This is a genomic window from Cephaloticoccus primus, from assembly GCF_001580015.1.
In the GTDB taxonomy this organism is placed as follows: domain Bacteria; phylum Verrucomicrobiota; class Verrucomicrobiia; order Opitutales; family Opitutaceae; genus Cephaloticoccus; species Cephaloticoccus primus.
Genome location: NZ_LSZQ01000030.1, coordinates 56,829 through 114,499, shown reverse-complemented (window position 1 = coordinate 114,499; position 57,671 = coordinate 56,829). Strand labels below are relative to the sequence as shown.

At 58.9% G+C, this 57,671-nt stretch carries 44 protein-coding genes, 1 tRNA gene and 1 pseudogene (1 of these 46 only partly in view); 19 read left to right on the top strand and 27 right to left on the bottom strand.

The features are described 5' to 3' along the window. The 3 genes from serS to AXK11_RS04105 form a co-directional block, all read left to right on the top strand. Positions 1-259 carry the final stretch of a serine--tRNA ligase gene (serS, locus tag AXK11_RS04115; protein WP_068629590.1) on the top strand. 1,124 nt of this gene lie to the left of the window's left edge, so the window shows 259 of its 1,383 coding nt (coding positions 1,125-1,383); its start codon lies beyond the left edge, outside the window; its stop codon occupies positions 257-259. Positions 260-285: 26 nt separating this feature from the next. Then, a complete protein-coding gene (gene tilS, locus AXK11_RS04110; RefSeq protein ID WP_068629588.1) occupies positions 286-1,539 on the top strand; it encodes a tRNA lysidine(34) synthetase TilS in 1,254 nt (417 codons plus the stop codon). Positions 1,540-1,668: 129 nt separating this feature from the next. Beyond that, positions 1,669-3,375, top strand: coding sequence for a GH35 family beta-galactosidase (locus AXK11_RS04105; protein ID WP_197456797.1), 1,707 nt, complete (start codon positions 1,669-1,671; stop codon positions 3,373-3,375). A gap of 6 nt (positions 3,376-3,381) precedes the next feature. Here the strand turns inward: AXK11_RS04105 and AXK11_RS04100 are convergent, their stop codons facing one another. Next, positions 3,382-5,508, bottom strand: coding sequence for an alpha-glucuronidase family glycosyl hydrolase (locus AXK11_RS04100; protein ID WP_231865751.1), 2,127 nt, complete (start codon positions 5,506-5,508; stop codon positions 3,382-3,384). A gap of 248 nt (positions 5,509-5,756) precedes the next feature. On the opposite strand from AXK11_RS04100, the gene AXK11_RS04095 reads away from it, so the two are divergent. Further along, positions 5,757-6,857: a LacI family DNA-binding transcriptional regulator gene (locus tag AXK11_RS04095; protein WP_082780872.1), complete on the top strand. Its 1,101-nt coding sequence runs from the start codon at positions 5,757-5,759 to the stop codon at positions 6,855-6,857. Positions 6,858-6,914: 57 nt separating this feature from the next. On the opposite strand, the gene AXK11_RS04090 is transcribed toward AXK11_RS04095, so the two are convergent. Beyond that, positions 6,915-10,523, bottom strand: coding sequence for a TonB-dependent receptor plug domain-containing protein (locus AXK11_RS04090; protein WP_068629583.1), 3,609 nt, complete (start codon positions 10,521-10,523; stop codon positions 6,915-6,917). A 313-nt stretch (positions 10,524-10,836) separates the two neighbouring features. Here AXK11_RS04090 and ftsH point away from each other — a divergent pair, with 313 nt between their 5' ends. Both ftsH and AXK11_RS04080 read left to right on the top strand, forming a co-directional pair. Then, positions 10,837-12,879 carry an ATP-dependent zinc metalloprotease FtsH gene (gene ftsH, locus AXK11_RS04085; protein ID WP_068629581.1) on the top strand — a complete coding sequence of 681 codons (2,043 nt, stop codon included), beginning with the start codon at positions 10,837-10,839 and terminating at the stop codon, positions 12,877-12,879. Positions 12,880-13,449: 570 nt separating this feature from the next. Next, entirely contained in the window at positions 13,450-14,826 is a 1,377-nt protein-coding gene (locus AXK11_RS04080) for a UDP-glucose 6-dehydrogenase (RefSeq protein WP_068629579.1), read from the top strand. Positions 14,827-15,189: 363 nt separating this feature from the next. Here AXK11_RS04080 and alr read toward each other — a convergent pair whose 3' ends face one another. Together alr and AXK11_RS04070 are read right to left on the bottom strand one after the other, a co-directional pair. After that, the gene (gene alr / locus AXK11_RS04075; RefSeq protein WP_068629618.1) at positions 15,190-16,362 is read right to left on the bottom strand and encodes an alanine racemase; all 1,173 of its coding nucleotides are present in this window, start codon (positions 16,360-16,362) and stop codon (positions 15,190-15,192) included. Then, entirely contained in the window at positions 16,359-17,192 is an 834-nt protein-coding gene (locus AXK11_RS04070) for a hypothetical protein (protein ID WP_068629577.1), read from the bottom strand. The genes alr and AXK11_RS04070 overlap by 4 nt, the downstream gene beginning before the upstream one ends. A 124-nt stretch (positions 17,193-17,316) precedes the next feature. Here AXK11_RS04070 and tig point away from each other — a divergent pair, with 124 nt between their 5' ends. From tig to AXK11_RS10005, 6 genes and pseudogenes are all read left to right on the top strand, one after another. Next, a complete protein-coding gene (gene tig / locus AXK11_RS04065; protein WP_068629575.1) occupies positions 17,317-18,669 on the top strand; it encodes a trigger factor in 1,353 nt (450 codons plus the stop codon). Positions 18,670-18,788: 119 nt separating this feature from the next. Beyond that, the gene (locus tag AXK11_RS04060; RefSeq protein ID WP_068629573.1) at positions 18,789-19,445 is read left to right on the top strand and encodes an ATP-dependent Clp protease proteolytic subunit; all 657 of its coding nucleotides are present in this window, start codon (positions 18,789-18,791) and stop codon (positions 19,443-19,445) included. Positions 19,446-19,563: 118 nt separating this feature from the next. After that, positions 19,564-20,955: an ATP-dependent Clp protease ATP-binding subunit ClpX gene (clpX, locus tag AXK11_RS04055; protein ID WP_068629572.1), complete on the top strand. Its 1,392-nt coding sequence runs from the start codon at positions 19,564-19,566 to the stop codon at positions 20,953-20,955. Between the two features lie 218 nt (positions 20,956-21,173). After that, positions 21,174-21,422 carry a helix-turn-helix domain-containing protein gene (locus tag AXK11_RS09390; protein WP_082780870.1) on the top strand — a complete coding sequence of 83 codons (249 nt, stop codon included), beginning with the start codon at positions 21,174-21,176 and terminating at the stop codon, positions 21,420-21,422. Positions 21,423-21,427: 5 nt separating this feature from the next. Further along, positions 21,428-21,664 (top strand): annotated as a pseudogene (locus AXK11_RS10360) (HipA N-terminal domain-containing protein); the annotation flags it as partial. Between the two features lie 65 nt (positions 21,665-21,729). Beyond that, complete coding sequence (locus tag AXK11_RS10005) at positions 21,730-22,725, top strand: HipA domain-containing protein (protein ID WP_231865750.1); 996 nt, start codon at positions 21,730-21,732, stop codon at positions 22,723-22,725. A 97-nt stretch (positions 22,726-22,822) separates the two neighbouring features. Here AXK11_RS10005 and AXK11_RS04040 read toward each other — a convergent pair whose 3' ends face one another. The 22 genes from AXK11_RS04040 to AXK11_RS03960 all read right to left on the bottom strand — a co-directional run bounded on the left by AXK11_RS04040 (position 22,823) and on the right by AXK11_RS03960 (position 48,440). Beyond that, on the bottom strand, positions 22,823-23,152 hold the full coding sequence (locus AXK11_RS04040; protein WP_231865749.1) for a type II toxin-antitoxin system PemK/MazF family toxin: 330 nt from the start codon (positions 23,150-23,152) through the stop codon (positions 22,823-22,825). Beyond that, positions 23,149-23,415 carry an AbrB/MazE/SpoVT family DNA-binding domain-containing protein gene (locus tag AXK11_RS09705; RefSeq protein ID WP_156469190.1) on the bottom strand — a complete coding sequence of 89 codons (267 nt, stop codon included), beginning with the start codon at positions 23,413-23,415 and terminating at the stop codon, positions 23,149-23,151. Before AXK11_RS09705 ends, AXK11_RS04040 begins: the two co-directional genes overlap by 4 nt. 212 nt (positions 23,416-23,627) lie before the next feature. Next, complete coding sequence (locus tag AXK11_RS04035) at positions 23,628-24,722, bottom strand: M20/M25/M40 family metallo-hydrolase (RefSeq protein WP_068629614.1); 1,095 nt, start codon at positions 24,720-24,722, stop codon at positions 23,628-23,630. A gap of 127 nt (positions 24,723-24,849) precedes the next feature. Next, entirely contained in the window at positions 24,850-26,355 is a 1,506-nt protein-coding gene (locus tag AXK11_RS04030) for a dihydrolipoyl dehydrogenase family protein (protein WP_068629568.1), read from the bottom strand. Positions 26,356-26,432: 77 nt separating this feature from the next. Continuing rightward, the gene (locus AXK11_RS04025; protein WP_068629566.1) at positions 26,433-27,887 is read right to left on the bottom strand and encodes a sugar transferase; all 1,455 of its coding nucleotides are present in this window, start codon (positions 27,885-27,887) and stop codon (positions 26,433-26,435) included. 17 nt (positions 27,888-27,904) lie between these two features. Further along, positions 27,905-29,200 carry a glycosyltransferase family 4 protein gene (locus tag AXK11_RS04020; RefSeq protein ID WP_068629564.1) on the bottom strand — a complete coding sequence of 432 codons (1,296 nt, stop codon included), beginning with the start codon at positions 29,198-29,200 and terminating at the stop codon, positions 27,905-27,907. A gap of 41 nt (positions 29,201-29,241) precedes the next feature. After that, entirely contained in the window at positions 29,242-30,117 is an 876-nt protein-coding gene (locus AXK11_RS04015) for a glycosyltransferase family 2 protein (protein ID WP_068629562.1), read from the bottom strand. A 28-nt stretch (positions 30,118-30,145) separates the two neighbouring features. Beyond that, entirely contained in the window at positions 30,146-31,582 is a 1,437-nt protein-coding gene (locus AXK11_RS04010) for an O-antigen ligase family protein (protein WP_082780869.1), read from the bottom strand. 74 nt (positions 31,583-31,656) lie between these two features. Beyond that, complete coding sequence (locus tag AXK11_RS09385; protein WP_082780868.1) at positions 31,657-32,877, bottom strand: glycosyltransferase family 4 protein; 1,221 nt, start codon at positions 32,875-32,877, stop codon at positions 31,657-31,659. A gap of 28 nt (positions 32,878-32,905) precedes the next feature. Next, positions 32,906-34,111: a glycosyltransferase family 4 protein gene (locus AXK11_RS09380; RefSeq protein ID WP_082780867.1), complete on the bottom strand. Its 1,206-nt coding sequence runs from the start codon at positions 34,109-34,111 to the stop codon at positions 32,906-32,908. Continuing rightward, complete coding sequence (locus tag AXK11_RS09700) at positions 34,108-35,595, bottom strand: DUF8712 domain-containing protein (protein ID WP_156469189.1); 1,488 nt, start codon at positions 35,593-35,595, stop codon at positions 34,108-34,110. The genes AXK11_RS09380 and AXK11_RS09700 overlap by 4 nt, the downstream gene beginning before the upstream one ends. Positions 35,596-35,633: 38 nt before the next feature. After that, positions 35,634-36,896, bottom strand: coding sequence for a glycosyltransferase (locus AXK11_RS09375; protein ID WP_269446593.1), 1,263 nt, complete (start codon positions 36,894-36,896; stop codon positions 35,634-35,636). Positions 36,897-37,037: 141 nt separating this feature from the next. Next, positions 37,038-38,279, bottom strand: a complete 1,242-nt coding sequence (locus AXK11_RS09370) for a glycosyltransferase (protein ID WP_156469188.1) — start codon at positions 38,277-38,279, stop codon at positions 37,038-37,040. A 16-nt stretch (positions 38,280-38,295) separates the two neighbouring features. Beyond that, positions 38,296-39,261 (bottom strand): glycosyltransferase family 2 protein, encoded by a 966-nt coding sequence (locus AXK11_RS03990; protein ID WP_068629551.1) that lies wholly within the window; start codon positions 39,259-39,261, stop codon positions 38,296-38,298. Next, entirely contained in the window at positions 39,258-40,109 is an 852-nt protein-coding gene (locus AXK11_RS09695) for a hypothetical protein (protein WP_197456793.1), read from the bottom strand. Before AXK11_RS09695 ends, AXK11_RS03990 begins: the two co-directional genes overlap by 4 nt. 180 nt (positions 40,110-40,289) lie before the next feature. Beyond that, positions 40,290-41,228, bottom strand: a complete 939-nt coding sequence (locus AXK11_RS10410) for a glycosyltransferase (protein ID WP_082780863.1) — start codon at positions 41,226-41,228, stop codon at positions 40,290-40,292. Between the two features lie 39 nt (positions 41,229-41,267). Next, a complete protein-coding gene (locus AXK11_RS10405) occupies positions 41,268-42,221 on the bottom strand; it encodes a glycosyltransferase (RefSeq protein ID WP_082780862.1) in 954 nt (317 codons plus the stop codon). Positions 42,222-42,256: 35 nt separating this feature from the next. Further along, positions 42,257-43,486: an ABC transporter ATP-binding protein gene (locus AXK11_RS09350; protein WP_082780861.1), complete on the bottom strand. Its 1,230-nt coding sequence runs from the start codon at positions 43,484-43,486 to the stop codon at positions 42,257-42,259. A gap of 4 nt (positions 43,487-43,490) precedes the next feature. After that, positions 43,491-44,345 carry an ABC transporter permease gene (locus AXK11_RS03975; protein WP_068629545.1) on the bottom strand — a complete coding sequence of 285 codons (855 nt, stop codon included), beginning with the start codon at positions 44,343-44,345 and terminating at the stop codon, positions 43,491-43,493. A gap of 38 nt (positions 44,346-44,383) precedes the next feature. Continuing rightward, positions 44,384-45,487, bottom strand: a complete 1,104-nt coding sequence (locus AXK11_RS09345; RefSeq protein WP_082780860.1) for a glycosyltransferase family 4 protein — start codon at positions 45,485-45,487, stop codon at positions 44,384-44,386. Positions 45,488-45,667: 180 nt separating this feature from the next. Then, positions 45,668-47,659, bottom strand: a complete 1,992-nt coding sequence (asnB, locus tag AXK11_RS09340) for an asparagine synthase (glutamine-hydrolyzing) (protein WP_082780859.1) — start codon at positions 47,657-47,659, stop codon at positions 45,668-45,670. Positions 47,660-47,873: 214 nt separating this feature from the next. Continuing rightward, positions 47,874-48,440: a DJ-1 family glyoxalase III gene (locus AXK11_RS03960; RefSeq protein ID WP_068629539.1), complete on the bottom strand. Its 567-nt coding sequence runs from the start codon at positions 48,438-48,440 to the stop codon at positions 47,874-47,876. A gap of 19 nt (positions 48,441-48,459) precedes the next feature. On the opposite strand from AXK11_RS03960, the gene AXK11_RS03955 reads away from it, so the two are divergent. The 3 genes from AXK11_RS03955 (at position 48,460) to recR (ending at position 50,522) form a co-directional block, all read left to right on the top strand. Continuing rightward, the gene (locus AXK11_RS03955) at positions 48,460-49,440 is read left to right on the top strand and encodes an NAD-dependent epimerase/dehydratase family protein (RefSeq protein ID WP_068629537.1); all 981 of its coding nucleotides are present in this window, start codon (positions 48,460-48,462) and stop codon (positions 49,438-49,440) included. A gap of 81 nt (positions 49,441-49,521) precedes the next feature. After that, positions 49,522-49,830 (top strand): YbaB/EbfC family nucleoid-associated protein, encoded by a 309-nt coding sequence (locus AXK11_RS03950; protein ID WP_068629535.1) that lies wholly within the window; start codon positions 49,522-49,524, stop codon positions 49,828-49,830. An 86-nt stretch (positions 49,831-49,916) separates the two neighbouring features. Further along, positions 49,917-50,522, top strand: a complete 606-nt coding sequence (gene recR / locus AXK11_RS03945; RefSeq protein WP_068629533.1) for a recombination mediator RecR — start codon at positions 49,917-49,919, stop codon at positions 50,520-50,522. Between the two features lie 88 nt (positions 50,523-50,610). Here recR and AXK11_RS03940 read toward each other — a convergent pair whose 3' ends face one another. Next, entirely contained in the window at positions 50,611-52,665 is a 2,055-nt protein-coding gene (locus tag AXK11_RS03940; protein ID WP_068629531.1) for a glycoside hydrolase family 36 protein, read from the bottom strand. Between the two features lie 213 nt (positions 52,666-52,878). On the opposite strand from AXK11_RS03940, the gene AXK11_RS03935 reads away from it, so the two are divergent. The 4 genes from AXK11_RS03935 to AXK11_RS03920 all read left to right on the top strand — a co-directional run bounded on the left by AXK11_RS03935 (position 52,879) and on the right by AXK11_RS03920 (position 57,170). After that, the gene (locus AXK11_RS03935) at positions 52,879-54,237 is read left to right on the top strand and encodes a 3-keto-disaccharide hydrolase (protein WP_068629529.1); all 1,359 of its coding nucleotides are present in this window, start codon (positions 52,879-52,881) and stop codon (positions 54,235-54,237) included. Between the two features lie 85 nt (positions 54,238-54,322). After that, on the top strand, positions 54,323-55,741 hold the full coding sequence (locus tag AXK11_RS03930) for a Gfo/Idh/MocA family oxidoreductase (protein WP_068629528.1): 1,419 nt from the start codon (positions 54,323-54,325) through the stop codon (positions 55,739-55,741). A gap of 633 nt (positions 55,742-56,374) precedes the next feature. Continuing rightward, positions 56,375-56,449: transfer RNA gene (locus AXK11_RS03925), tRNA-Gly, on the top strand. Between the two features lie 154 nt (positions 56,450-56,603). Further along, on the top strand, positions 56,604-57,170 hold the full coding sequence (locus AXK11_RS03920; protein WP_082780858.1) for a LysM peptidoglycan-binding domain-containing protein: 567 nt from the start codon (positions 56,604-56,606) through the stop codon (positions 57,168-57,170). Positions 57,171-57,671: the final 501 nt, after the last annotated feature.

Genomic DNA, 57,671 nt, shown 5'->3' with positions numbered 1-57,671 from the left:
GGCCGCCGGCCAGGCGCGCTGGCTCGAAGTGTCGAGCTGCTCCAACTTCGAGGCCTTCCAGGCGCGCCGAGCGCAGATCCGCTACCGCTCGGCGGAGACGGGCCGCCCCGAGGTCGTGCACACGCTCAATGGCTCGGGTCTCGCCGTGCCGCGCGTACTCGCCGCGCTGCTGGAAAACAACCTGCAAGCCGATGGCCGCGTAAAGCTGCCCGCTGCGCTCGTGCCCCATTTCGGCGACGAGTACCTGAGCTTCGCGTAAGCGGAAGAAAACGGGGGCGCCGTGCCGTGAAACTCACCTCGGCCAGTGTGCGGGAAAAAGCGGCTGCGCTCGCGGCACTTTTGCCAATCGGGCGACTGGAGCAGCAGGCGCTTTCGTTTGGCGCGGGCCCGCCGCCCGCGGAGCCGCCCGCAGCCGCATCTGCGCTGCCGTCCTCAGCACACAAGCCTTGGGCGGTCGCCCTTTCCGGCGGGGCAGACTCGGTTGCGCTCCTGTTACTCTTGTGGGCGCATTGGCCCGCGAGGCGCGGCGACTTGCTCGCGCTGCATTATAACCACCGGCTGCGCGGTGCCGCGGCAGATGAGGACGAGCAGTTTTGCAGAAAATTGTGTCGCGCGCTGGGCGTGCCGCTGGCCGTGGGGCGGGCTGGAGGGAAGGGGGGCGGGCGGCCCGCCGCACTTGCGCTGCGCAGCGAAGCGCAGGCCCGCGAGGCGCGCTTTGCGTTTTTTGCCAAAAAAATGGCCGCCGCGCGCGCGCGATTGCTCTGGCTCGGCCACCAGCAAAACGACGTGGCGGAAACCCTGCTCATGCGGCTGACACGCGGCAGTGGGCCGGGCGGCCTCGCTGCGCCGCGCCCCGTGCAGCTGATCCGCAGCGGTGAAGAAAAAAACGCCGATGCAGCGCAGGAGGGCAAAACAGTAGGGCGGGAGCGGCAGGCTCGGGGCGGCCGATGCGGGAGCGTCGATGGGGGCGTGAGTGGCGGGCGGGAGGGGAGAGTGCACCTGAGGCCGCTGCTCACGCTGTCGCGCGCACAGATCGAAGCGGCACTGCGTCACTGCGAAATCCCCTGGCGGGAGGATGCCACGAACGCGGAGGGCGATTTCTTTCGCAACCGCATCCGGCGTGATGTGCTGCCTGCGCTGGTGGCCGCAGCGGCCGCAGCGGGCGGAGCGGGAGGGGCGGGAGGGCGCGACGCCCTCGCGGGCATGGCCCTCGCCCGCGAGCGGATCGACGAAGACGCCGCCGCCCTGGACGCCTGGGCACAGGAGGTCTTTGTCCTTTCTACTGGACGCACTTCCGTTGGTCGCGCGTCGCTGGGGCTCAACCTGCGCGAATTGGCCCCTGTGCCGAGAGCGGTGCTGCGGCGGGTGTTGCACCGCTGGCTGCGCGAATTCGCAGGCGCACCCGCGCTCTCCCGCGCGGCCTTCGAACACTTGCTCGCCGCAGTGGAGCGCGGGCAGAGCACGCGGCAGAGCTTGGGCGCGGGCGGCTTCGCACTCATCCGCCGCGGCATACTGCACTTCGAGCCGCGCACCCGTTAGGGGAGACGGTCGTTCAGGTTGCTTGTGCGTGTAGCTTTGATGACCACGGTCAACAGTTAGCGCAGCACTGGTTTTGAGAATGTGGAGCGAGGAGGAATTGCTTGGTTCTGTTTTCTGCCCCCCCTCCAAGTGAGTGCCTACTTCTCTATTTCCCTCGGCCTGCTTTGCTCTGCCATGACCGTTTTTGCCGCCTCCGCCGAACCCTCAGTCCCACATCTACGAGAGGGGCAACTGATCGTCGATGGGCGGCCTTTTTTTGTGCGGGGAGGAGAGCTTTCGAACTCTCACGGTGAGCCGGACTACCTGCGACCTAGTTGGGCGAAGCTGCGCGCGCTAAACCTCAACACTGTCCTTGCCCCTGTTTATTGGAACCTGATCGAAGCGGAAGAGGGCCAGTTCGATTTTGCGACGGTAGAGGGCTTACTAGCCGATGCGCGGGCGAATGACATGCGGTTGGTGTTACTCTGGTTTGGCTCGTGGAAAAACAGTATGTCGGCTTACGTGCCTGCGTGGGTAAAGCGTGATACGATGCGCTTCCCGCGTGTACTTGATTCAGCGGGACGTGCTCACGAGATTTTGTCGCCCTTTGTCGCGGCCAATGCTGAAGCCGATTCCCGTGCCTTTGCGGCGTTGATGCGCTACCTCCGCGAAAATGATGGCGAACATACGGTCATCTTGGTGCAGGTGGAAAATGAGATCGGGATGATTCCCGAGCCGCGCGATCATCGACCAGAGGCGGATCAAGCGTTTAGCGGGCCAGTTCCCGCCGCGTTGTTGAAGTCCCTGCGTGAGCGCGCGGCGAGCGACTCGCTTGCGACGAACCAGTTGCTCAGAGGAAGGGCAAGAGTGGGAGCGCATATTGAGGAGGGGACTTGGGCAGAGGTTTTCGGTGAAGGTGTGGAGGCCGAAGAGATCTTCATGGCGTGGCAATTTGCGTGTTATACGGAACAGGTCGCCTCAGCCGGGTTAGCCGAGCTCGCGTTGCCGCTTTATACGAACGCAGCACTCATTCGCCCGGGCTATCAGCCGGGGCAGTACCCGAGTGGAGGGCCGCTTCCGCATTTGTTCGATGTGTGGCGAGCAGGAGCTCCATCGCTCTCGTTTTTGGCGCCGGATATTTACTTCCAAAACTTCACTTACTGGGCTCGACACTATGCTCGGGACGCTAATCCGCTCTTTATCCCAGAGGCACTTCGCAGCAACGAGGCGGCGATTCATGCGCTCTATGTTTTGGGTGAGCACCGCGCGATAGGGTTTTCGCCTTTTGCAATCGAGTCTACCCCCGAGCCGACGGCCAGTTATCTGGCGGCGAGCTATGACCTCATTCGCCAACTTACCCCGTTGTTCAGGCCTTCTCATGAGAAGAGCGGTGCGCGCCAAAGCGCGGGACTCCTAAAAGAGAGCGCAGAGACCAAGCAGCCGCAGCAAGTGCGCTTAGGAAACTGGACCATTTACGCTCACTTTGAGCACACTGCTCCGTATTCTCTGGGAGAGGGGGGAGCGGTTATCGTTGGGCAGGATAACTCCGTTTTCGATGGAGTGGGTGTCGCTGGCGCGATGCCGGGCCAGCTGTCCCCGGCTGGGGGGCTGGTGCTCATGCTAGGCGAGGACGAATTTCTCTTTGCAGGAATGGGGCTGACCTTGACCTTTGCATCGGCTGAAACGGGAGCTTGGCAAGCGGGGTTACTCAATGTGGAGGAGGGGCGTTTCGACGAGCACGGAGACTGGCAGCACGTCCGCTGGCTAAATGGGGATCAAACCCATCAGGGCCGCCATGTGCGGTTGGAGCCGGGCCGTTTTTGTATCCAGCGAGTGCGGCTTTATCGATACCGCTGAAGCTCATCAAGGGTTGCCCGGGGTACTTTCAGGGCGCAGAGATTGATAATAGCTGAGTGAATGGGGAGGCGGCTCAACCCCAGCGGGGAACGGGCGCTTGGAAAAAGTTTGAAAATAGAGGAGGCAGGAGTCGCGCCAGGTAATGGCGTCGGTGACTTGGCGAGCGAGCCGCTGCCGAACGTCAGTGAAGCGCTCCGTGTCGACTTTCCCTGCGAGCTTTTCCCAAGTGGAGAGCATCGCTTGTGCTTCTTCGACGCCTTGTTGATAGCTCAGGCAGAGCTTGTCCCAGAGTGTGTGACCGGTGCTCAGTCGGTAATCCCAAGGCAGGTGGTGAAACCAAAGAAGGAATTCGGGCGGGCAAGTGTCGGGGTTTCCCCAGAGGGTCTGGAGCTCAGGGGCGTATTGGGAGAGTGCGTTGGAGCCGGTCGCTGTGCGGTCAAAGCCCAGTCCCTGCTCATCGGCGCGGTGGTAGTAAGTGGGGTTCCAATCGTCGCGGTGCAGGTTGTCTACCCAAGGGCCCGGGCCGTAATGGTGAGCCGTGGCCATGATGTGGTGAAGCCCGAGTGGCATGGAGTAGTTGACGACTGTTTCGCGCGAGCCGAGTAGCAGCTTCTCAATCGTTTCTACAGTTTCGGGGTCGAATGAGCGGGCGTTGCGGAATGTGAGCTGCGCCCATTCGTGGGCGATTTTCCCGCTGGTGAGTGTGTGATCCCAAGCGAGCCTCCCGTAGGCGTACCAATTAGCTTGGGCGAGTGGGTGCCCTGTCCAATTGCGATCACTGCCGGTATTGGCTACACCGGAGATTAGGCTCAATGGGTGGCCGTTCAGCGTACCATCAATGACCTTGGCGACCGTAGAGCCGGGACCCTGCGTGTAGGTTTCGGATGTGAGGAACTCCTTCCACATCGGTGCAAGGAAGGCGACTTGGTGTTGTTGGCCGAGGTACTCTTGGGTGATTTGTAGCTCGGCAGCCAGCGGGGTTTGGCGCATCGCGCCGAAGAGTGGCGAAAACGGTTCACGCGGCATGAAGTCCAGCGGGCCATTCTTGATTTGGAGGACGACGTTGGGCGCGAAGTTACCATCCAGAGGAAGAAATTCGTTATAGGCCTGTTTAACGCGGTCGGTCTTATTGTCGGGCGAGTAGACAAAGGCGCGCCAGATGACGATCCCGCCGTGTGGGGCGAGTGCTTCGGCGAGCATGTTTGCTCCTTCGGCATGGCTGCGGCCGTAGTCATGCGGGCCGGGTTGCCCTTCGGAGTTGGCCTTTACCAAAAAGCCACCGAAGTCGGGGATGAGCGCGTAGATCTCGGCTGCCTTGGCGCGCCACCATGCGGCGACCTCAGTGGCGAGTGGGTCGCCGGTGTGGAGCTCGCCGATTTCGATTGGTGCGCTAAACCGCGCACTCAAATAAACCCGCAAGCCGTAGGCTCGGAAAAGGTCGGCGAGTGCGGCCACTTTGAGCAGGTATTCGGTAGTGAGGATGCGGGCGTCGGCATTGACGTTGTTGAGCACGGTGCCGTTTAGCCCGAGCGAAGCCATTGCCCGGGCGTAGTCGCGATAGCGTGGATCAAGTTCATCGGGTAACTCTTCCCAGCGCCAAAGTGAGTTTCCCGCGTAGCCGCGTTCTACGAAACCGTCGAGATTGTCCCAGTGGTTGAGCAGCCGGTGAGCGATGCTCGGAACGCTGGTGATAGCGATATTGCTGAAGGGCTGGTCGCTAAGCTGTAGCTGGCGTAGCAGCGCGAAGACTCCGTAAAGGATACCGGTGTCGCTTGCTGCCGCGATGCGGAGCACGGGCGAGGACGAGGTGTTGTTTTGCGGGCTGGTGGTAAACGGGGCGATGAGGAACCCTTCGCGGGCTTTGGTGTCGTTTGCGCGGAGCGCGTAAGGCAACGAGTCGGTGTCAACTGCTTCGAGCCGCACCAAGGGGGGCTGACCGTAAAGGTGGCGGAGTGCGGTTTCGAGCTCAGCTTGAGCCAAGGCGAGCGTGGGTGTTTCTTGGCCGGTTGGTGTGGCCAAAATAATAGTAAACCGGGGGCACTCGTCTGCGCCGGGGCTGGTGCTATCGGGAGCCAGCCGTGGGTAGCGTAACCAGAGTGCGTAACCATCTTCGGCGTAGTGAGAAGGGGACATTAGAACAGCGGCGAAGAGTATGGGTAGAAAGCAGCGCATCGGGCGTCGGGGGATTTGGGAGTATCTCCACGCAACAGATCAAAACGTGCCCAATTGCTCGTCGGAAGTGTCGTTGCGCGCTAACAGTAGACTTGAGCCTTGCTCGACTATAGCCCAAGTCCTGCCCCGCGCTTTCTGTGCGTTCTACCCCTGCGTGCCCGCCCGCGTTGGTGTGGCTTTACCCAACCCCGCTTACCCCCTCCCCCCCCATGCCTGTTTCACAAAAGCGCGTGACTCTCGCTGACATCGCGAGAAAGGCGGGATGTCACGTGACAACGGTTTCGCTTGCGCTGCGGGACTGTCCTCGCCTGCCCGAAGCCACCCGGAAGCGGATAAAGGCGCTTGCCAAAAAAATGAGTTACCGGCCCGACCCTCTTATGAGTGCGCTCGTGGCGTACCGGAAGGGAGTGATGGCGAAGCGCAATACGCCGACTCTCGCCTATGTGACGAATTGGGCGACGCGCTGGGGCTGGAAGGAGACGACCGCGCACCCTGATTTTTATATTGGGGCGCAGGCCAAGGCTCAAGAGATCGGCTATAAGCTGGAGCACTTCTGGTTGGGCGAACCCAAGATGACGCAGAAGCGGCTCGGCGAGATTCTGTACTCGCGCGGTATCAACGGGGTGCTCCTTGGCTCTCATGGGCGCGAGCGGGGGGATGTATTGGACTTCGATTGGGAGAAGTTTAGCGCGGTGAAGATAGACTATTTCCCTCACCGCCCGTCCTTACACAGCGTGACGAATAATCAGTGCGACATTGTGCGGCTAGCGATGCGTAAGGTGATCGCGAGGGGGTACCGACGGATCGGTTTGGTAATGCATCGGGGGTGGGACTACACGGTCGATCACCTTTGGATGGCAGGCTACCTGTGTGAGCAGCAGGTTTTGCGTCCGAGGGAGCGCATCCCCGCTCACCTTTATCCAAAACCAGAACCTATGAATGCTTGGCTTGCTGAGGGGGCGTGCGAGTTGCTTGTCGAGGGGCGCAGCTTTGCCCAATGGTTTGAGAAATATCGCCCCGAGGTGATTTTGAGTAAGAGCAGTTTTGTGTTGCCAGTAATGAAGCGTTTGGGGCTGCGAGTACCGAGCGACGTCGCACTGGTGGATTTGTTTCTGGAGTGCGCGGACGGAGCGACCGCGGGTGTCGAGCAAAACCATAAGACGGTCGGAGCGGTGGCGGTGGAAATTCTCGCCGGGCAACTCCAGCACGGCAAATACGGTGTGCCCGCCAATCCCAAGACGACCTATGTCGGCGGTACCTGGCACGAGGGTGCGAGTTGTCCGGTCAAGAGCTGCGCGGAAGGTGGGTAGCGTGTGTGGCGAACTCTCGGGGGGGCAATTGTTAGGGGAGGCGGGGGCTTGGTGGGGTTAAAACGTGAAGGTATTGGTGATGAACCATTCTCGGCCGGGGGCGATGCGTGCAGCGGCCCAGGTGTGGCCATCTGGTTGCACGGAGATGGGGATGAGTCGGTTGCGGGTGAAGGCGTTGCGGAGGTTTATTTGGATTTTCCAGCCGAGGCGTAGCCCGATTTTCCGTTCGTAACCGAGCCATAAGTCTAGTGAGTCTTCGCTGGGACCGTAGTAAGGGCGTGTGAGGTCAAAGGTGTATTGGCCGGGGCTCGGCTCGATCACCGGATAGCCGATTACGACCTTGTCTTGCCAACGGTAGGAGGCCCCGAGGCTCACGCCCTTCAGGAAGTCGTGGCTAAAGGTGTAGTTGGTGACTAGCGTATATCGCCAGCGGCGCAGTTCGGGGGCTAGAGAGCCCTCCTGGAGCTTCATCAGCGTGTAGGCCCCGATGCCGTTGTTCCAGTTGATGCGCATGGTATTGGCAGTGGGCCCACCGGAGAATTGGCGCAGGTCACCGGCGGGGCCTGCGATTTTTTCGCTTATGTAGTTTACAAAAGCCACGGTCTCTTCGCTGCCGACATTGAGCCGAGTGGCAGTAGTTTTTGCGGCGTTAAAGGCGATGCGCCAGCTCGGCGTCGGATTGGCGGTAAGTTCGAATTCATAGCCTTTGGAGAGAGTGTCCGAGGTCATGGCAAACCCGGGCGGCGGGCTATCCGGCCCATAGGCGTAAACGTGTGCAGGGTCGGGGTTGGAAAGGTCAGTGGGAGGCTGGAAGCCCCACGCCTCAAAGAACTGCGCGGGGAGCTCCTCCTGTATCTCGTTCCATGCGGCAATCGCGGCGGCCTCGCGTGCAGCGGCCTCGGCCTGAGTCTCCCCGGCTGCAATGTCTGGTTCGTAGTTATAGCGCCAGGTGTTGGGGCCTCCTGCAGTGTCAAGCGTGTACGCGTTTAGGTCGTAGAGAAATACGTTTCTCCAGCGCAGGCCGTGTACGATGATATTGCCGAGGATATTGAGGTCACCGACTTGGGTGGTGGCATTGGAGACTCGCGCTTCGTATTTGGTGACCCTCAGCGAGTAGCGGTTGTTCTTGGAGGCGAGCAGGACACCGTAGTCTTTTGTCTCTCCGCTGGGGTTATCAATTACCTGGCCATAGAGGTTTCGGCGTGTGCCCGAGATTTCGAAGTTCTCCGATTCGCTGTAAGAAAGACTGACGTTTAGAGGGAGCGGGTCACGTTGCGGGCTGCTGAAGAGCGTGTTGAGGTGCAGGACCGCGCTCTTGGAGAGCGAGTGACTTTTAAACTCACTGCTCCAGCGGCTCGGTAGCGAATAGCCTGCGGGGCTGAGATCGAGGGCGTTTCGTGGGCCGGTCGCGGGAGCCTGTACGTCTTTCCCGCGCACAACATCGTAACGCCAGCCGAGCGTCGTCACAAAGGCACCATCCCACCAGTACCCCTGCCAAGAACCGGCATAGGACTGGGAGCGGCGCAGTGCTTTGGCCGCGCTGCGGGTGAGTCTTTCGTCACCATCGGCGTAGCGTAGCACGTCGTAGTTAAAATCGCTGTTCCAGCCGATGTAGTTATCGAGGTTCGAGGCTTGGGTGAGAGCACCTTCATCGTAAACGTCTTGCATGCCGGGTGGCGCGCTGAAGGGGGCATCAAAGGGTACAGCTGAGTTCCAGGTGGTGTTGAAGTGATAGACTGGACCGCTGCGCAAATCGAGCGGAGCGGTAAGGCCTGGAAGGCCTGTGCCTACTGCGGAGCTGTTGCCCAGCAATGAGTCGCCCAGGTAATTGACCGCGAGTGGAGGTCTCTCGAAAATACCGAGCGCGAGTGTCTGGTAATCATCCCAAGATTGAGGAGAGGCGTACGGTATCCAGGTGCGTCGCTCGGTCTTAAATTTCTCGGAACTATAAACGCCATTAAAGTGGTGTTTGTTAACGAGGCGCCGTAGCCAGTCGGACTTGATGAAGTCCTCGCCGCGCAATTCGGCAAAGAGTGAGCTGCGGCGATATTCGCGCTGACTTTTGTAGGAGGCACCACGCCCTGCGCTTTGTACGAAGGCGCGCCCAAGGTTAGGGTTAGCCTGCAAGTCTTGGAACTGCTCCAGAATATCGATCTCAAGCGCGGGTTGGTAGCCAAGGTAGGACTCGTTGCGCTGTGTGTAGTCCTGCCGGTCGTAACTGAGCTCGATTCCGAATCGATCATCCCAGCCAGTTTGCGTGAGGCTTAGGTTAAACGCATCCCAGTCCTCACGCTCTGATTTATTGGGACCGTCGATAAGTGTGCTGTAGAAGTCGAAAACTGAGGGATCGTTTAGCGTTTGTTCGCGGTATTGGCCGTATTCGTAGCCCGGAAGTCGCGCCTGAGTCGCGTAGCCGGGCAGTCCGTTAATCCCATAAAAGGGGCGCGAGTAGCGGCGGCCGATTGTTGTGGCGTTGTTCGTGCGGGCCGTGCCATCGGGGTTACGCGCCCCGTTGTTGGCGTAGTCTCCGTAGAGGCGGTAGAGCTGTCCAGTGCTCCCGTCGATGAAGTAGAGCGGTTGTTGTCCGTCGCCGCGTCCTGTGACCCACGGGTTAAAGTCGGGATCGGAGGCGCGGGCCTGGCCCATCTGATCACCACCGGCCGGCGGTGTGTCCTCACGCTCGGCGGTGAATCCGTTCTTCAGCGTGAGTTTCCCCATCCCTCCAAAAGGGTTGTCTTCTCCGGGGCTGGCTGGGCGGAACCAAGGCGAAATCCTGTCGATGGGAGGCAGCGTGCGGGGACGGTTGGCTTTGATATCTCCGTGCTCAAACTTTACGCGCAGGCTGGTGTGGAACCCGCGCCGTGCGAAGAGCTTTGGGTCGTACCGAAGTGCAGCGTAGACTCTCTCATCGTCCTCGAAGGCGGGGCGTTGTTTGAATTTATCATGGTCCCATAGCCCTGAGACGCGCAGTGCGAGTGTGCCCCTGATTAGCTCGCGATTGATATCGAGCGAGGTGCGGCGGCTATCGTGTGAGGCGAAACGAAGGTCGAGCGTGTGGCGGTTTTGGAACTCCGCGTTGCGGAGAGACGCGTTGATGATCCCTGCCGGCTTCCCGAGTCCGAACAGGATAGAGTTGGGGCCGCGTTGGATGTCTACGCGGTCCACATTAAACCCGTCCCAAGGAATGTCTGTGCCGAAGTAGTCACGTGTGTTATCTGCTGCGCTGAGCCCGCGCACCCGGTTGTTGCTGTGGGGGGAGGAGAGGGCGGCCTCCTCGTCTACGCTGGTTCCATTCCCGAAGCCACCGTAGGTTGACCGCACACCACCTACCTCGGCGTTGGTTACGTATTGCAGTAGCGTGGTGTTATCCGTGGCACCGATGTCGCCCATAAACTCACGAGTGACGACCGAGATTGCCGAGCCGACATCACGCAGCTGAGTGCGGATGCGAGTGCCTGCGAGCGTTTCTGTGGCTGCGTAGCCGACAGTGCTGTGTGCGCTGATTTCGAAGGGGCTGAGCCGGACGATCTCCTCGTCGGTAGGGTCCACCTCGGGGGTAGAGGTGGATACTGGCGAGCGTTGAAGCGGGGCCGCCTGAGCAAGTGCGACAGCGGAGACTAGTGCAGGCGTCACCAGTGCGACCGCAAACATTCGTGAAGGGTTCATGATGGGGTAAAAGGGGGGTGACGCTTAGTCTGGTGCCCGCCTGCTCAATCTCCAGCGCCTGCATGGTCTAACAATAGACACATAGGTCAGGTGGCCTTGGGAGAGGCCAGGGTAGGCCGTGATCCTGTGTTTTCTGAGCCCGGTTAATCAGCGCGGGACGCCGTGGGGTGCTCCGAGCCGCGCTAGAAGCGGGCATTACGCAAGAGGGGGGGGCGGAGTCTCTCCCGTTGAAGAATCGTCCCTGCTCGCCGAAGACCACTTTGACTTATGTTCGTGGAACATGCAGCCTCGACCCTCACTCCCATTCGTCCCCATGCCAGATTCAGATAACAAAAAGAGCCGCAAACCCCTTAAAAATCTGCCCCAGGATCGGTTTCAGCCGCGGGTGCTGTTCATCTGGCTACTGGTCGGGCTGGCTCTGACTTCGCTGCTGATGTGGTCGCCTGGCCGCCTGGGGGCGCCGATCACGCTGAAAATCCAGCAGGTGGTGGAGCTGGCGGAGAGTGACGCGATCAAGCAGGGCGTCATCAAGCCCGACCTGTCGGGCGGGCCCGATTGGGCGCTGGTGACGGGCGAGCTGCGCGAGCCGGTACCGGTGCGGCCCGATAGCGAGCAGATGACCCGCAGCTTTCGCTCGGCGGGGCGCTTGACCGATTCGAACATGGAGCGGCTCCAGCGCTCGCAGCGCTTTGTGGAGCAGCCGGCGACGACGATGTGGACGCAGATCATGGCCAACGTGATCCCCTTTGTCCTGATCATCGGTCTGCTGTATTTCCTGTTTGTGCGGCAGCTCAAGAATGCGGGCCGCGGGGCGCTTGGCTTTGGCAAGAGTCGGGCGAAGCAGCTGACGCGCGACCGCGACAAGGTGACTTTCGCCGATGTGGAGGGCTGTAACGAGGCGAAGGAAGAGATCGGCGAGATCGTGGAGTTTTTGAAGGACCCCAAGAAGTTTTCCGCCATGGGCGGGCGCGTCCCCAAGGGCGTACTCATGATCGGCCCTCCGGGGACGGGCAAAACCCTGCTGGCCAAGGCGGTCGCCGGAGAGGCCGAGGTGCCGTTTTTCTCCATCTCGGGCTCGGACTTTGTGGAAATGTTTGTCGGCGTGGGCGCCAGCCGCGTGCGCGACATGTTTGAGCAAGGCCGCAAAAACGCGCCCTGCCTGATCTTTATCGACGAGATCGACGCCGTGGGCCGCCAGCGCGGCGCGGGCTTGGGGGGGGGCAACGACGAGCGCGAGCAGACGCTCAACTCGATGCTGGTCGAGATGGACGGCTTCAGCACGGAAGATGGCGTGATCATCATCGCCGCGACGAACCGGCCCGACGTGCTGGACAGCGCCCTGCTGCGCCCCGGCCGCTTTGACCGGCAGGTGACCGTCGGCCTGCCCGATATCGTGGGGCGCGAGGCGATCCTCCGCGTGCACGCGAAAAAAATCACTCTCGAAGAGAGCGTAGACCTCGCGCTGGTCGCGCGCGGCACGCCTGGATTTTCGGGGGCCGATCTGGCGAACCTGCTCAACGAGGCGGCCTTGCTCGCCGCGCGGCGCGACAAGAAAAAGGTCGAGATGGTCGACATCGAAGACGCACGCGAGAAGGTGCTCTTCGGCCGCGAAAACCGCCGCCTGATGGATGAGTCGGAGCGGCGCTTGATCGCCTGGCACGAGGCCGGCCATGCGATCATCCAGGGGCTGCTCGACGATGGCACGGTGCCCGTGCACAAGGTCACGATCATCCCGCGCGGGCAGAGCCTCGGCAGCACGACCTACCTGCCCACCAAGGATATCCTCACGCGCCCGATGAAGAAGCTGCTCGACCAGATCGCGATGGCGATGGGCGGCCGCATCGGCGAAGAGCTCGTCACGGGTGACCTCAGCAACGGCGCCAGCGGCGACATCAAGCAGGCGACCAAGATCGCCCGAGCGATGGTCTGCGACTACGGGATGAGCAACCTCGGCCCCGTCGCCCTCGGTGATAACCAGGACACCGTATTCCTCGGGCGCGACATCACGCGCTCGCAGCACATCAGCGAGGACACCGCGCGCCGGGTGGACGAAGAGGTATCGCGCATCCTCAGGGAGCAGTACGAGCGGGCCAAGGAGTTGATCCACTCCCACCGCGCCGAGATCGACAAGATCGCCGAGGCACTGCTCCAGTACGAGACGATCGAGGGCAAACATGTGCTCGAAATCCTGAAGTACGGAGAGCTGCGCAGCCCGGTGGTGGTCGCTCCGCCGCCCCCGCCGAAGAAGGTCGAAGAAGAGCCCGCGCCCAAGGAAAAGGAGAAGGAGCCCAAGAAGGAGCCCGCCCTCATCTCGCCCGAAGCAATCGGCGGCGCCCCTGAACCCACACCGGCCTGAGACAGGGGCCACGCGCGGCCAGGCGGGAGGGCGAGCCGCGCGCATAATGAACGAGTCGAAGACTCCACTGCGCGTGGGGAGGAGGCCCTGCGCGGGCGGCGGTGGCGGGTCGCCACTCCCATTCAATTTGCGATTTTGCCGCGTGCGCTGCGCGCCCGAACAAAATCGCAAATTTAAGGATCCTCCCCCTGTCGCGTTGCGACAGGCGGTGAGGCATCAAATGCGGATCGAGCGTAAACCCATTTGGGCGCGGTCTTCGACCGCCTTATTTTGCGGCGCACTCGTTGGTGCGCCGTCCTGTTCCCTCGTCTCGCCTACGATCTCCAAGCTTGACTGAACATTGCCGACTTCCGGTCAGGGAGTTCATTCAACTGTGCGGCTTGTTCGTCGGGCGGAACGCCCGACAGCAAGCCGCACAGTAAATGGCAGGGGACACCGTCCCCCGCCCCCCCGCGCAGGGGTTATTGGGCGCAGCGTCGTTGCTGCTGTGCGCAGTCCCTGTCATGAGGTGTGGGTGTGCGCTAAATCGGTCTTGGATTTTCGGGGAGTGCGCCGCAGCGTCGGTGCTCCATGAAGATTTGTTGTATAGGAGCAGGTTACGTTGGCGGGCCGACGATGGCGATGATTGCGAAGCAGGCGCCGGATATCGAGGTGCGCGTGGTGGACATGAATGCGACGCGCATCGCCGCGTGGAACTCCGAGGTGCTGCCGGTCTACGAGCCGGGGCTCGATGAAATCGTGAAGGAGTGCCGCGGGCGAAACCTGTTTTTCTCGACTGAGGTGCGGGAGGCGATCCGCGCGGCGGACATCATTTTCGTATCGGTGAATACGCCGACGAAGACCTATGGCGTGGGTGCGGGGCGGGCTGCCGATCTGCGCTTTATCGAGTCGGTCGCCCGCACGGTGGCCGAGGAGGCGACCTCGCCGAAGATCATCGTCGAGAAATCGACGATCCCGGTAAAAACCGCCGGGACAATCAAGACGATCCTCGCGGCGAATGCGCGTGGCGTAGCCTTCGAGGTGCTGTCGAACCCCGAGTTTCTGGCCGAGGGCACGGCGGTCGCCGACTTGCTGGCGCCGGATCGCGTGTTGATCGGCGGCGAGCGGACTCCGGGCGGCGAGCGCGCGCTGCAAACGCTGGTCGATATTTACGCGCGCTGGGTGCCGCGCGAGCGGATCGTGACGACCAACCTGTGGTCTTCGGAGCTCTCGAAGCTGGTCGCCAACGCTTTTCTGGCGCAGCGGATTTCGTCGATCAACTCGATCTCTGCCCTTTGCGAAGCGACGGAAGCGGATGTGGACGAGGTCGCCAACGCAATCGGCAAGGACAGCCGGATCGGGCCCAAGTTTCTGAAAGCCTCCGTGGGCTTCGGCGGCTCGTGCTTCCAGAAGGATATCCTGAATCTCTCTTACCTGTGCGAGCACTTCGGGCTGCCCGAGGTCGCCGAATATTGGCACAGCGTGGTGGCGATGAACGACTGGCAGAAGCGGCGCTTCACGACGCGGATCGTGCAGGCCTTGTTCAACACCGTCGCCGACAAGCGAATCGCGGTGCTCGGCTTTGCCTTTAAAAAAGACACGAACGACACGCGCGAATCGGCGGCGATCAATGTGTGCCGCGACTTGCTCGGCGAGCGTGCACAGGTCGTCGTCTACGACCCCAAGGTCAGCGCCGAGGAGATTCGCCGTGATGTCGGTTGCGCCGATGCGGATGGCGCCCGCCTGAGCGTGGCCGCGAGCGCCTACGAGGCTTGCGAAGGCGCACACGCGGTCGCCGTGCTGACGGAGTGGGACGCGTTTAAGGCGCTCGACTTTGAGAAAATCTACGCGGGCATGACCAAGCCCGCGTTCGTCTTCGACGGGCGCAACCTGCTCGACCACGCGGCACTCGCGAAGATCGGCTTCCGCGTCGAAGCGATTGGCAAAGTAGTGAGCCAAGGGCAGTAGGCGGCCCTGCGCGGGCTAGCGGCAAGCGGTGCCTGCACCCATTTACTGTGCGGTTTGCATGCCGTGCGGAACGCACGGCATGCAAACCGCACAGTTGAATAAGCCCGACCAAAGGTCGGGCGGAAAGGCGGGAGGCTGTGAACCCATTGGGGCGGATTTTTGGGGTTAACGAGTAAACGCTAGCCGGACGCGGCCCAACGAGGCCGCGCCCATAAAAAGGGTCGAAGACCCTGTCGCAACGCGACAGGGAGAAGTCCCTTAAGTTTGCGATTTTGGGCGGGCGCAAAGCGCACGGGCAAAATCGCAAATTGAATGGGAGCAGGCACCGCCTGCCGCTCCACGCGCAGTGGTGGCTGATCTCCGTCAAATGCCGAGGGGCGATTGGTAGAGCCGCGGGACGCGTTTGGTGATCGAGCAGAGAATTTCCCAAGGGATGGTGTCGGCCCAGCGGCTGAACTCGCCGATGTCGATCTGTGCGCCGCCCTGGGTGCCGATGAGGACGACCTCGTCGCCGCTGCGGACTTCGCCCAGTGCGCTTACATCGACAATGGTTTGATCCATCGTGACGCGGCCGAGGATCGGGCAGCGCTGGCCGTCGATCAGGACTTGGCCGCGATTACTGAGCGCGCGCGGAATGCCGTCTCCGTAGCCTGCGCACAGGACGGCTACCCGGGTGTCGCGGGTGAGCCGGTGGCTGCGTCCGTAGCTGATCGTGGTGCCTGCGGGCAGGTGTTTTACGATGCCGATGCGCGTGTGAAAACTGAAGACGGGCTCGGTGCGCACTTGCGTGAGGAGCGCGTGCGGCGCGGGCAAAATGCCAAACTGGAGCAAGCCGATGCGCACGGCATTAAAGGGGCGGCTCTCTTCGGGCAGGGTTCCGAGGCCCGCGCTGTTGTCGGCGTGGATAAAGAGCGCGTCGCGCAGCGGGCCGACCTGCCCTTCGCAGCGCGTGAGCGCGTCGAGGAAGTTCCTGCGCTGCTCGGCGGTGAAGGCGGGGTCGTCATCCGGGCTGGCGAAGTGCGTGTACAGGCCCGCGAGTGCGAGATGCGGGGCGCGCTGGATCTGCGCGCAAAGGGCGGGGGCTTGCGCGTGCCACACGCCGAGGCGGCCCATGCCGGTATCGATCTTGAGGTGAACTTTAATCCGGCGGCCAAAGCGCTGGCCCACGGCCTCGAAGCGCGCCACCTCTTCCGGCGTGGAGACGGTCGCGGCGAGGTCGAGCTCGCAGAGCAGGTGGTCTTCCGCGGGGAGCAGCGGGCTGAGGACGAGGATCGGCCAACCGGGCCCGAGCTCGCGCAGTTGGGCGGCCTCGGTGACGTTGGCGACGGCAAAGAGGTCTGCGCCGGAGTGCATCATGCGGGCGGCGGCATGGTGCAGCCCGTGCCCGTAAGCATCGGCCTTGACGACGGCGACGTAGCGCATGTGCGCGGGCAGCGAGGCGCGGATCAGCCGCAGGTTGCGCTCAAGCGCGGCGAGGTCGATCTGCGCCCAGCAGCGGTGCGAGTGGTGGGGCGTGGTGGCGGCGGTCGCGCTCATGGCTGCGTGGCAGGCGAAGCGGGTGCGGGCGCGGTTGGCTGGCGCGCGCCGCTCGGCGCAGCGGGTGCGGCTGTCGCGGGCGCGCGGTGGATTTGCGGTGCCCACGTTTTGTAGCTGGGCGCGTGGTGAAAAAACGCATCGGGCTCGGGTGCGGGGGCGAACAGGTCGGCATCTTGCAGGGCGGTTTTCGCAAAAAGCGCTTCGAGGTCGTAGGCGACGGTCGCGAGATCTGGCGGCGGGCTCGACCAGTGGCGAAAGCCTTCCGGCGTGGCGCAGCGTGCACCGCTGGCGGCCCGCGTGGCCAGCTCGCCGCTGGGGATCTGGCGCAGGGGCTCGCCGAGCTGTTGTGCGTGCCAGTGCTCGCGCCGCGCGTCGACGATCAAGGTGAGCTCGGGATCAGCGAGCGCGTGGGCGAGCAGGGCGAGGCTTTGGTAGCGGTAAACGGGCGCGCCGCCCGGGCGCAGGGCGCACCAGGTGCGAATCGCGGTTGCGGCGCTGCGAATGCCGAGGATGGAGCCGGGGCCTTCGCAGAAAACGAAGGCGCCCACGTCGCCAATGCTGCGCTGTGGGCCGGCGGCAGGCGGGGGCTCACCACTTCCGGCGGCCGCCGTGGATCCGGCGTCGGGAGTCGCCGCCGCGCTGGCTGCGCTCGGGCGGCGCGCGCCGAGCAGCGTTTCTACGTTCGTGAAAATCGCCTTGGTGGTTTCGCCTTCCGAGCTCGCCCAAAAGGCTTCCCGCTCGCTGAGCCAGCCGCCCTGCACGCGCGCGCTGGCGGCATCGAGAACGAGGAGCGTGCCATGCGCGGCGAGGAGTTGGGCAAGGCTGGGCATTATTGGCCGAGGACGAAAGGTCGAGGTCGTCCCGCGCGCAAGAGTTTGAATCGGGCATTGACCGGCTTGAGTGGCAAAATACTAATCGCCGATTTTCTCAAAAGACCAGCCGCCCAACATACTTGTGAACGTCCAACTCAACTCCCTAACCGACACCCGTAAAACCTTGGTCATCTCGCTGAGCGCAGAGGAAGTCGCCACTGAACATAAGGCGGTCGTGGGCGAGTTTGTGCGGCAGGCGCGGCTGCCCGGCTTTCGCCCCGGGAAGGCCCCCGCGGCGATGATCGAGCGGCGCTTCGCCAAAGAGATCGCGGGCGAGCTCCAGCAAAAAGTCGTATCGCGCGCCTACGAAACAGGCCGTGAGCAGGAAAAGCTGGACGTGTTGAGCCTCGTAAATGTGGAGCCCGGCGAGATCAAGCTGGGGGCCGAGGCGACCGTCACCGTGACCGTCGATGTGCGCCCCGAGTTTGCCCTGCCCGAGTACACGGGGATCGAGGTCAAAGTCCCGGCCAACGAAGTCAGCGCGGAGGAGGTTGAGGAAGTGATCGAGCGGCTGCGCGGGGAGCGCGCCGAGTTTAAGCCCGCCGAGCGCGCCTCCCAAAAAAGCGACTACGTGAAGCTCGCTTACGAGGGCACGGTTGAGGGGCAGGCCATCGTCGAGCTCGTGCCTGAGAAGCAAATTTACGGCAAAGTCCCGCAGACTTGGGTCGAGGTCGAGAGCGAGGAGGACGGCATCATCCCCGGACTCGGCAACCACATCTCGGGGCTAAAAGCGGGTGAGAAAAAGACGGTCGAGATCGAGTTTCCCGCAGAGTTTGCCACTGCGCCTGCGCTCGCGGGCAAGAAGGCCAGCTACGCGATCGAGATCCTGGAAATCCGCGAGCGGATCTTGCCCGAGATCGACGAGGCCTTCCTCAAGTCTTGCGGCGGGGTCGAGAGCCTCGACGAGCTCAAGAGCCAGGTCTCCAAAGACATGGCAGAGGAGAAAGACCGCCGCATCCAGAGCTCCAAGCGCGCTCAGGTGATGGAGGCACTCGCGGCGAAGTTGAGCTTCGAGCCGCCGGAGTCGCTCGTCGAGGGCGAGACCCAGCAGGTGCTGCGTCAGGTGATGAGCGAGAACCTGCGCCGCGGTGTGTCGCCCGAGACTTTTGAGCAAAACAAGGAAGAGCTCTACGCCAAGGCGCGTGAGACCGCCGTGCGAAACGTGAAGCTCCAGCTCGCGCTCGCCCGTATCGCCGAGGCCGAGAAGGTGACGGTTGAGAACGAGGACATGCAGCGCTACGTCATCAACCGCGCCATGCAGACGCAGCAGTCGCCCGACAAGGTCGTGCAAGAGCTGACCAAGGACCGCGCCGCCGTGCGCGATCTCCAGCAGCGGATCCTCTTCGACAAGGCGGTTGACCTCATCGTCTCCAAGGCGACCGTGACCACCTTTTCTGCCGAGGAGGCCGCCGCTGTCGCCGCCGCGAAGAGCTAAGGGGCGCCGCGCCTGGCGAAGCGGCTCGCCTCCGTCCTCCCGCCCCCCCAAGCGCTCGCGCGCCGTCGAACCGTCCGAGTAAACTCGCCCGCTTCTCAAAACCGATTCTACTACAAACTGTGAGCTACTACGTCCCCATCGTCCTGGAAAACACTGGCCGCGGAGAGCGGTCGATGGACATCTACTCGCGGCTCCTCAAAGACCGCATCATCTTCATCGGCACGCCGATTGATGACCAGGTCGCCAACCTCGTGATCGCGCAGATGTTCTTCCTGCAAATGGAAGATCCCAAGCGCGACATCCAGCTCTACATCAACTCGCCCGGCGGCATCGTGACGGGCGGCATGGCGATCTACGACACGATGAACTTCCTGCAGTGCGACATCGCCACCTACTGCCTCGGGATGGCCGCAAGCATGAGCACCGTGCTCCTCGCCGCAGGCACCAAGGGCAAGCGCTACGCGCTGCCCAACAGCCGGGTCATGATGCACCAGCCCAGCGGTGGTGCGGGCGGCCAGACGGCCGATATCTCGATCGCCGCCAAGGAAATCCTGCGCTGGAAAAGAACGCTCAACGAAACGCTCGCCAAACACACTGGAAAGGGCGTCGAACAGATCGCGAAAGACTCCGACCGCGACTACTACCTCGATGCCTACGAGGCGCGGGACTACGGGCTCGTCGATCACGTCATGGAGTCGACGAAGGACGCCGCCGCTGCTGCGGCCGCGCAGCCGTCTCCGCCATCGGCGGCCAAGGCGAAAGGGGCTGCCGCATAATGCGCGGGGGAATCCGCACCCTGCACGACGCTCCCGCTCCTTTCCCTGAATTTTCGACACGGCTCCAGATGGCTCCTGCCCTGCCTCTTCTCGCGCGCGGAAAACTGATCCCCTCCCAATGGCCAAATCCTCTCGTATGACCCTCTGCTCGTTTTGTGGAAAATCCCAATCGGAGGTGAGGAAACTCATCGCTGGCCCGGGCGTGTACATCTGCGATTCCTGCGTTTCGCTGTGCAAGACGATCATTGATCGCGAGTTCATGCAGGCCAATACGGCCACCGCCGCTGCCACGGCTGGCGAGGTCAAAGCCGGGGCTGAGCACCCCTTTCGCCTGCTCAAACCTGCCGAGATCAAGAAGACGCTCGACGACTACGTCATCGGTCAGGAGCACGCCAAGAAGGTGCTCTCAGTCGCCGTCTACAACCACTACAAGCGACTCAAGTTTGACGCCGAGAAACAGGGAGAGGCTGGTGCCAGTCTGGAGCTCGCTCCGGAGTTGAGCGAAGTCGAAGTCGAGAAAAGTAACCTGCTCCTGATCGGCCCCACCGGCTCGGGAAAAACCTTTCTGGCGCGAACGCTCGCGCGGGTGCTCGACGTGCCCTTCGCCATCGTCGATGCGACCACGCTGACCGAGGCGGGCTACGTGGGCGACGACGTCGAAAACGTCGTCCTGCGCCTCGTCCAGAATGCCAACTACGACGTCAAGCGCGCCGAGTGCGGCATCATTTACATCGACGAGATCGACAAGATCGGCCGCAAGACCGAGAACGTCTCGATCACGCGCGACGTGTCGGGCGAAGGCGTGCAGCAAGCCCTGCTTAAAATCCTCGAAGGCACCGTCTGCAACGTGCCCCCACAAGGCGGCCGCAAGCACCCGAACCAAGAGTACCTGCACATCAACACCTCGAACATCCTGTTCATTTGCGGCGGGGCCTTTGCGGGCTTGGGCGACATCATCCAGCGCCGCCGCGGGCAGCGCTCGCTGGGCTTTGCTGCCGCAGCCAGGCGCGAAGAGCTCGCGCTCACGCCCGAGGAAATGATGAAAGCCGTAGCGCCCGAAGATCTCGTGCGCTTTGGCATGATCCCCGAATTCATTGGCCGGCTGCCGGTCGTCTCCGTCCTCGATCAACTCTCGGTCAAGGATCTGGAAAAAGTCCTGATGCGCACGAAGAACGCGATGGTAAAGCAGTACGGAAAGCTCTTTGCGATGGATGGGGTGAAGCTCAGCTTCACGCCCGATGCGGTGAAGGCGATTGCCGAAAAAGCCGTCGTGCTAAAAACCGGTGCCCGCGCCCTGCGCTCCATCATGGAAGGACTCATGCTCGACGTGATGTACGAGATCCCGCACGACAGCGGGATCAGCGAAGTCGTGATCGACGCTGCCGTGGTCGCCGGCCGCCGCCGCGCCACGCGCAAACGCAGCGTGCCAGCGGCCAGCCTGCCGGCCCCCGCGACGGCCTCCGACCCGACCGCTCCGCCCGCCGACCCGAGCATCCAGGTCGCCGCGTAAACCCGCGCGCAGCCTCAGCGGCGCGCGCCTCGCGGCAAGGCCCTCCACTTGCCGCGCTTTTCCAAAAAACTTCCACTCCGACGGCGGCTTCTCCTTTGGTGGGAGCTGTGCAAGTCACACATCTTCAGGAAGAAGGGTTCTGCTTGGGCGATTTCTTTGATTAGCCCTTTAATGTTCTAAGTTGTAATTAGAACTTAAGGAGTCTAGTTTGCCAGACGATGAAATCTCCGGTTAGCACACCGATCCAGCTCAAGATGGTACTGCGCAACTTGCGGCGAGCGCGCGGAGTTTCACAGCAAGAGCTCGGGAAAAAACTTGGTGTCAGCCAGAGGCGGATTGCCGCGATTGAAGCCGCGCCCGAGCGGGCCAGCTTTGATCAGGTGGCGCGACTGTTTGCGGCGCTGGACGCCGATCTTCTGGTGAGCGCGCGCACGCCAAATCCGGACGCGGCAACCCTTGACTGGTAACAGCCATGGCGACAACAGCAGCACTTGGGATCTGGATGAACGGCTTACGTGTGGGGCGCTGGGTGCTCGCCCGGGGCACACACCGCCTGGAGTACGATCCAGCTTGGCTGGCCTCGCCGATAGCGCGGCCACTTTCACTTTCGCTACCGTTACCGCTAGCGGGAGAGGTAATCAGCGGCCCGCAGGTTGCCCACTATTTTGACAATCTGCTGCCTGATTCGCCGGAAATCCGGAATCGCGTGCGCGCGCGATTTGCTGCCGATTCGCTGGCAGCCTTTGATCTGCGAAGGCGATTGGGCGAGATTGCGTGGGGGCCGTCCAGCTACTGCCGGAGGCCGAGCAGCCGCAAGGCTTTGGCCGGATTGAGGGGGTACCCCTCAGCGAGGGGGCGGTTGAGCACATCATTGCAGCGAACCTTTCGCCAGTGGGAAGCATAGGTGGAGCGCCGGAAGATGACTTCCGGATTTCTATCGCTGGGGTGCAGGAGAAAACGGCTTTGCTTTACCATGACGGCCGCTGGCAAAAGCCATTGGGAGCGACCCCGACGACGCATATTCTGAAGCTGCCGATGGGGCGCGTCGGCATACTGGGAGTGGACATGAGCCACTCGGTGGAGAACGAGTGGTTGTGCTTGCAGCTTATACAGGCAATGGGGCTACCGACCGCGAAGGCTGAGATGCGTCAGTTTGGGAAACGCCGAGTGTTGGTGGTTAAGCGCTTTGATCGGCGTCTGCACGAAGGATGGATTGCACGAGTCCCGCAGGAGGATTTCTGCCAAGCACTCGGTGTGCCGAGTTCACTCAAGTATGAGTCCGACGGAGGCCCGGGGATGCGTGATATTTTGCGAGTGTTGGACTCCGGTGCGAAAGCGGCCGTCGATAAGCAGCTTTTCCTGAAAGCGCAGATGGTATTCTGGATGCTGGCGGCGACAGATGGGCACGCGAAAAACTTTTCGATATTTATAGGAGCGGGTGGTCAGTACCGGATGACGCCGTTTTATGATGTGTTGTCGGCTTGGCCTGTGATTGGCCGGGGAGCGGGCCTTTTGGACTTCCGGAAGGTGAAGCTGGCGATGGCAGTGCGCAGTAAGAGTGCGCATTGGAAACTTTCGGAAATCCGCGCGCGGACTTGGGATGTGACAGCGCAGGCTGTGGGTTTGGAGGCGGAACGCCTGCTGCATGAGATCACTTTGACTGCGCCGCGTGCGGTGGAAAAGGTCGCAGCCAAGCTGAATAGCGGGTTTCCTGCCGAGCTGAGTGATTCTGTTTTTGAGGGTTTTCTGAAAATGGTCCGCACAATTTAGCCAGAGGGAGCGGCGAGCGGTGTGAGCTTGCTTGAGGACACAAAAAAGTCCCGGTGGTGCAGGCCGGGGCGAATGGAGGCCGAGGGATGGCAGTTCGCTATGCGAGAATGGTCCGAACTTTTGCGAGGACGTGGGCCAAGGTACTTGGGGAGACGCTTTCAATGAAGCGGGGGCGGCGTGCGTCCAGATCGACGGCGCGGACCTGGTCGCAACGGACGATGCCGGCTGTCTGCGTGCCTTGTAGCTCTACGGCGAAACCGACACGCCGCGCGAAGAGGCCGCGATTGGTAATGGGAGCGACGAGTGCGGAGTCGGTCTTTTGGTTAAAAAGGTCGGCGGAGATAACGAGGACGGGGCGGCGGCCTCGGGTCTCATGGCCTTCGGTGGGGGCGAGGTTGGCCATGTAGATTTCGCCGCGCTTGATCATATGAGCTCTTTCCCGACCGGGGGCGAGTTAAGCCACTGGTCATCTTCGGAGCTTCGTGCTGCTCGTGAGTAGTCACCTGCGGCGAGTAACGTTTCGAGAGTGTAGTGAGGCGTGGGTTCCTTTTCGGGTCTCACCAGAATAGCTTGGCCTTCGAGATCCACGGAGAGCGTAGCACCGGGCTTTATGCCAAGTGGGGCACTGAAGGCGGAGGGAATCGCAAACATCAGTGCGCCGTCGATTTCTCTGACCGTGGCAGTGGGCATGGGTGGAGGATAGGGGCCAGAAATACCTGAGTTGCAAGGTTGGGGAACAGGAATTGCGGGCACTGACTGACTTTCCAGAAACACAAAAAAGCCCCGGTGGTGCAGGCCGGGGCTTTGGGTGGCGGGGCGAGTTGGCGCTTTGTTTTTACTCGTGTGGAAACGTGTAAATCGGGCGAGGCGCCCCCGTGGCGGACAGGCTTTCAGTTCGGGGCTTACCAGTGGGCGTAGTCGTTTTTTTCGAGGGAGCGGGCGAAGGCGACGAGGAGGGCGACGGTGTGTTCGACGTCGGTCAGGTCGACCATCTCGCTGGGGGTGTGCATGTAGCGCAGGGGGATGCTGACCAGGCCGGTGGCGACGCCGCTGCGGGCGATTTGCACAGCGCGTGCATCGGTGCCGGTGGGGCGCGGGTCGGCTTCGATCTGGTAGGGGATTTGCGCCTGTTGGGCAGCGGCGCGGAGGCGGGCGAAGACTTTTGGGTTTATGTTGGATCCGCGGCAGAGGATGGGGCCGCCGCCGAGTCGGAATTCACCGTACTTGCGGTTGTCGCAGTCGGGGTGGTCGGTGGCGTGGCCGACGTCGATCGCCACGGCGATGTGCGGGGCGGCGGCGTAGCTGGCGGTGGTGGCGCCGCGCACGCCGACTTCTTCCTGGACGGTGCCCACGCTCACGACTTTGGCGGCGAGGGGGGCGCGGTCTTTTTCGGCGGCGAGGCGGCGTAGGGTTTCGCCGACGGCGTAGGCGCCGACTTTGTTATCAAAGGCGCGGGCGGCTGCGACGCTGCCGTTGATGAGCTCAAGCTCGTGGTCGTAGGTGGCGACATCGCCGATCTGCACGCGGGCGAGGGCTTCTTCTTTGGAGCGCACGCCGATATCGATCCACATCTCGTGCCGCTCGGGGACTTTGCGGCGGTCTTCTTCGCTCATCAGGTGGATGGCGCGCTTGCCGGTGACGCCGGGGATGGTGCCTTGGGCCGTCTGGATGCGGACGCGGCGGCCGGAGATCACGGTGCGGTCGTGACCGCCGATGGTGTCGAAGTAGAGAAAGCCTTTTTCGTTGATGTAGGTGATGATGAGGCCGAGCTCGTCGAGGTGTCCGGCGAGCATGAGGACGGGGTCGCCGCCGGGGTTTAGCGTGGCGAGGCGGTTGCCGAGCGCGTCTTTGGCGTAAGTGTCGGCGGCGGGCTGGACGTAGCGGTCGAAGACGGCTTGGGCCTCGGTCTCGTAGCCGGAGGGCGAGCGCGAGGCGAGGAGCTCGGCGAGAAAGGGCGGGACGGAGTAGGGGGGCGTGGGGGCGGTGCGGTTTGGCATGAAGTAGTGGGGGGCTGGGTTGGGTTGGTTGATTTGGAAAACGACCAAGGGCTTCGGCTCGCGCCTTGGCGTGTTGAGGCGCTCGGCGCGCGGGCGTTGGCGTGGCGCGAGCTGGGTTGGTTTTCGCTTAGCCAGCGGCGTTGATTTGCTCGGCGATTTCTTCGAGCGGGTAAGTGAAGATTTCGGCCAGCGTGGGGTGATACCAAGGGGCCTTGAGCATGTCGAAGACGGTCGCGCGCAGGGCGAGCGCGGCGGAGAAGCAGTGGATGAGCTCGCCCGCGTCGCGCCCGACGATTTCGGCACCGAGGAGGCGGCCAGTCTTGGGCGCGGCAAAGAGTTTTACGTAGCCGCGAGTGGCTTCGAGCAGGATGGCTTTGCCGTGATCGGCGAAGGGATAGCTGGCACTGAGGTAGGGCGTTTTGGCGTCTTTGAGGGCGCGTTCGCCGAGGCCGATTGTGGCGAGCTGCGGATCGGTGAAGACGACGCTGAGGTGGAGTTTTTCGTCGATGGGCTTGAGCGGGGTAGCGGCGGTGCTCTCCGCAGTCTTGGCAGTTTTGGTTTTCGTGGTTTTGGCTGTGCTCGGGTTTTGGTGGATGTGGCGGACGGCGAGCTCGGCCTGCTGGATGGCGAGGTGCACGATTTCGTGCGGGCCCGCGCAATCGCCTGCCGCGTAGATGTGGGGTGCGCTCGTTTGCTGCCAGCGGTTGGTGCGGATGTGGCCGGTAGGGGCGGTTTTAACGTCTGCGGCGGCGAGGTTGAGCGCGGCGGTGTGCGGTGTGCGGCCAAAGGCGTTCAGGCAATGGAGCGCGTGGCGGGTTTGTGCGGCACCGCCGTGCTCAAACTCGACGGTGAAGCCGAGCTTGCCGGTGTCGCGGCTGGGCTCACGCGTCACGCGGTGGAGTTGGGTGCCGGTGATGATCTCGACGCCTTCGTCGCGCAGGGCGCTTTCGATGACGGCAGCCGCTTCGGGCGAGTGCTCGCGCAGGAGCTGGGCACTGCGCTGGATGAGGGTGACGCGGGAGCCGAGGCGGGCGAGGAGTTGGGCAAGCTCGCAGGCGACGATGCCGCCGCCGAGGACGATCACGCTCTGGGGGAGGCTGTCGAGGTTGAGGACGTCGTCACTGGTCCAGCATTGGGCCTGGGCGAGGCCGGGGATGGAGGGCGTGGAGACGTGCGAGCCGGTGGCGATGAGGATGTGGCGCGCGCGGATTTGCTCTTCGCTTTCGTTGTCGAGCTGAAGGGTGTGGGGATCGACGAAATGGGCGTGGTGGCGGATGAGGGTGAAGTCGCCGCTGTGGAGCTGCTCCTGGCGGTAGGCGGCGAAGTCGGCGATGATCCGGCGCTTGCGCGACTGGATGGAGAGCATGTCGGCCGCGGGGTGGGGGATGCGCAGGCCGAGGCGCGAGGCGTGGCGGGCTTGGTGGAGCGTGTCGGCGACGTGGAGGAGCGTCTTGGAAGGCATGCAGCCGTTGAGGATGCAAAGGCCGCCGAGCTCGCACGCGCCGTCGATGAGGGCGGTTTTCAGGCCGAGCGCAGTGGCGGTGCGGGCGGCGTTGTAGCCCGCAGAGCCGCCGCCGAGGACGGCGAGGTCGTAGGGGGCGGTGGGAGGGGATGCGGCGTTTTTGGCGGGCATGGGAGGTACAGGGATTTGGGTAAGCGGTGGGTGTTTAAGGGTGAAGGTAAGGGTGAGCGATCGGGCTCATGGCTGGCCTAGCGGCCGCGGCCAAAGAGCATGATGTGGATGGTCTTCAGAATGATGGCGGCATCGAGGCGAAAGGAGAAGTGGCGGATGTAGTACAGGTCGTATTCGAGCTTGCGCAGCGTGTCCTGGAGGTTGGCCCCGTAGGGGTAGTTGACCTGGGCCCAGCCGGTGATGCCGGGCTTGAGGAGGTGGCGAAAGTGGTAGCAGGGGATCTCGGTCTCGTAGTTTTGGACGAGCTCGTCCCACTCGGCACGCGGGCCGATCATGCTCATGTCGCCGAAGAGGACATTCAGGAGCTGGGGAAACTCATCGAGGCGCGTAGTGCGCAGGAGGCGGCCAATGCGGGTGATGCGGGCATCGCCGGGGCGGGTGTATTTGTCATCGGCGTCGGTGGGCGCGCGCACGCGCATGGTGCGCAGTTTGTAGAGTCTAAAGGGGCGGCGGTTTTGGCCGATGCGGGTCTGGGTAAAAAGGACGGGGCCGCGGTCTTCCAGCCAGATGGCGAGCGCGCACAGCAGCATGAGGGGGAGTGCGAGGAGGAGCCCGAGGCTGGCGAGAAAGATGTCGGTGAGCCGCTTGATGTGCTCGAAGATGGGCTCGCGGGCGATGGCGAAGCCTTCCTGGAAAGGCCATTTGTGGTCGAGGCGGTGGAGGCCGACCTTGCGCCAGTAGACTTGGTGAAAGAGCTCGCGGGTGTAGATGGGGACGCCGTCGAAATAGATTTGCGCGAGGCGATGGGCGAGAGGGGCCGGGAGGTCGGTCTGCGGATCGTCGCCCAAGATGATGGCGTGGAGGCTGAGGGTCTCGCTCTCGACCTGGCCCAAGAGGGCGGCGAGATCTTGCGGAGGAGGCGCCAGCGGTGGGAGCGCTGCGTCGGGAGCTGTGGCCGTGGAGGTATCGGTGCTGAAGTCGGGATTTTGAGGCGGGCGTGTTGGAGCCGGTGTGTTTTTCGGGGCTTCTGCGCGGTCAGTGTGGGCGAGGAGGAGCGGGTGGCTGAGGCCGGCCTGAAGACACTCGGTCTGGAAGGCTCGGCAAGTGTCGGGCGAGCCGATAAAGAGGAGGGGGCGGGTCTGGCGGAGTTTCCTGAGTTGGGAGTAGGCAAGGCGACGGTAGGAGAGGGTGAGCGGGGCGAGTGCTGCGAAGGAAGTGAGGATTACTCCACGACTGGCGGTGAGGTCGTAGACGGCAGGGCGAAAAACGAAGAGGATCAGTAAGGTGCCGAGGAGTGCGCAGAAGTGGGCGATGAGGTGCTGGCTCGCGTAGTCGAGGCTGAGCATGTCCGCCCGGGTGTTGTAGCCGTCGATCAGGTAGAGCGCAGCGATGGCAAACAATGCCGGCCAGATAAGCGGCAGCAGGGTGGGGGCGGTGAGGCCGCGCAAGTGGAGTGCGAGGTTGAAGCAGAGCGCGACCGAGAGCGTGTCAAGGGCGAGGAGGCCGAGGGTGGATTTGCGGAGATTTGCCATGCGGTGTCAGGGCGTAGTCACTGGCCTAGGTGCTGTTGTGCGGAGTTTTGTTTCTCGCCAATGTCAGCGGGAGCGGGCGCGGGTGCGGACGGGAGAGCGGTTGGTGCGGAGCCGTCGACTTCGGCCAGCAATGTGCGCCAGGCGGCGAGGGCGTGTGCGAAGGCGTGTTTTTCGGAAAACGCCCGAACGGAGAGCCGCATCGCTTGGCGGCGTTCGGGGGCGGCTTGGGCGAGCTCAAGAATGGCGGTGGCTGCTGCGGCGGTTTCGTCGCGAGTGAAGCTGAGCCCGATATCCGCAGCGGGGATTTCGCTAAAGAGACTGGCGCGGCGCGGCCCGATAAAGAGCAGCGGGCGCGAGACTGCGGCGATGCCGTAGAGCTTGCTGGGCAGGACGTAGGATTCGCAGCCGGACTTTAGCGTGACGAGGTGAAGGTCGCCGGTGGAAAGGCTGGTGCTGAGCTGGGCGCGCGGGACGGGGGGGAGGAAGTGGATGTTAGTGAGCCGGCGGGCTTGGGCGATGGCGCGGAGCGGGGCTTGCTGGGCACCACGGCCGACGAAGGCGAAGACGATTTGCGGCTCGTCGAGCAGGGCGGCGGCGATGTCGAGGATGGGTGGCAGGTCGTGTACGCGCCCGAGATTTCCCGAGTACAGGACGACAAACTTGTCGGCGAGCCCCCAGGTTTTCTTGAGGGCAGCGGTTTCGGCGGCGGGAGCTTCGCAGAGCTCGGGCAAGGCCCAGTTGGGGATGCTGTGGATGCGCTGCGGCGGGACGCGTGCTGCGTGGAGGACGGCGGCCATGTCGGGCCCGAGCGTTACGCAGGCGTGGGCCTTGCGCCACGCGGCGTCGCGCAGGGGGCGCAGAGCGCGGAGCCAGCCTTGGCCGCTTAGCTCGATGGCGATCTCGGGATAGATGTCTTGCACCCAGTGGATGATGTGCGCGCGGCGGAGCCGCAGGAGCGGCGTGGCGAGTGCGCCGAGAAGCGGCGGGTCGGTCAGGAGGATGACGGTGTCGCCTCGGCGTGTGTGGCGGGCGAGATGCAGGAGCGCGGCAGCCGTAAAGCAGGCGAGGTCAAGGGCGCGCGCCAGGAGCGAGCGGGAGTCGCGCCGGATCGGGCCTACGCGGCGGATATTGACACCTGCGCGCGTTTCGCGGCGCGGGAGGGGCGCGCGGCGGCTGGTAACAATGGTGACGTCGCGGCAGGCGGGGGGAGAGTCGGAGCCGGATGCGAGGGCTTGGGCGAGATCGGTCAGGAGCTGGCTGGTGGCGGGCTCTTCGGGCCAGTAAAAGCGGTTTACAAAAATGAGGCGCGACATGGTGGTGGGGCGCGGCGAAGCGGAGTGTGCGGGCACTTTATTTAGCGTTTGGCTTTCGCTTCGCGGAGGGCTTCGACGATGAATCGCTCGTAGTGCATGAGCAGGCGGCAGTAGCGCAGCCCCGGGAGCCCGTCGAGGAAACCGCGCCGCAGGATGTATTGATAAACGAAGCGGAGCTGCGGGCGGAACGGCAGGTGGAAGGCGAAGCGCTGGAGCGTGCGGCGACGGGTGAGCCTGTCGCGGGAGAGCAGGTCGCGCAGCCGTGGCGGCGGGGCGCTGCGGCGCTGGGCGAGGTGCGTAGCGACTTCGCCCGCTGCATAGCGACGATGCTTGGCGAGCCAGTGGGGTTCGGGCGCGGCAGAGAGATCGTGCAGGTAGCTCGCCCGCAGAGTCCCGATCCGCAGGCCGGGAGCTTCGCGTTGGCCGTGGCCGACCTGGATGAAGCGGAATCGCGCGGCGTGGACGAGGCGTGCCTGGTAGCTCGGATAGTCGGTGCAATGCGGGATCCACCGGCCTCGGAATATCATGCGCGGGGCAACATAGTAGCCGTCGTAAATGGCGGGCGAATCCGGAGGCGGGCGGCGTGTTGCTGAGGCGGTGCCGCCAGGAGGTCCCAGGTCTTTCTGAGCTATCTCACAGCATTCGCCCCATAGCTCGGGAGTCATCTGTTCGTCGGCATCGAGATGCAGAAGCCACGGATGGCGGAAGGGGATTTTCTCGTGAGCGAAGTTGCGCTGTTGGGCGAAGTTTTCGAAGCGGTTGGTAAACACGCGTGCGCCATGCTCGCGGGCGATATCCGCAGTGCGATCAGTCGAGCCGGAGTCGAGGACGACGATGTCGTCACATTGGCTTAGGCTTGCGAGACAGCGAGGCAGGTTTCCCTCCTCATTGAGCGTCAGGATGACGACCGAAATCATGGGCGGGTAATTACAGCGCGGCAGGGCGTTAGCGCGGGTGTGGCTTCGTCGCTATCCCCGCCCTGTGTTCAAGATAAGTCAGGTGCGCGTAGCGGATCGCCGCGAAAAGCAGCATCCAGAAAATGAGGCGCACTGCGGTGTTTCCAAAGGGAAATTCAAGCCACGCATAGAGCAGGATAAGCGTACAGCCGCCTAGCAGATAGGTCGTGATCGCGTTGCGGCGGAGTTTTTGGCGAAATGCCAAAAACGGGGCAACTGCGCACAACATAATGAGAGCAGAGCCTATGGCACCAAACTCGGCCAAGGTCTGTAACCAGTCGTTATGCGCATCGCGATAGATGACCGGGAGCCGATCGGCGCGCCCGTAGGCCTGTGTGTTGTAAATCTGGAAAGTGTGCGGATAGGAGGCCATACCCCAGCCGAAGGGGAGCCGGTCCTTGGCCATGTGCCAAGTATCGCGGTAGAGGGCGACCCGATGGTTTTGGAGCTTACTCCCGCTCAGGGAGTTGATGTCTGTCTGCGTGCTGCGGAGGCGCTCCTCGATTTGAGGCTTGGCGAGGTCGTAGCCCACAAAGAGCAGCAGGGCGAAGGCGAGTGCAGCAAACACCGCAGGCAGCGGGCGCCGCGCAGGCGGGCCATCATACCGCTTCCAGAAAATACGAAGCCAGTGTACCGTACCGATGAGGAGACTAAGCAGTACCAGGACGGTGCAAGACCGTGAGCTGCTAAGCGGGGTGGTGATCGCGAGTGCCGCCACGACAGCGAGAACATACATGGCTGGAGTGCGCACCAGCTCCCGCAGAAGATGACGGTGTAGATAATGCGCGAAAAGCCCAAGCGCGACAGCGAGCATCAGCACGCAGAAACTGCCCCAGTGGTTGTGATAGATAAACGAGGAGAAAAAGCGGGGTTGAGGCGATGGTACCAGATTGAAGAACAAACCAGTGGCTCCACTGAGTTTCTGGAAGCTGCCAAAGGCTGCGAGTAGCAGAGCGTTGGTGAGTAGCGCAAAAAAAAAGCGCCGCAGTACGCGGCGACTTTGGGGTGCAAGAAGTAGATTGAATGCGGAAAGGTAAAAACTGTTAAAGAGCCAAAGCGGAATCAACGCTGAAGGCGGGTGGGCGGCACTCGGAACCCAAGAGGAAATTCGATTGGCAATATAAATCGGCGCCCCCTCGAAAGAAGAGATACGAAAACCCGGAAAAAAAAGAGAAACGAGGATAATTAGGTTAACCCCGAGAAGAGGAAGGAGGGATAAGAGTATACGCCGAACTGCAGGTGCTGCCGAAAGGTCATTATACCAAATCCTGCGCAGATTTAAAACCAACAGCGGCAACGAAAGAGACGCCCAAGCAGCCAGGTAAGGCTTTACCCAACCCGCATTTCCCCCGAAAAGCCAGGTCGCCGCAACAAAAAGAACACCAACATGCAACAACACCAGCGATTCAATTTTTTTTTGAGGCATAAGTTTAATGCAGCTGAGTGCTTCTTATGTGTGTAATCTGCCAGAAAAATGGGGCCCAACTTATGTGGGAATTTCTAAGAGCTTTCACTCAGGAGGCTCTCGTAGTCAGCTAGATGTTGGTCTGCGATAACTGAGTCATCTAACTTGAGAGTTGCCGCATGTGCTGTGGCCCCGATTTTTTGACGAAGGTCTGGGCTATTCAAAAGCAGGAAGAGGGCATCCGCCAGTTTTTGTGCATTACCCATAGGAAACATTAAGGAGTCAGTACCTGGATTGAGGTAGTCTTGAAAAACGGGTAAATCACTGGCGACTACAGGTAAGCCACTCGCCATGGCTTCAAGTATAGAAATTCCATGAGTTTCTCCCTTTAGTGCCTCACTTGGATAGCAAAAAATTGTAAGTTCACTATAAGCTTTTGCTAGCTCTTCAGGATTAAAAATGGGAGTTTTGATTATTATTTTTTTTGAACTCCAGAGTTTAGGGGCGAGCGAGTACAGCTGCTGTGTGTACTCCTCTCCTCCACCTCCAAGGGCTACGTCAGTTGGGCCACGCAGTACCAGCTGCCAAGGTTGGCCTGAGGCGGCTGCACCCGCAGCCTGCCTCTCTTCAAGAATCAAGGCTGCACGCACTAATGTATGCACACCTTTTTCAGGATGTATCCGCCCGAAAAAACCCACCTTCAGAGGCTCGAGAGCGCTATATGCTTGATTTTCTGTTAGCTGGAATTGAGTGACATCAATTGGATTGGGAATCAGTTTTATACGTGGTGCCAGCTTCGGTGCTTGAGCTTTGGCCGCGTCGGCAATTGTACCAGTGGGGACTTGGATGCGTGCTGCATGTCGATACCAATTTAACTGACCCTTGGGGTAGCGATTGAGGTTGATAACAAGCTTCCCAATTCCTTGGCGGAGGTAAGGGGCGAATATTGGGAGTGCTATAGTATTGGTGATGAGTATGTCTGCTGGAGGAAGAGTCCTTAATACACGACATCCCCAACGAGCATCAAGTAGAAGATTTTTCCAGAGCCGTGAGCGATAATCGGCTCCAGGAATGCGGATAAGATGCACGCCATTCCGGTATTCCTCATCTGGCCAGTCATACCAGCAACGTGAAATAAGAGTAACACTATGCCCTCGTTTTGCGTAGATCTGAGCAAGTCTCCACCACATTTTTTCGGTGGCACCCCCTTTCTCTGGAGGCATCGGTAGAAAAAAGCCATTAACAATAGTAATTTTCATGGAGAATAACTTCTGCGTCGCCCAAGTAATTGATATGGTTATATATTCTGGAGGCATGATGTATTCTATGGTTATGAAAGAATACTTAGCTAGGCAGGGTTCCTAGTGCGGCAAGTAGGCCGGCCGTGGCATTTTGGTAGTTGAAGGATGCGGCATGCGCTTGGGCTGCAAGTCCCTTTTGGGCGAGTTCAGCTCGAGAAAGATTCAGTACTTCACGGAGGGTCTGGGTGAGGTGGGCTTCATCGCCGGTATGAAAAGTCCAACCCGTTTTCCCCTGGACAACCAGATCAGGGTGGCAGCCAACACGATCACTTACGATTACAGGCCGCCCGAGGTGCATCGCCTCATTGACAGCGAGTCCCCAAGTTTCACTTTCTGACGGAAGTACTAAAACGTCGCCAAGCATATAACGTGTTGGCATCGCAGACTGATTCGCAAAGGGTAGAAAATGTACATGGATTGCTAGCTCTCCAGCTTGAGCGGCCATGTTTTGAAGTTGAGATAGTAGCTCTCCATCTCCAGAAAATATAAGGTGGGTGTTCGGGTGGTCTGAGGCAATTCTAAGAAAGGCTAGGAGTAGTAAGCATGGATTTTTGACTGCGATCAGCTTTCCGGCGAACAACAGGACTGTTGCTTCTTCGGAAATATTGAGCGAAGCGCGTAAGGCTTTAGCCTCTAATGCGCGCTTTGATGTAGGGGAGAAATGTTCAATATCCACGCAGTGGGGGCAAAGGAAAAGTTTTCTATGAGGAACCCCGCAATAGCGAAAGTAAGCGATATTGGCTTTCCCAACAGGAAGAAAACTGGAGAAGCGAGAATAAATAAACCTTAGGGCCAGTCGCTTTAACCCTTGGGGCGGTTTATCTCTGAGTAAAGTAGAATCTCCTCGAAAAAGTAGCGGTGCAGGACGGCGCAGAATGATGTCCAAATGAGTCCAGTAATTATAACCAAAGAGAAGGACTGCATCAGGTGCGAAGTGTTTCAGTTTTTCATATAAACTCGGGTTACGTAAGCCCCTGAAGTGATGGCTTCCTGGGGCTTTAGCCAAATTAGGGACAAACTCGTGGCTATAGCCCGAAAGTAGGTCAGTATCCCAGGAGAAAACTTTCCCAAATTCTCTGTCTCTGATTGGGACTGTCCCTTGGCGATTTAGATAGAAAACGCGTAATTCTAGGGATGTGTATTGTGTCAGGTATCTAAACCAGGGAGAGTAGTATTGAATTGGATGTGAGACTACTATAGCAAGACGAAAACTGGAAGCAGATTTAAAATCAATAGTTTGTGGCGTCATGCGCTGCTGCGTGTTTTGGAAGGATCTGCTTTTGAGGAGAAAATATGAAATGCCATTGGTACTCCTATACAAATGACCATTGCCTGAAATAGGGAGGAGAGCCAAGTCACTGCCACTTGTTCCACTTGAAGGGACCAGGCAGTTAATAGGATGGATAGAATTCCAATGAAGGAGAACTGTGGGGCCTGTGTAGACGCATGTGCTAAGCGATTTAGGCCAAATCCTAGAAGGGCTGCAAGTGTTATAACCCCGATATATCCAAAGTTGATGTAAGCCTCTGCCAGCATGCCAAAAGCAATACTCACTGTAGAGGGGTTGTCTGGGCTGACTAAGTCAAAGTAGAGGCTGAGCCGTTGATTGCTAATTAGCGCAATTGGTTTGTTTTTCCATAGAATGCGTGGAACTAAAAGCGCAGGTATGTCAATATAGCTTTCTCCTCCTAGGTAGGGTTGCTCACGTGGAACTCTATCTACAGAGAGACAGAGCATATGAATAAGTGATGCTCTGTCAAATATCGTATCTTGTTTTACATGCGTGTCTTTTGCTACTCTCTCTGCTTGAAGGCCATAGCCAATCCATTCAGCGAAATACAGTGGGAGTTGATTTATTTCTATTTGCTCAGCCCGGCCTCCTCTTGCGTTGTCTACCCAATACTTCTGGCGCATTTCTCCCTTTCCTAGATGCAGCAGGGAAATTATAGGGAGGAAAATAACAAGTGGCAGCCAAGGGAGGCTGCGCCGGGACATGCTATAAGATATGATTGCTAGAGCGACGATAGAAATCCCCCAAATTAGATAGAGTGAGTAGAAGAGTAAAATAACCTGGAAGCAAATATTGAGTAGGAGGAAGGTTTTCTGCCAAGGAGACATTAACCCGAGTCCCCAAATACGAGAGGATATAAAGATGCTTAATGTTCCTATGCCAAAAAAAAGCGCCCCTAGAGCTCGAGAAAGCTCTCCCGGAATAGCCTGAGTGAAAGTGGTTATATATATATGGATGTTGCTTAGTAGGATGCCAATGGGGATGTATTTGTAAATACCTGGAGGGACTAGTGGTAGCGTCATGAGGCGAGATAGGTGCGGACGACGTTTCCATGAGGAGAAGCAGAAACTACCTACTAGAATATAAATAATGACTAATCCGCTGGCTTTAATGATAACACTCTCGGGGTAGAAACGCAGTTCCCTGTGATGTGCGAGCAGTGGAATCGCATAGAACGGGATACAGGTGAGCATCCCTATCTCAAATGCAGGGAACCACGTGCGACTCTGCTTGGCCCAAAGTAGAGCCGGACGACTGGCAAGTGCCATGATCGCAAGCCCTAAGATAGTTTGTATATCTATCTCCCATTGGTTTTTATTAATAAACCAGAAGCCGACTGTTATGACAGTGAATAGTCCCCAACGGTAAAGTCGGCTTGAGGCAAGAAGATTGCCTATCAGGGTGGGTTGCCCCAGGATTGAAGCAGGGTTGCTGCGCGACATGGGTTAAGGCGACAGGGGTTAAGGAGGAGGTGGTGGAATTAGGCCTCGGGCGTATGGACAGCTTGTTCGAATGCGGCGTTTATACGAGATGTCATATCGGAAGCGCAGTACGGTTTAAGTCGCTCTTGGCTTTTTGTTGGATACTGCTGATAGCCTTTTTTGATAAACCACTCATTATAAATTATTTCTGCCAGATTTCCCCTCTCTTCTTTTCGGGTGAATAATGTGAATCCGTAGCTAGATACAATTCCCTGTTCTTTTGTTATTTGAAGCATTATGCTATCTTGATGTGCGACGGTGATTAGAGGTTTTTGGGCAAATAGATAGGGGAATATCTTGGAAGCACTATAGCTGGGCTCATCAGAGCCAAGGATCATAAGTGCATCAGCCTGTGAAAGGTAATAAAGGGCTTCGAAGTAAGGTACGCGATAACAATGCTCGGTGATATACTGGCCAATATTTTCCCTTTCAGCAACTGGAATTACCCAGTTTCTCCCAAGAGGAGGGGGGGAGTAGTCTGTACCGATAAAGTGAAATCGTATTTTTTCTGCCTCTTGAGGATGGCTTTTTTTATAGAGCGAAAATGCTTGGAAGAGTAATGTAAGCGAGTATTGCATGCCTTCTACTACTCGCCCTGTATAGACAAGATTTATTAGGCCTTCTCCCTGTGGGAGTAGAGACCGTTTGGGGGGATTGGCTTTGGCCAGTTCAATATCTCCTGGTTCTGCGCCAAAAGGGATATGGTGAATGTTAGATGGCTGTAGGCGTGGGTAGCGGGCGCAGAGTGACGGGCCATAGAGGTTTGAAACCGATATGATTGCTGCGGCATTTGCCACAATGTGCGGCTCCAGTCGCCGCGCTTGCCATTGGCTAAATGCGTACTTGAGTTTGCCCCCAGGGGGAGCGTTTCCAGTAGCTTGATAGTAGTCAGTAACCCAAGGGTCATGGTAGTCCAGCACGTAGGGGACACCAAACTTTTTTAGCCATCTCGGGCCGAGTGAGAAACTTCCGAAGACAGTGGTGCTGAAGAAAACGAGATCAAACGCTTCCTTTCTTAAAAGTTTATCTCCTGCCTTTATCAGAGCACGCCCACAGCGAAGCCAGAGCGAGCCAATGCCAAATCGACGTGTGAGTTTGGGCGATATGCCGCGTACTCGCACCACGCGAATGTCGGCGGGGTAGGTCTTTTCGAGCAGGGGCTCAAGGACGGCTCCTTCGATCGATTCAGGTGCAACAGCGAGCACGGTCGGTTCCCAGCTGTATTGGCGCAACCAAGGTAGGAGCAGCCGCACCCGCTGCATGTCAGCAGTATTTGCCGGGGCAAAGTGCGGACTGACTATAAGGACTCGACGCATGTGAATTAGGAGCAGGCAGAGGTAGAGGTTGCTTACTTTAAGTAATAAATGTCTGCTGAGGATTGCGTAGCAGTCATGGGATTATACTTACCCAGTAGATTTCCCTATTGTGTGCTCTACTAAGCGTAGCAAGCGGGGGGCTTCCTGCTCCCAGCTATAGCGTGTTTCGGCAAGGCGTCGGGCAGCCTGCTGTTGGTGATGTAGCTCCACCGGATTGGCTAAGAGAGAGTCAAGCGCTGCAGCGGTCTGTTGTGGGGTGTCCAGTTGGTTAAGGAAAATGCCTGCACTTGGAGAGTGGGCCAGTACTTCCAGTTGTCCTGCTGTGGGAGTTGCAACGATGGCCAAACCAGCTCCTAGGTATTGGAGAATTTTATTAGTGATTGTAAGATCTCGACTAAGGGGGTGAAGCTGCTCCAAGGCGAGGCCAATGTTGTGCTGCGCAATGACCGAGGGGAGCTCATCAGGAGACACAAGCGGGTGAAGGCTCACGCGTGAGTGAAGAGCGACAGGGAGCAGCGAGAGTAACTGCTCTTTATAGCTTTGACGGATTTGGCCTAAGAGTGTGAGCCTTGAAGGATATTTTACTAATGCATAGGCAGCAAGAAAGGGCTCCAGCCCTCTTCCGGGGCCGATAGTTTGTGAAAACCAAAAAAAAGAAGGTGGGTTTTGCTTCTGCTCGCTCCGATCGAGCAGTGGCGGGAGGGGAAATGAGTTCGTTACTACGGTAGGGCGGTTTCCTCCGTAGCGGTTTTGCAGGCCTTCGGCAAGAGCTTCCGAGGTAGTCGTTACATAGGCTGCCTTGTGCAGTAGTTCCGTTTCATTACGACGCAAGAGCTCGAGTGGCCGAGCGGCACGTTCACTGTCAAGGAGATCCTCGCTATGCCAGTCTTCGATATCTGCTGCCACTGTTCTTCCTTCTGCGATGAGCTGCAAACCCACCCAGTGAGCGGCCTCATTGTGAGCAATTGTAAGATCAGCGGGGATTTTGCGTGCGGCTCGCAAAAGTGCGGCAGCGGGTCCTAAGGCCTCTGCACTCTGCAGGCGGAGACACTTCGCCAATTCACGGGAAAGTCGTTGCTGCCCTCGCCGAATGAGTGAGAGGACTCGTGGCGGCCCAAAGTTCCCTTCTCCCAACATATCTACCCACACATGCCTGAATGGAGACTGCGCAGCAATTCTCTCGTCGATTTTGGTCGAATCAAGGCGGTTTCTAACTCCCAGTACAGTAACATCGTAACCAGCATTCCCAAGCGTTGTCGCTTCCTTTAAAACTCGCGGACTCCGACATAGGTGTCCGGTGGTAATGATGAGAATTGTGAGTTTTGTCACAGACACTTAATGGGAGTTAGCCGAAGCGGTTCCGCAGGAACTGGAGACGGCGAGCGTTGCGCCACCCAATGAGTCTAGCGACTTGGCCAACCCAGTTGGGCGCTCCGATGGGAGTATCGTCTTCCGCGCCAAGAGCGCGTGCCGCTTGTTGGGCAGCCAGTGCAAGTTTCGGCTCCTCAGGGTAGAGCTCACAAGCGAGTCGGCGCCAGCCGAGTATCGCAGCGGACCGACTGCGTGGTGAGGCGTCAGCCGCGAGCAGGTGAGAAATTGTGAGTTTCTCAGAGGAGTAGAGCGACCTGAGGGCTCGGGCGGTACGACGGCGGCTAAGGCTTGTCGTAATGTCAGAGCGATAGTGAGCCCGAGCGTCGGGTGTGCCAATCAAGCGCTGTGCGCACAAAGCAACTCGTGTGAAATATTCACCGTCGTCATTGAGTGAAAGCCTTTCATCCCAAGGGCCAGCTCGTTCGCAGAGTATACGGGGAGTGAGCCAAGCGCCGGGCTGAATCATTGAGTGGGTTTCGAGTTTGAGTTGTAAAAACTCGATACCCGTTTGAGCATGATAAACTGCTTCGTTTTCGGCCCAAGTTGTTTGCTCAGGATGCTCGATAAAACGCCCCCACATACCCATCGCTAAAGTGAGTGGGGGGTGCTGCGATAGTATTTGCACTTGCAGCGCAATTTTACCGGTGGCGAGAAGATCGTCGGCATCCAAATATTGGATGAATTCGCCGCGAGAGAGCTGCAATGCATGATTACGCGCGGCAGCAGCGCCCGCATTCTTTTGAGAGGTCACATGAATTTTTTCTGGAAACTCTCCTGCAATTTGACGTGCCAGCGCTAAAGTGTTATCGCGTGAGCCATCATCGACAACGATAATTTCACAGTTTGGGTATGTCTGCGCCAGGGCGGAGCACAGCGCATCTTTAATCCACCTTTCAGCATTATACGCAGGGATGAGAATACTGACTAACGGAAGGCTCACGAAACAGTGGAATTAATAAGCTTTCGGTTGTTTTGCGGTACACCAAAACGCCGCCAGTTGTGTTGATAGTACCAGCGTCTTGATTCGGCGACATAGTGATGCATCACGGCTTCACAACGGAGTGCTTCTGGGGGCTCGGGGCGGATGAGGTACTGCTTTTCGTCGGGAACAATACATGCACGCCCAGCGAGAAGCATCGCGAGAAGGGCTTGCTCCTGATAATATGAGGGGCCCTGGCGTGCGAGCAGTTCGCGACACCAGTACTCCATCTTGTCCCAATCAAAGTCTTCGCTACGCAGTCCAAGCAGCCCGGCGTTAACGCGTTCAGGTACACTGGAATACCCGGAAAGCTCGGCCAGCATGTTTAGCGGGTAGCCGTAAGCATTGGCAATATCTTCAGCACGCAGAGGGCACTGCGGATTATCATACCAATTGAGCAGGCAGTCCGGCCTTTTGAAGAACAGCAGGTCGGAGTCCATCTGCAGTCGATAGCCTGTTTGGCCAACATGCAGGTCTAGAAGTTTTTTGAGGTGCGGATAAGCGAGTCGGCGTGCGCGAAGAGACGGATAGCGATTTTGAGGAAGATATTCGTCGAGCCGTGCGAGCGATTCTGCAGCAGAAACCACATGTAAACTAGGGAAAATTCGCTGAATCGGCTCAATATATATTTTTTCAAGGCTGCCATCATCAAAGAGAGTAGGAGACAACGGCCGCTTTGAGGCGGCAGCAAACGACCACAGGCAAAAGGCAGTTTGATACCAGTAGTTTTTTCCAGTCAGAAAATACAGCGTAACAGGCGCACCGTGCCCTTGAGGTGGTACTGGAAGCTTGTAAGCAGCAGCTTCCATTTCGCGTCTTCCTTGCTCGGTGAGACGCCGCTGCCTCAGCCCGCCATCTTTTGCTAGATCTCGTGCATAGCCGCAGGGGCGGTACCACAGATGATAGAGGAGTTTTCCAGGGAGACTCATCAGTAGGAAAATGGCACTGGATCAGGGAGAAATTGCATTACTGCGAAATCTAACATCGGTTTAGCGTGTTCGGGCTGCAAAGTGCCCTACCAATCCGCGCCAGCGAATATAGTTAGCTGGCCCTTGCCACGCCCGGCAGCGCAACCATGTGCGAGCGAGCCTCAATGGCAGCGTCCAACGCGAGATTGGCGGCCAAGGACAGGCATCGTGTCGTCGCAGTGCTTGTATGAATCCGAAACTACAACCATAGTTAAGCCGCGCTAAATAGTGTGGATCCAATCGCGACTCCGGGATCAAGTGTGTAAGTCTTAGCGAAGGAAAATAACCGACTTGCCAACCGGCTTTCAGTGCGATAAGAACAATTTCATTGTCCCCTCCCGAGCTTAGTTGGTTCCCCTTTCGGTCGCTAAGTGTGTCGTCAGTGGAATCAAGAAATGTAAGCCACGCTTCCCATGCCGCCCGTCGCAAAACCATTCCAGCCCCGACAGGAGCAAAATAAGGCCAGATCAGATTCCCTGTGTCATCTTGTGCTTTGGGGGACGAGAGTAGTGGCTCCTCTCCATGATCCCAACAGGCAAGGAGTTGCAAGAAATCAGTACTCCAGTGAGGGGGCGGGGACTCAAACTCTGGGCCGATCCGCCCGCCTGCTATGCCTATATTCGGATGTATGTCGATTAAGTTTATGGCTTGCTTTAGATAGTCAGATGCGAGCAGGTTATCATCATCAACAAATATAGCAATCTCGCCTCGTGCGGCTCGTAGCCCACAGGCTCGCGCTAAAGCCAGCCCTGGTTTAGGCTCTTCAATTACCCACAGATTATCTGGGACTGATTCTTGGAAAAAAACGCTATTGGGAAATTGGGTAGAGGCATTATTAACAATTATTGTTTCCCATTGATTAGTTGGTAGGGTTTGGGCTTGTAGTGCTGCAAGGACTTGTCTCAGGCGTTTTGCACAAGGGTTATAGGTAGGAATAATAACGGAAACTCGAATCGGCATGGAGCTCAAATTCTTAGTGCATGAGAACTCTTGCTCCCATTATGGAGTTGGTTTGTCGGAGCATACCAGTCCTCTGTATGTCCCCACTTTTCCGCGCCATCGGATGTAGTTTTCTGGGGCTTTCCAACCTTGAGTATAAATCCAAGATTTTACGACTCTAATAGGCAACGTCCATAGGGGGATAAGCGGCCAAGGGCAGGCATCATGTCGCCGCAATGCTCTTATAAACCCTAATCTACATTCATAGTTTAGTTTGGCTAAGTACGTGGGGGCTAAGCGAAATGAAGGAACGTAGTTGGTGAGGCTTAGTTCTGGAGAGTAGGCAACTTCCCATCCAGATTCCATCATCGTCAAGATTGCATCGTTATCTCCTCCAGAGGAAAGTGCCCCTTGGCAGCGATCAGGCATTACTGGGTGTAGGTCCAAGTGTGTTAACCATGCTTCCCAAGTCGGGCGCCGTACAACCAGTCCAGCAGTTAGGGGCGCGAAATAAGGATATTGTTTTGTGCTAGATCCGAGAGGGCAAAGCCCATTTGAGACCAGAAAAGTATCACCATGATCCCATGACCCTAAGATCCCGTAGAATTCCTCTATCCACCGTGGTGGCTCCTGTGAGAACTCTAAGTTTATTCGGCCTCCGAGGGCTCCCACACTAGGGTTTGCCGCCAGAAGCGCGACTGCTCTTAGAAGATAGTTATGAGACAGAATATTATCATCATCAACCAAGATCGAAATGTCCCCCTTTGCGGCTTTGAGCCCCCGCTGTCGTGCATAAGTTGCGCCTGGTTGGGGCTCGTATATAATAGATAAGTTGTCTATTTCTTTATTCAAAAAAAGACATTCTTCAGGCCATCGGGTGGATGCATTGTTGACGATGATTAACTCCCACTTTTTAGGTGAAAAACTTTGGCTCTTTAAGCTATTTAACACCCGAGAGAGAACTTTGGGGCTGGGGTTATAGCTTGGGATAACGACACTGACTAGTGGCTTCATGCTCTACTGGGGTTGGGTTCGTGCTTTCCCTGACTTCAGATTCGCGGACATCTTCCGAGTAATTGCATCCAGTCTCCGCCTATATCCATAGAGCCTGCCATTTCTGTGGAGAAGTTAGAGGGGCGTGTGCGTTTTCCGGGGAAGTAAAACTCACAGGCAGATGCCCAGTGGTCATCACTGCCTTGACTATCGTGGCCCAGCCATGCATTGACTCTGTAACTCCCCGGAGCCAGGGGGGGGGATTTTAAGCAGACACGTAATATGCCGTTTTGCATGGGCTTGGGGTTTCGGATTGGGTCTGCATTGGTGTCTGAGCCGAGAATTGGGTGTCCAAGCTCATTAAGGATCGTTATTCCTCCGTAAGGTTTTTTGAGAAGATATGGGGACTCGAAGCTTATCGAAATTATAATTTCACCTTGTTTTATTGCCTCATCATCAACTCGAATATCGATGATCCTCGGGGTATGGAGACGCTTGGATGGGCTTCTGGGGCGTGGGGCTTGCATGCTAAATGTTTTTAACACATCAGGCGTTTCTCCATTAGCCGAAATTTGCCCGTGGTCTAGAAGGATTGAGCGTGGACAAAGTTGCCGTACATAGCCGAGGTTATGGCTTACAAAAAGAACTGTACGCCCCTGCCCGCGAGAGACATCCTGCATTTTCCCAAGGCATTTTTGCTGAAACTGTATGTCACCAACAGCGAGGACTTCGTCAATTATCAAAATCTCCGGTTCGAGGTGGGCAGCGACAGCAAAGGCCAATCGCACATACATACCGCTGCTGTAGCGCTTTACAGGGGTATCAAGAAACTTTTCGACCTCAGCAAAAGCGACGATTTCATCAAACTTCTGCCGAATTTCAAAACGAGTCATTCCGAGAATCGACCCGTTCAGGTAGATGTTTTCACGTCCGGTGAGCTCGGGGTGAAAGCCAGTTCCTACCTCAAGGAGGGACGCAACGCGACCTCGCAAGGCAATCCGTCCTCGAGTGGGCTCTGTAATTCGAGAAAGGCATTTGAGCAGTGTAGACTTTCCTGCTCCATTGCGACCGATGATGCCAACCACTTCGCCTTGATTTATAGAAAAACTAACATCTTGAAGTGCCCAAAAGTCCTCCTTTTCGGTACGCTTTCCCCATCGAAGTCGGCGCCAAAGTTGATGTGCATTTTGTTGTAGAGTATCGCGTAGCGTGGCAGCCCGCCTTGACTCGTGCTGAATAATGTAGCGTTTGCTCAGGCCAGAAACTTCGATAATAGGTGCACTCATGGAGTTATATTATATCTGCAAATTGACGCTCCACACGGCGGAAATACCAGAGTCCTGAGAATAACAGGATTGCAGTTGTAATAAGCGAAAGCCAAAGGCCGGGTAAGTAGAGCTGCGTATGTCCACCGAGGAGGCTCCAACGTACCCCATCGACGAGTCCGGCGAGTGGGTTCAGTGCCAGCAAGTTTTGCCATTTGGGCAAGATATCTGTCCGGAATCCTACTGGGGTGATGAAAACGCCAATCTGAACTAAAAAGGGGGTGATGAATTTAAAGTCACGGAAGCGTACGGTGAGCGCCGCAATCCATAGCCCCGTGCCGAGGGAGATTAAAAGCCCTAGCAAAACAAACAGCGGTAGCAGTGCGAGTTGCCATCCCAGGCCCGGCCCGAGCCATAGGATAATCGGAAAAGCGAGAGCGAGGGTAATGCCAAAATCCACAAGTGCAACACCGAGTGCCGCCATGGGAACAACCAGGCGTGGGAAATATACCTTACTTATCAAGTTAGTATTATTTACCAGGCTTTGTCCGGCTCCTGTGAATGCAGTTGCAAAAAATTGCCAAGCAAGTGTCCCACAAATTACGATCAAAGGGTAGGGGACACCCCCATCCGGCATGCCCGCGAGCTTTCCAAAAACAAAGGTTAACAGTGCAACCTGGATAACCGGCTGGATAACGGCCCAAGCGATACCAAGCGCGGCCTGCTTATAGCGCACCATGATGTCACGCCAAGCCAGGAAGCCCAACAGCTCACGGTAGCGCCACAGGTCAAGGTAGTAATGTTTTTCACTCTTGCCGGCTTCGATAATCAGCTCGTGCTGATTACTGACGGGCTTGGTGGATTCGGATAACGCACTCAATGAGATAAATTATGGATTAATAATTTAATTGGCCCCTGTCACGGAATCAGCTCCGCGAGCCTATCCCTGAATCGCTCGTAAGAAAACTGCTGTGCATGCTTACGGATGATCTCAGGATCACGCGGATGGCGTAGAATTTCAATGATTGCCTCTGCCAATTCAGATATATTGCCGTACTCAACGGCGAGCCCCGTATCGGGAACTGCGACCACTTCGGGCGCTCCGCCTGCGTTGGCGCATATACACGGCTTTCCATATGCCATTGCTTCCAGGTAGACCAAGCCGAAGCCCTCCTTGCGACTGGGAAGTGCGAACAACGTACATGCTTCATACTCTCGCATTAGCTCTTCATCCGTAAGTCTTCCTACGAATGAGACGAATCGGTCTACTCCTAGACTTCTGGCAATTGCTTGCAGGTACGGAAGCGCATCACCTGTGCCAACGATGCGTAACTGCGCATCAGGGTACTCTCGGCTAACCTGAGGCATGGCCTCAATAAGCTTATCGAATCCCTTATAAAGATCATCCAGCTTGAGCCGGCCTACACTCAAGATGATTGGGTTGCTTGGTGGGCTTTGTGTTATGCGAGCTGAGCGTCGACTACTTTCAGTACTAAGCACGCTTCCTAATCTGGGGTCTAGCGCGTTGGAGACGACTTCGAGCCGTGCTGGCTTGAGAGCACTATAGAAGCGGAGCATTTGTTTTCTTGTGTATTGGCTAACACAGAAGATTTTATCAGCTCCACGCAAAGACCATCGCTCTATAGTAGTGTATTTTCGCCACACATCAATACCATGTGCAATTAAATAATACCGCAGCTTTGGGCTAATGATCTGAGCCAGCCTGGCTATGACAAGTTGGTGAATATGTCCGCATATGACCAAGTCCGCATGACGTGCCAGGCGTAGTGCCTGCACCGTGAAGCGTAGCTTGTCGTGATTAAATCCGTTATAACTTGCCAAGCGGTTGTTTGAGTAAGCACTTAGCGAGTCAGGAGGGGAGGGGGAATCATTTAATGCGAGCGAGTATACGTGTTCGTTGTCTCGGCAGCTTTCGCATAGAGACTTGAGATAAAGGCGCATAAGCCTTTCGATTCCACCTTCTTGGGCGAAGATTGCTGGAGCCAGGAGGACAATGTTCATATTTGATCTTTTACGTACCTATGCCCTGTATCTGGACTTTAAATCAAATCTTGCTCCGTCACTTTTGACGTGGAGGCTGATCGGTTTCGTGAGCGTGCTTTGTTTGCAGCGTTAGGAATTTAATAATCAATTTAGCTGATGGTGACAATCGGTTAGTTGAGATGGTACGCCTAACAGGCTTTAAAGAAGGAATCCACATATATCCCCCTGTTCCAGCACTGCGTGTAAAAGTACCAAGAGGAAGCAGTAGCGTTTCTTTGAGGGAGCGGCTTGTTTTTTGCGTTGGCAAAATGTAATCAGCATGGCCAGTGACCAAATCCTGGACCAGCCTCTTGAGTCACTGCCCTGTATGAAGTTTTGCCAGAGCCTCTGTGTCGGCGCTACCTCAAGCCAAGGGCAATCTTTTAGTGTTTTCTGGGAAAAGCAGTCTTCCATGAAAGGCTTCAATATTCCTTGCATCCAGAGAGAGAAGGGAAGGGTGAAGCCTTGTTTTTTACGCTTGAGAATAGTCTCCGGGATCAAGTCTCGAGTTGCCTGGGCGAGCCCCCACTTAGTGCTGTCACTTCTGTACTTCAGTTTTGTTGGCTGCTGCCAGACCCACTCGACGAGTGGCAGGTCCAGTAGCGGGACACGTAGCTCAAGCGAGTTGGCCATACTAAAGGTGTCGCTATCTCTCAATAATATATCGCTTGCATAAGTGCGGAGCTCCCATGCGCTGATAATTTGAAAATCATCCGCTCCAGTGAGCTCTTGCGGCAGATGATCTACAAGTGGATGTAGCGGGCCAAGGCGTTTTGCGTGACGCAATGCTTCAGGGCAGAGTAATTCCTTTCTGGCATCTTCTGTTATTGATCGACGGCGGAGGGCCGCCAACTCGTGAATATCAATTGCATTTTCCAGCCAGTCTCCCAAGAGTCGAGCTCTCGTATTCTCTCTCGCTTTTAGTCTACTGATAATTAAATTGCGTAGCTTGCTGGGCAGTATCTGCCAATAGGGAAGCAGACGGCTGAGCCGGGGCAACTCTTTGAAGGAGGGGTAGCCTCCAAAGAGTTCATCGCCGCCGAGGCCTGAAACAGAAACAGTAACTCCGCCTTGTTTTGCGGCCAGACTTGCATAGTAAGTATTTACTCCGTCTCCTCCGGGCTGGTCATAACAGTTCAGTATTTTGGGTAAATCTTCGACCAATCGCTTTCCTGTGAGCCGGAGCTCGTGGTGTTCTGTCCCGAAAGCTTTGGCGGTAATTTGCGCGGCACTTTCCTCCGAAAAACCGGTTTCATCAAATACAACGGAGAAAGTCTTTAACTGCTGCGTAGTGTTGACGTGTCTCAGGAGTCCTACGCATGCTGTGGAGTCCAGCCCGCCTGAGAGAAATGCGCCTAGCGGAACATCGCTTCTGGTATAGAGTTGTGCAACCTCTTCCAAACGTGACCGCAACTCTATGCGGAAGTCTTCATCGGAGGGGGCCTTTTCACCATTTTTTTCGGAATCTATTTGGGGGAACGTCCACCATGTGCCGGTTTGTATTTGACCGGTCGGGTCACAGCTTAGCCAGGACCCTGGCCGAAGAGCAAGACAGCCTGTGTAAATAGTCCGCGGGGCGGGGATCGCCGACCATGAGAGATATTCTCCAATCGCTGCGGGATCAATCTCGCAAGGTAGCTGCCCGCTGGCATTCAGGGCGCGTAGCTCAGATGCAAAGAGTAAGCCTCCCTTTGGATGTCGTGCATAATATAGCGGCTTTACTCCCATCGCATCTCGCGCTGCGAAAAGCATGCGCTCATGTGCATCCCACACCGCAAAGGCAAACATCCCACGTATCTTATACAGGCAGCTCTTTTGCCATTGGATATAAGCTGCCAACAGTACCTCTGTATCGCAGTCGGTGTGAAAAGTATGGCCTAGTGCTGATAGTTCACGCTTCAGCTCCAGGTGGTTATATATCGCACCATTAAAAACGAGGATATAGCGCCCATCCGGACTTGGCATGGGTTGTTTGCCCCGTTTCGGATCAAAAATGGCCAGACGGCGCATCCCGAGTGCAGCTCCCGCCCTGCTTTCCAAGCCGATATCGTCAGGCCCCCGGTGAAGCATGGCTGCACACATGCGCTCAACAGTTTGGCCGAGCTCTTCGGGGCTCACTGCCGAGCTAACAAAACCGGCTATACCGCACATCTTTTTGATGAGTAAATGCTTTCTTCCATCTGACCGAGCTTCGCCCCGTCGCTTCCGTTGTGGAAGTTGCGTTGTTTGGTGAAGTTATCTGTCATGAGCCATCCCCTATGCCGCCAAGGGGGGCGGGAGTTACGGATCCTCCGCGTCCGAAGCCGAGCCAGGCAATAGCATTTAGCCATCCGTCATCAGTCTGCCTAGTCCCGTTTGGGGCCGTTTAGTTCCCTTTGTCGGGCATTTGGTGGATTTCGCCCGCAATTCGTTGGGCGCCATCGGTTCCCACGATCAGTTCGGCCAGTGTGAGCCCAAATTGCAGTGCGGTGCCTGCACCGCGCGAGGTGACGAGGTTGCCGTCTACGACGACGGCTTCGTCTGGCAGGGTATTGGGCAGCTCCTCGACGACTGAGCCGTGCGCGGTGTAGCGTCGCCCTTCCAAAATCCCCGCCTCCAAGAGGACCAATGGCGCCGCGCAAATCGCCGCCACGAGCCGCCCTGCCGCATGCTGTTGGTTCACTGTCTTAATCACCTCGGTACTCTCGCGCAGTGTTTTTACCCCGGGGCCGCCGGGGAGGAGCAGGCAGTCGTAGCCGCCCGGCTCGCGCGAGAGCGCGTCACCCAGGCTGCATTCGCCTTGCAGCGCGATGCCGCAGCGGCCTGTGACCGTGCGGGTGTCGCCGAGTGTGGCGATGGTCACTTCGACTCCCGCTCGGCGGAGCAGGTCGATCGGCGTGACCGCTTCGATTTCTTCAAAACCGTCGACGAGGATTGCGAGGACTTTGGGCATGGCTCGTACTTGGAGCGGAATGCCCACGGATACGCAGCCTTTTTTTACCGGTAAACAGCTCCTCATCTTCGGCTGCGGTTACCTTGGAACTTTGATCGCGCGCCAAGCCCTCGCCCGCCGGATGCGAGTGATCGCACTCACGCGCAACCCGCAGAAAGCCGCCGTGCTGCGGGCGGAGGGCATTGAGGCAATCGTCGCCGATCTCGCTACACCAGATTGGCATGAGCTCGTGCCCCGCGAGATGGACTACGTGCTCAACTGCGTGAGCTCGGGGGCGGCGGGCACAGGTGCCAACAGCAGCGGCCCGCATCGCAGCAGCAACGGTGGGCCGCTGGCTGAGCCCAATGCTGATCCACTTGCGCGGCTCCGGCGCAGCTACCTCGCTGGTATGCAGTCTCTGGTCGAATGGACGGCGCAGTCGCCGCGCATCGGCACTTGTGTCTATACGAGCAGCACGGGCGTTTATCCGCAGGGGGACGGTGCCCGGGTTGACGAAGACTCGCCGCTCGCGACGCCCGCGCACGACTCCCGCAGCGGGATTCTCTCTGCGACGGAAAGCGCGCTGCGAAAAAACTGTGTGGCCCAGCGTTGGTTTATCTTGCGGCTCGCGGGGCTCTACGGCCCGGGGCGCACGCATCTCCTCGACCAAGTGCGCGACGGTGCGGCCGCGCTCCCCGGTTCGGGTGAGCCCCACCTCAACCTCACCCACGTCGAGGACGCAGCGGCGGCAGTTTGGGCGGCCTTTGCCGCACCCGCTGCGTTTGCGAATCGCGCGTACAACGTCGCCGACGATTTCCCCGCGCCGAAAGCCGAAGTCGTCGCCTGGCTCGCTGCCCAACTCGGCCAACCAGCCCCGCGCTTTGATCCCGCCCGCGCCACGCTTCGCCGCCGCGTTGTGCCCGATCGCGTGATCCTCAACCACCGCCTCAAGCGCGAGCTCGGTTGGCAGCCGCGCTACCCGAGCTATCGCGAAGGCTACGCGAGTTTGTTATCGCGCTAGCGGGTCGCGCCCTTCAAATCCGCCGCTTTTCGCCCGCGCTTCCATCGCGCCGTTTTTCTCAACCCTTTTCCCTAAACTCACATGGCCGGACTCGGAAAACTCCTCAAGCAAGCCCAGAAAATGCAGCGCGGCGTCGAAGCCCTGCAAAGCCAGCTCGACGCACACGAAATCCAGGTCGCCAGCGGCGGCGGTGCGGTGCAGGTCAAGATCAACGGAAACGGCCGCTTCCTCTCGCTCACGCTCGACCCCGAGTTGCTCAAGGAAGAGCCGGGCTTCGTTTCCGAGACGATCCTCACCGCGATCCAAGATGCCGCCAAGCAGGCCAAGGAGTACAACGAGGCCGAGATGCAAAAAATCACTTCCGGCTTCTCCATGCCCGGCATGCTCTAGCCCGCGAGTGCAGCTACTCCGCGTCTCCTCCCTCTCAACCCGAGCCTCCAGTCCCCCCGGCGTTCCGCCACTACGCATCTGCCTGCATGACGCCTGCCTTTGAGCATCTGCAAAAATGCCTCAAGCAACTGCCCGGCCTCGGCTATCGCTCGGCGGAGCGGATCGCGCTGCACCTCCTCGTTGAGAAAACGGAACGCCTGCCCGCACTCGTTAATGCGCTTCAGGAAGCGGCCCGCTCCGTGCGGCGCTGCGGGCGCTGCGGCAACCTCGCCGAAGACGAGCTGTGCCCCATCTGCGCGGATCCCACGCGCGACCACGGCCTCGTCTGCGTTGTGGAGCAGGTTCCCGACCTCGTCGCGATTGAGCGCAGCGGTGCCTATCGCGGCGTTTACCACGTTCTCCACGGCAAGCTCTCGCCGATCCAGGGCATCGGCCCCCGGGACCTGAACCTCGCGCCCCTGATCGCGCGCCTCGCTGGCGGCGAAATTCGCGAACTCATCCTCGCGCTCTCCGGCGATGTCGAAGGCGAAGCCACCTGCCACTACCTCACGGAGCACCTCGCTTCTGGAAGCGCGGCCACGCCCGTCACGGTCACGCGCATCGGCTTCGGGTTGCCCAGCGGGGGCGGCGTTCTCTACGCCGATTCTGTCACGCTAAAAAGCGCTCTCGAAGGCCGCCGCGACTATTTGTAACCGTTCCGGCTGCCCGACTTGCGCTGATCGAGTTGCTCCCCCGGCCTCGCAGCGCGGCGATGCGCCACGAGAGGCGAGGGAGGCTGTGTCAATCTACCCGCTGGTATTCCAGGAGTACGCTACTGCGTGTTTCGGCGATTGTAAGAGCAATCTCTTTGAGCTCGGCTCCACTAACTTGGACGGCGCGAGTCGCGCGGTAGTTGTTCCACTTGGTAAGCCGATAGGTGACTTTGGCATCGATATACTCGGGGCGTAGCGTGACAGAGTCCGACTCCGCTTCCGGGCCGCGCAAGGCCACGATGATCCCGCTGGAGTCAGAATGACGATGGTGCTGGAAGGCCATCCAAGCTTCTTTCTCCAAAGAAGGGGCGATCAGGCCAATCCGCTCCTCGGCGATTAGGGGACGAAGGCGTTTGTTCTCGGCCACCGCAGCGAGGGCATCGGCGTACTCGGGATCATGCTCGTCCGTTGGTAGCGGACGGTAGGCTATGAAGCCCGTCAGGAGCGTGCTGCGGGTGGCGTAGGCATCAAAGGTTCTGATCGGGCCTCCATGATAGGGGATCCAGTGCCCAAGCCCCCAGCAGTGAAGCTGGTTGATCAAATCTGCTTTGGGGATATCCCTCCTGCCGCCCGCATCACCGGCGTCGCTACGAAACAGAGGCACCGAGCGGCGCATGGTCTCCAAATCGATCCTGCGCCCTCCTGCCGCGCAATTGTCGATCACGATATCGGGATGTGCGGCCAAGATTCGATCCCATAACGCATAGAGCCCTTCGATATACCGGATCTCCGTGATCCCTACCCGATCAGGAGGATCTTCAGCATACCACGCATCAAGAGGGATCGTATTGAAGTCTTGTCGATAGAAGTCCGCATTAAATTCGGTGATTAGAGAGGAGATCGTGGTAAAGGCCAGATCGACCGCGCGCGGATTGCCCAAATCCAAAATCAGCCCTTTATACCATGGTCCTCCATCTTGGCGAGTGAAGGTGAGGAACAGGTCGGGGTGAGAGCGTGCCCATTCGGTATGCGGATACGCTCGCTCGGGCTCCATCCAGAAGATGAACTTCATCCCCCGTTCGTGCGCACGGTCACTGATGGGGCGCAGCCCTCGCGGGAAATCAACGTGTCGAGCATTCCAGTTGCCCACTTCAGTGGGCCAGTAGGGCTCATTGCCGTACCAGTTGGCATCAATCCAATGCATCTCAAAACCCAGTGCCGCCGCGCGTTCCAGCGCGGCGATTTCCATCCCTTCGCTTGCCACTCGCGAGCGGTGGTACTGATACATCGTCCCGTGTGCTGTAAGGGCAGGGCTCTTCCCATCGGGGGTTTTCGGCACCACGTGGTTTGTTAGGTGGGCACGCACCAAGCGGCGGGCTTGGTCAGCCGTTTTGCCGGGAGCCTGTGCGAGCAAGATCGAAGGTAGCCTCACCGACTCCCACGGACGCAGTACGAAACCGACCTGCGGCAACCCGATCTCAATCTGCAGGTGCCCATCAGCGTGTTTAAGCGTGGCATCCCACCGGCCGCTCCAACCAATGCCGACGGCGAGGGAATCATGCCGGTCGGTCAAGGCGAAGAAGGGGAAGATCCCATCCGATGACTTCCCCCTTTCTGGCATCAGCTCAACCACGTCAATATCGAGCTCCGTACGATCAGCAAAGTCCTCAATCCTTGATTGTGAGCCGTTATTTCCATAGAAATCCACCGGCCCGCGTGTCGGCCACGAGGCTGCGAGTGAGCGCACCTCGGTCACTCGCCCTGAGGGTGTAGCGCTATTATTTACCAGCGTGGGGATCCACTCTTTCACGGCTCCAATCGTTCGCCATTGGGCACGGATTTGCAGAGTTGGCATCGAAGCCGACTGGAAGATTCGGACCGTCCACGACGCATCCGGATGAGCCTCCTCTCCGATGGCTACAAAGTCGTCGAGCGTCTTGTCGCCGACCACCAGCCGCCCGGGCCAGCGATCGTCAGGAAGATTGGATAGGGACGACGCGCTAACCGATGTGCCGGCTAGCGCGGCCAGCGCACCGGCGAACATAGCGGCCTTTCGGATAAAAGCGCGGCGGGGGCGCGCCGAGATCGGCTCAGCTGCTTGCTGAGCCGGGGCAACATTTGTGAGCTGTGCGGGTGTTTTCATTGGGGAGCGGGGTTGGCTTTTTACAGGCTAAGAAGCTGGCGGGATGAAGCCCTCAACCGGCTGGGAGAGCAAACCGAATTGGCGCGTTTGGTAAAAGGTGCGCCAAAGGCCAAACACTCAGCTTGTATCAGAGTGCGAAAGTACGCATGGTGGCGCCACCTCCATCGGGGCCAAGGCCTTCCCCAGTTATACCTCAAACAACAAACGAGAATTATGAAACAGCCTGTTTTGGCACTCTTCCTCGCGGCATTTTTCGCCCACTGCGGCAGCTTGGCCCATGCGCAGCAGTACGAGCAGCTCTTCGACGGCCAGACGCTCAATGGCTGGAAGACGGCCGGGGGCACCGCCAAGTTCACCGTGGAAGACGGCTGCATCGTGGGCCACATGGCCATGAATACGCCCAACACTTTTTTGATAACGGAAAAGCACTACGGGGATTTCGTGCTGGAGCTGGATGTGAAGCTTGAGGGGGCGAACAGCAATTCCGGCGTCCAGATTCGCAGCTATCAAACCGCCGGAGGTCAGGTGCGCGGCAAACAGGTGGAGGTGGAGCCTACGCGGCGGGCTTGGACGGGTGGCATCTACGACGAGGGCGGGCGGGGATGGCTCTATCCGCTCGACCTGAACGAGGCGGCCAGGTCGGCCTACAAGCCGGGCGAGTTTAACCGGATCAAGGTCGAGGCCATTGGCCCGAATGTGAAAACCTGGGTAAATGGCGTGCCGGCTTCTTACGTGGTAGACCCCATAGGCCGCGAGGGCCTCATCGGCCTGCAAGTGCACAGTATCGGCACCGAGGTGCTGGTCGGCAAGAAGGTCTACTTCAAGAACATCCGCATCCAGACCAAGCGCCTGCGGCCCGAGCCCTTTCCTGAGGAAGTCCACATCGTCAACCTCGAGCCAAACAGTCTGGCCAAGGACGAAAAGGCCAAGGGAGTCCGCCTGCTGTTTGACGGTCGCACACTGCGCGGGTGGAAAAGCGTGCGCACGGGCGCCCTGCCGAAGAAGGGCTGGAGGGTGGAAAATGGTGTCATCACGGTGGAAAAGTCAGACGGGGGCGAGTCCACCAACGGTGGGGACATCGTCACCGTGGGGCAGTACGCCGCGTTTGACCTCTGGCTCGAATTCAAGCTCACGCCCGGGGCCAATAGCGGCATCAAGTACTTCGTAACGCTGAAGGAACAAACCGCGGGCTCGGCCATCGGGCTCGAATACCAACTGCTGGATGACGCCGAGCACCCCGACGCCAAAATGGGCCGCGATGGCAACCGCACCCTTGCCTCGCTCTACGACCTCATCCCCGCCGACAAGACGAACTGGAGGGCTCGGCGCCCCATCGGCGAGTGGAATACCGCGCGCATCCGCGTCACGCCCGACAACAAGGTCACACACTGGCTAAACGGCATCAAAGTGCTGGAGTACACGCGCGGCGACCAGCGTTACAAGGACCTCGTCGCCTTGAGCAAATACGCCGTCTGGGAAAACTTTGGCATGGCCGAGCGCGGGCACATCCTCCTGCAAGATCACGGCGACGAAGTCTCCTTCCGGAATATCAAGATCCGCAAACTGAAGTAGCAGGCCCCAAGGGCTCATGCCTGCGGTTGCGGCGTTGAGCCATAAATAAGGAAAAAACAGACTCCCCCCTTAATCTCTAAACATCATGAAGCCCCACGGTTTTTCCCGACGCTCGTTTATTCAGCAAACTGCCTTGGCAGGCGGCTATATGGCCTTGAGCAGCAGCCTGCTGGGGCGCGTGAAGTCGGCCTCGGCCAATAATCGGGTCAACCTGGCCTGCATCGGCATCGGCAATCGCGGAGCGCAGATCATCAGGGATCTCTACGAAACCGGGCAGTGCAATATCGTGGCCCTCTGCGACGTGGACATGGGCGCCAAGCACACCGAGGGCATCCTGAGGGAGTTTCCAGACGCGCCCCGCTTTACGGACTTTCGCAAGATGTTCGACAAAATGGGCAGCGCGATAGACGCCGTGAGCATCGGCACGCCCGACTTCGCCCACTTTGCCGCCACCATGCTCGCGCTGGACCTGGGCAAGCACGTTTACGTGGAAAAACCGCTCGCCCACACCTTCCACGAAAACGAGCTGCTCATCCAGAAGGCGCGCCGAAGCCCCAAGGTCGTTACCCAGATGGGCAACCAAGGACACTCCGAGGCCAGCTACCACCAGTTCAAGGCGTGGAAAAACGCCGGCATCATCAAGGACGTCACCCGCATCGACGTCCACATGAACCACCCCCGCCGCTGGCACAAATGGGACCCCGCCATGGCCGGATTTCCCACGCCCGAAGACATCCCCGCCACGCTGGACTGGGATCTTTGGCAGATGCACACGGTCGGGCATTTTTACAGCAAAGACTTTGTGAACGGCCAGTGGCGCTGCTGGTACGACTTCGGCGTCGGCGCGCTGGGCGACTGGGGCGCGCACCTGCTGGACGGCGCGCACGAGTTTCTGGAGCTGGGCCTGCCGCGCGAAATCCACCCCCTTAAGCTGGAAGGCCATAACTCGTTCTTCTTCCCCAAGGCCACCACGCTGCGCTACGTCTTCCCCAAGCGCAAAGGCATGCCCGCCGTGGACGTGTACTGGTACGACGGAGTCGATAATCTCCCCGAAGTCCCCGCGGGCTACGGCGTGAGCGGCCTCGACCCGAGCATCCCGCCGCCGAGCACCGGCAAGCTCGAGCCCGTAAGGCTTAATCCGGGCAAAATCATCTACAGCAAGCACCTGACCTTCAAAGGCGGTTCTCACTCAGCCCCGCTGAGCATCATCCCGGAGGAAAAAGCCAGGGACATGGCCTCGAAACTGCCGGAAGTGCCCGAGACCACGTCCAACCACTTCCTGAACTTTCTGCGGGCCTGTCGGGGCGAGGAGAAGACCCGCTCGCCCATTTCCATCGGCGGGCCACTGAGCCAGGTGCTATGCCTCGGCGTAATCGCCCAGCGGACCGGCGCGAAAATCGCTTTCGATCCCGCGACAAAAACCATCACCAACGACGCCTTTGCCCAAGCCCTGCTCGCCGGCCCGCCCCCGCGAAAAGGCTGGGAAGAGTTTTACAAAATGTGACCCCGAGGCGGTCGTTCCTTTGGCACGCCGCTGGTGCCGTGGCTCGGCGGCAACGCCAGCCGCGGACAAGAAGGCTTTCCGTTTGGGCGATTTAAAAAAAACACGTCGTAAACGGCTTGGATGACGGGAGGCCTCGCTGCGTTGGCCTGGCACTGGATGCACACGCTCCTGCCATGTTCGTTGATTTGGCCCTTGTCGCCACTTTGCCGGGCCTCCGCCGCGCTGTTGTTGGTGCTGCGGTACACCGCTGGTGTTGTGATTCGGCACTGCCGCGGCTGGGAGGGAGTCGAAGCCGGCTGTGAACACAGGCCGCTACGTTCGCCGCAACCAGGGAAAGCTCCCCCCATTTGCCGCAATCGAGAGAGTTTATCACATTTGCTGCAACCGAGAAGGGGCTGCGTTGGATCCCGAGGTAGCCACTGGCTGGCTGCGCACTCGTCGCCCCCGCGCAGGGGCTGCGTTTTCTGCGACCGGGAAGGCGTCACGGTTTTCGTTGGGGCTTAGGAAGCAGAATGGGGTATTCTTAAGTTCCTTGCGTTCTTCGCGATTGGTGGAGGCTTTGCGTTTTTTGTGATTCGAGAGTTGCCGAGCACCTCCCGCACCGCTTGCCTACGCGCTCTTCGCTCAACCCACGCGGGCATAGTATATCGGCTATTATGCGTGCTTCCCAAGCATGAGAGGAGGGTTCGACTCCCTCTGCCCGCACCATGATTATCAAGGAGTTAGGGGAGATAGGACCTCAGTGGGGAGGGGCGGACGAGCCCGAGTCGGACGGGAAAAGTGAAAGTGGGGTGAAGACTGCTCTTGCGCGTGGGTATAGGCTTGGTCTTTCTCGCCGGAACCTTTCCTTACTTTCCCAACTATGGACACTATCGGATCTCGCGAACCCAACAGCATGCTGCCCGTCGGGGCAATTATTGTGGGAGTGATTGGGCTGCTGCTCGGCGGCTACTCGGCTATCTCTCTGGGCAATGTGAAGCGCACGCTTGCGGAGCATCAGGGAAAGATGGCGCGTTTCGATAGTTTCGAGTCGCAGGTGGGCACGGCGACTTCGGCGAGCGAGAAGGCGACACGCGACATCGGTGCGCTGACGCGCTCGACTCAGGATGCCTTTAATCAGGTGGGCGCCGAGCTGGGGAATCTGCGCGGAGCGATCACCAAGCTGGAGGAGTCTCCGCGTGCTCGCTCGGCGGCGACTGCTGCGGCGAATCGTCCGGCAGCAAACGCAGCCGCCAACACTGGAGCCGCTGCTGCGGCTTCGGGTGCACAAGCGGCCGCGAGCGGGGGCGGCGATTACGTCGTCAAATCCGGGGACACGGGGGTGCGGATCGCGCGCGAGTTGGGCATTTCCTTCGCGTCGCTCCAAGCGGCCAATCCGGATGTGAACTGGAATCGCCTGGGCGTCGGCCAGCGGCTCAAGCGCCCCTGACCGATCAGTCGCGGTCCTATTTTTTCCACCGCGCGCAGGGCGGCGGTGGCGTGTCGCCACATCCATTAATTTGCGATTTTGCCTCGTGCGCTTTGCGCCCGCCCTCCCGCCCAAAATCGCAAATTTAAGGAGCTTCCCCCTGTCGCTTCGCGACACGGTATTCGACCGTTCCATTTTGCGAGCCGCTCGCTGGCGGCTCGTCAGGTGCTTCAGCCCGTGCGCGAATGAAGCGGGAACCCATTTGGGCGATTTTGTTGGTTAACCGGTAAACGCAGTTCTAGCACGGCCCAACGAGGCCGCCCCCATAAAGTTGGTCAACGACCGCCCGACCTCTGGTCAGGGATTTGATTCAACTGTGCGGCTTGCGGGTTGTGCGGAAGGGACAACCCGCAAGCCGCACAGTAAATGGGAGCGGGCACGGCCCGCCGCCCCACGCGCAGTGGGAAAGGAGAGGGGCCTTGTGTTGTCACATTTGACTTGCTGGGGTGCTGCGGTTTTCTC

Bases quoted from the DNA above. Each gene is read 5' to 3' on its own strand.
- AXK11_RS04100 (WP_231865751.1), bottom strand. From the start codon at position 5,508: ATGTCCCCTTCTCACTACGCCGAAGATGGTTACGCACTCTGGTTACGC.
- AXK11_RS04095 (WP_082780872.1), top strand. From the start codon at position 5,757: ATGCCTGTTTCACAAAAGCGCGTGACTCTCGCTGACATCGCGAGAAAG.
- AXK11_RS04090 (WP_068629583.1), bottom strand. From the start codon at position 10,523: ATGAACCCTTCACGAATGTTTGCGGTCGCACTGGTGACGCCTGCACTA.
- ftsH (WP_068629581.1), top strand. From the start codon at position 10,837: ATGCCAGATTCAGATAACAAAAAGAGCCGCAAACCCCTTAAAAATCTG.
- AXK11_RS04080 (WP_068629579.1), top strand. From the start codon at position 13,450: ATGAAGATTTGTTGTATAGGAGCAGGTTACGTTGGCGGGCCGACGATG.
- alr (WP_068629618.1), bottom strand. From the start codon at position 16,362: ATGAGCGCGACCGCCGCCACCACGCCCCACCACTCGCACCGCTGCTGG.
- AXK11_RS04070 (WP_068629577.1), bottom strand. From the start codon at position 17,192: ATGCCCAGCCTTGCCCAACTCCTCGCCGCGCATGGCACGCTCCTCGTT.
- clpX (WP_068629572.1), top strand. From the start codon at position 19,564: ATGGCCAAATCCTCTCGTATGACCCTCTGCTCGTTTTGTGGAAAATCC.
- AXK11_RS09390 (WP_082780870.1), top strand. From the start codon at position 21,174: ATGAAATCTCCGGTTAGCACACCGATCCAGCTCAAGATGGTACTGCGC.
- AXK11_RS04040 (WP_231865749.1), bottom strand. From the start codon at position 23,152: ATGATCAAGCGCGGCGAAATCTACATGGCCAACCTCGCCCCCACCGAA.
- AXK11_RS09705 (WP_156469190.1), bottom strand. From the start codon at position 23,415: ATGCCCACTGCCACGGTCAGAGAAATCGACGGCGCACTGATGTTTGCG.
- AXK11_RS04035 (WP_068629614.1), bottom strand. From the start codon at position 24,722: ATGCCAAACCGCACCGCCCCCACGCCCCCCTACTCCGTCCCGCCCTTT.
- AXK11_RS04030 (WP_068629568.1), bottom strand. From the start codon at position 26,355: ATGCCCGCCAAAAACGCCGCATCCCCTCCCACCGCCCCCTACGACCTC.
- AXK11_RS04025 (WP_068629566.1), bottom strand. From the start codon at position 27,887: ATGGCAAATCTCCGCAAATCCACCCTCGGCCTCCTCGCCCTTGACACG.
- AXK11_RS04020 (WP_068629564.1), bottom strand. From the start codon at position 29,200: ATGTCGCGCCTCATTTTTGTAAACCGCTTTTACTGGCCCGAAGAGCCC.
- AXK11_RS04015 (WP_068629562.1), bottom strand. From the start codon at position 30,117: ATGATTTCGGTCGTCATCCTGACGCTCAATGAGGAGGGAAACCTGCCT.
- AXK11_RS04010 (WP_082780869.1), bottom strand. From the start codon at position 31,582: ATGCCTCAAAAAAAAATTGAATCGCTGGTGTTGTTGCATGTTGGTGTT.
- AXK11_RS09385 (WP_082780868.1), bottom strand. From the start codon at position 32,877: ATGCCTCCAGAATATATAACCATATCAATTACTTGGGCGACGCAGAAG.
- AXK11_RS09380 (WP_082780867.1), bottom strand. From the start codon at position 34,111: ATGACGCCACAAACTATTGATTTTAAATCTGCTTCCAGTTTTCGTCTT.
- AXK11_RS09700 (WP_156469189.1), bottom strand. From the start codon at position 35,595: ATGTCGCGCAGCAACCCTGCTTCAATCCTGGGGCAACCCACCCTGATA.
- AXK11_RS09375 (WP_269446593.1), bottom strand. From the start codon at position 36,896: ATGCAGCGGGTGCGGCTGCTCCTACCTTGGTTGCGCCAATACAGCTGG.
- AXK11_RS09695 (WP_197456793.1), bottom strand. From the start codon at position 40,109: ATGGAAGCTGCTGCTTACAAGCTTCCAGTACCACCTCAAGGGCACGGT.
- AXK11_RS10410 (WP_082780863.1), bottom strand. From the start codon at position 41,228: ATGCCGATTCGAGTTTCCGTTATTATTCCTACCTATAACCCTTGTGCA.
- AXK11_RS10405 (WP_082780862.1), bottom strand. From the start codon at position 42,221: ATGAAGCCACTAGTCAGTGTCGTTATCCCAAGCTATAACCCCAGCCCC.
- AXK11_RS09350 (WP_082780861.1), bottom strand. From the start codon at position 43,486: ATGAGTGCACCTATTATCGAAGTTTCTGGCCTGAGCAAACGCTACATT.
- AXK11_RS09345 (WP_082780860.1), bottom strand. From the start codon at position 45,487: ATGAACATTGTCCTCCTGGCTCCAGCAATCTTCGCCCAAGAAGGTGGA.
- asnB (WP_082780859.1), bottom strand. From the start codon at position 47,659: ATGTGCGGTATAGCCGGTTTTGTTAGCTCGGCAGTGAGCCCCGAAGAG.
- AXK11_RS03960 (WP_068629539.1), bottom strand. From the start codon at position 48,440: ATGCCCAAAGTCCTCGCAATCCTCGTCGACGGTTTTGAAGAAATCGAA.
- AXK11_RS03955 (WP_068629537.1), top strand. From the start codon at position 48,460: ATGCCCACGGATACGCAGCCTTTTTTTACCGGTAAACAGCTCCTCATC.
- AXK11_RS03950 (WP_068629535.1), top strand. From the start codon at position 49,522: ATGGCCGGACTCGGAAAACTCCTCAAGCAAGCCCAGAAAATGCAGCGC.
- recR (WP_068629533.1), top strand. From the start codon at position 49,917: ATGACGCCTGCCTTTGAGCATCTGCAAAAATGCCTCAAGCAACTGCCC.
- AXK11_RS03940 (WP_068629531.1), bottom strand. From the start codon at position 52,665: ATGAAAACACCCGCACAGCTCACAAATGTTGCCCCGGCTCAGCAAGCA.
- AXK11_RS03935 (WP_068629529.1), top strand. From the start codon at position 52,879: ATGAAACAGCCTGTTTTGGCACTCTTCCTCGCGGCATTTTTCGCCCAC.
- AXK11_RS03930 (WP_068629528.1), top strand. From the start codon at position 54,323: ATGAAGCCCCACGGTTTTTCCCGACGCTCGTTTATTCAGCAAACTGCC.
- AXK11_RS03920 (WP_082780858.1), top strand. From the start codon at position 56,604: ATGGACACTATCGGATCTCGCGAACCCAACAGCATGCTGCCCGTCGGG.